We start from the raw sequence: 57,671 nt of genomic DNA on the forward strand, positions 1-57,671 counted from the left end.
CGAGCGGGCCTATGTCGACAAGGGATACCGCGGCCACGACGCACAAAATCCCCGACGGATCTTCATCTCCGGCCAGAAGCGCGGCGTCTTCGGTGTCATCAAGCGCGAGCTGCGCCGCCGCTCCGCCATCGAACCCATCATCGGACACCTGAAGGCCGATGGTCACCTCGGCCGCTGCTACCTCAAAGGCCGCGCCGGCAATGCGGCTAACGTCATCCTCTCAGCCGTGGGCCACAACTTCCGCCGCATCCTCGCCTGGCTCAGAGAACTCTTGTGCCTCATCCGCTCCAGCTATGGCGCACGTTCGGCCGTCCCGCCGCGCTCAATTCGCCTTCTTAACGGACGACCAGATAGGGATGGTTGTTTGCAATCGCATTCGAAGCCGCCCCGGTGAGGGCTGTCGCGCAATCTGGACGCAACGCATCCAGCGGAATGTCCCAACGGGCCTCGCCCAGCCAGTTCTGAGCATAGCGACCGGTGCGCGAAACGGCAAACGCGCCATTGTTACACCTGAGCAGCACAAGATGATCGGCAAGCCGCCCGAGGCTCCCCAGTAGCACATTTTCGTAGCGGGGAAGCGTTTCGCCGGGCTTGAGCGCAACCTGCCACTTGCGCCGCAGGACCGGCATGTCATTGATCAGCCTCGTATCTGATTCCGCGGATTGCTCGTTGGCAGCACGCATCACACGCCCCACTCACCTAAGCTTCCTGCCCGGGCGGCATCAAATCCAGCTTGGCTAATTCGCTCTTAAAAAGACGAGACGGTCGCGTTCGGCCCCTGCTGATCGATGCCGTTGCCTGAAACATCTGGCGCGACCGTCTTCAAGACTCATAACGCAGAAAATCCGCGGAGGTAGTGCATAATTCAACGAAAAGCGTTTGCCAGCGCCACTGGAACGACGAGAATCTTCGAACGAATGATTTGAGCCTCACGTATTCTACGAAGTAGCGCTCGTCAGTTGCGCGCGAAATTTTTTGTCGGATGTCCGATTTGTACGACTACCATTTGCCGACGGCGCAGGCGCCAGCAAATCCTCAATGTTAATTGTGCTTGAAGGACCGTCCCAGAGAGATGCGTGATAACTAAGCGCATGTTAAAGAAATGTGACGACTGCCGGCGCGAGGAGGCCACGCATGAAAAAGAGTGATTTGACTCTCGGAATGCGGTGCTGGTTTTCGCCGTCTTGAGCTTACGTCTGAACGTGGCATCCAAGGAAACTACCACTGCCCTGCTTGCGGCACACTGATCGAGGAGCTCGGAGCGGCCCACCTCGTGCTTTATCGCTTGACCGTACAGCCTTCCATTAAAGCAATCCGCAATCAATAATCCGTCGCGGTAGCCCAGGAGCTTTAGTGGGTTCGCTCAATTTTGGTATCTGACAGCGAGATCAGCGCGCCCCTTCCTTGAAGCCACAAACAGCATCCTTGCCGACCTTCAATGGTGGCGCCGTGACCGACTTGCTTGCGGGCTCTCCTGCAAATTGCATCGCCTCCCCCGTTAACTGATTGCCGAGCAGGCGCAAGTAGTTCGTCTGCCACGTTCCATGAAAGGCAAAAAATTCGCATGATAAACAATCTGGCCGGCGTCGGTATCTTCAAAGTAGACACGGACCTGCATGTAGTGCCGTCCGTCTCGAACTTCGCCGTCAAGAGAGACTGTCAGCGCGGTTCCTCTTATTGCGCGTACAGGGACCCTTGTCTCACACAGAGGCAGTTTTCTGAGCAAGCGCCAAAAGCTTGAGCTTGGCTCCAGCTGCCGGAAGCTGATTCACCGGCCTGAATGCGGCAGGCGTTGCGCTGCCGACATCGACTTCGGGCGAATATATCGAAGATCTATCGTCAACGCGTATTGCGGGCATCCAACCACAGCGCGCACAAGAACGTAAACGGAGTTCTGCTGCTGCCGAAGCTGCATCTCTGGGATTTAGCGATGAGCGATGGCATCCCCTTTGATCGGCAATCCATAGACCAACTATCCGCTTCGGAAGGACTCTCTACCACTGCGTATTGCACGGTGGACAACGAGGGCATCCGTCGCATCGGGCGACGTTGTTGCGTCGGATTCGGCCGAAGGCAGCGCGCGCACGCCGCCGCCTTCGCGCGTTCAGGCCGGCGCACGTTAGCCTCCTCCCGCAGCGTCGCTGCCGTAGCGGCTGGTCGAGGTCCGGTAGTACTGAGCGCGGATGGCGGCCATGGCTTCGATCAACGGTCCCCAGGGCGCGGGAAAGCGTTCTTTCGCTATCACCCGATCCAGCATGCGCGTATGGCCGGCCAGCTCGTCGTTGAGGAACTCCACCACAGGCATAGCCGGATAGCGCTGCAGCAGCAGGATCGCCGCGTTGTCGGCCTCGCCGGCCGACCTGTCCATGTCGCGTCCATGCAGATCGTTCTGCAGGCGCCCTATCGCGGAGATGAGCCGCAGGACCTGGCGAAACGCCGGACGCGCGCGCAAGGTCGCCATGTCCAGTCCCCACAGCAACGACAGGCAACAGAACACGTTCGCGTAGGCGATCGAATCGATGCCGTTGTGCAGGTACTCGGCGTAGGACCAGCGTTCCGCCCCCACCGCCTGCGCGTGTCCGGCGCGCAGCGCCGCGCAGTAGCACCGGGTATCGTCGAGAAGCTGAGCATAGTCGCGACGATCGTAGGCGAGCGCGGCCAGCGAAGCGCGCAGCACAGCGCAGCCCTCGAATCCGGGGAGCGCGCACGGCACGCCCTGCCCCAGTGCCTGCTCCACCGCGGCGAGCTGCTCCGGCGCGATCAGGCCAAGGTCGTTGCAATCGTCGAGCCAGAACAGCATCGCCAGTTCGCGATAGAACGCCACGGTCAGCGTTTCATCCTGCGGATCGCGGCCGGTGCGGGCGCTGATATCGTGCAGGCTCGGAAGGATGCGCTGCAGGATGTACTGGCCGCCCCTGACCGCTTCCACGCCGTGCTCGTCGGCGAACCCGGTCAGGGAACGCCCCCACTCCAGCACCTCCTGCAGCGCGCGTTCGGTCTGAATCATGGCGCCGCTCCTGTTCCCTCGGCCAGGACGCGCCGCTCCCAACCAAGTGCCAGCCACAACCCGGCGAGTTCGGCCACGCGCACGACCCGGGTGGGGCAATACAGTTCCTTGCCGATCCACAGCGGAGTCTGCGGCAATGCATGCGCCGCATGGCGGGCGAGCATCCACTCCAGCGCACGCGCCACCGCCTGCGCAATGCGCCGCCGCCCTGTCGGCTCTTCGCTCCCGTCCATCACGTGCAACGCGAACAGCGCATAGGCAGTTTCCTCGAATGTGGACGCGCGACCGGCGCCCCAGCCGCCGTCGTCGCGCTGCGCCTGCAGCAGCGCCGCCAGCGCGCGCTCGTCGCGCCACTGGGGCTTGCCTTGCGCCAGCGCTGCGACCGCATGCGCGGTGGGATACAGCCACGAAACGTGCCATTTTTCGTTGTCCCAGAGACCGTGCGGGTTGCGATTGGCCTCGACGTAGGCGCTGGTGCCGGCGGCGGGCTTTCCCAACAGTCGCAACGCATGCAGGGCATGGATGTTGGTCGACACCGAGGCATTGCGCTCGCCGGGGAAGGTGACGAACAGCTCGCCGATTTCGAAATGGCGCAACGCATCGGCCGCCCGGTCGCGGCCTGCAAGGCGCAGGACGCACAACGCAACGGCGGTGTCGTCCGCATCTGCCGCGAAGTGCACGGCCGGGCCCAGACCGCGCACGCCCAGGCGGGCGTCGAGCTGCGCGATGATCACGCGCACCGCCCCGGCGAGCGCGGGATGCGCGAACAGACCGGCCAGATGCAAGGTGTATAGCGACCAGCATGGCTCGAACACATTGATCGGCCAGACGTTGGGAACGACACCTTCGATGCCGCTGCGCGTTGCTCGCGATGCCGCCTGCAGATACGCGTCGGCGCGCCCGACCTGCGGCGTGCTCCCCTGTGTCACGGCGTGCGCACGCCACGCGGCAGTGGCCGCGGGACTGATGCCGATGCTGCCGTCATCATCCGGCCATGCGGTGGTCGGCGACGTCCCCCAGGCTTCCCAGGAGTGCAGCAACGGATGGCCGCTCGGCAACGTCGCCACGGCCCCCCGCTTGACCCGCGCTTGCCGCAACGGCAACAGCGCCGGGTGGCGCGGAAACGCCACGCCGCCCGGCAAGGATGCGGCCTCGTCGCAAAACCGCGGTAGGATCAGCTCCGCGCCGATCGGCGCGTCGTCCGGCACCGCACGCGCATAGGGATCGGGCTGGCGCTGGAGGAACCGCGTTGCAGCCTGGACAGCGTCGGCAGCGCCGGGAAGAGAATCGACACGCTGCAATGCCAGCAACGCCGCCCATGTCGGCGCATGACGGAACAGCGGGAAGTCTGCGCTTCCCCATCCGCCATCGGCCTGTTGCTGTGCGATGAGCCACGCGTATGCGTCCTGCCGACCGATGACGTTGCCATGGAACTGCAGAGTTCGCGCCGTGTCGTAGACGGATGGACCGACGCTGCCGCCATCGCGCATCTCGCTCAGCAGGTGGCGCAATTCGGAAAGGATCTGTTCAGCCAGCGCGTTCACGCGGGATGTTCCTTCTGCAGACGGTTGACGGGAACCAGGATCGGGCAGACGCCGCGCACGTCGCCGCAGGCCCGTCGCCGCCATGCTGGGCAACCGCTGCGCTCAGCGCCACGGATTCGGACAACATGCACCGCTGCCGCAGGCCGATCGCAGCGGCCCAGGGGCGACTCCATGTGGACCGGCGCGCTCATGCGCATGGCGCGTGCTTGAACAGATAGGCGTCGGCCCGCTGCAGGATCTGCGCCAACCGTTCCGCAGGCGGCCCCAACGGGGCGACGGCCTCCCCGGCGTCGCGCAACAGATCCATCACGAACTGCCGCGCTGCCTGCAGCCCCATGATCGACGCGCAGGTCGGCTTCCGCGCCGCCGCGTCCTTGCCGGGGGTCTTGCCCAGCGTCGCGGTATCTACTGTCGCGTCGAGAATGTCGTCGATCACCTGCAACGCCAGGCCGAAATGGGCGCTGTAGCGATCGAGCGCACAGTACATCGCAGCGTGCGCGGCATCCTCCGCAATGGCGCATAGCGCGCCCATGCGAACGGATGCGCGCACTAGCGCTCCGCACTTCATCCGGTGCATCACCAGGATCCTGTCCAGCTCGACGTGCTTTCCAACCAGCGACAGATCCATGGCCTGCCCGCCCGCGGCCCCCTCGGCGGACACCGCCTGCGCCAGTTCGCGCACGAGCGCAATACGGTTGTCGCCCGGCGCATCCAGGCTCGCCAGGGTCAGGAAGGCGTGCGCCTGCAGCGCATCGCCCACCAAGATCGCGGTGGCTTCGCCGAACTTGACGTGCACGGTCGGAAGGCCGCGGCGAAGCACGTCGTCGTCCATCGCAGGCAGATCGTCGTGGACCAACGTACAGGCGTGCATCATCTCGATGGCGGCGCCGACTTCGTCGAGCATGTGCGCCGGCGTGTCGGCCAGTGCGCCGGCAGCCAAACAGAGCAAGGCGCGGGTGCGCTTGCCGCCATGCAAGGTGGCGTAGCGCATCGCCGCCATCAGCTCGGTCTCACCGTCGTCTTCGGCGCAGAGAAGACGCGCCAGCGCCTGTTCGACCCGCTTTGCGCCGTCCTGCATCCAAATCTCGGGCAGCAGCCTGCCGGATGCGCCGCGCGCCTGCGCGCCCGATCCGCCGTTCGCGGAAACGCCAGCTCGGTCGTCGTGTGGCGTGGAACCGGTCTGCATGTTGTTCATGTCCTTGTACCTGCCAGGAGACGGCCACGGCGAGCCGCGAGCCGCCGCGGTGTTGCCGGCCTCGCACCGAGCGCGCGCGCCGAGTGCAGCAATGCCGCGTGTCGCCGGCGCCGCTGCCTCACCACACGGGGCATGCGATGCCAGCTCATGAGAATCCGATGCGGATAGTCATGGACGGATGCGCGGTCGGGTAATAGCGCCGGCCTTTTTCGACGCCGCTCAGCAACCGCGGCCGCACCCCGGCCTCGTGCATGGTCAGCGCCAAGGCGATACAGAACTGCACCAGTTCCAGCCATGCCAGGTGGTAGCCCATGCAGACGTGTGGGCCGGTACCGAACTGCAGCATGTCCACCGGCCGGATCGGCTCGGTGCGTTGCAGCCACCGCGCCAGCCGAAACTGATCAGGCGCCTCGTGCAGCAGCGCCGAGGTCGAGAAATGCAGCAGCGGGATGCACAGATCGGTGCCCGCGGGAATGCGCCGTTGGCCGAGTCGCAATTCACGCAATGCGCGACGCACCAGGAGCGGCGTCGCCGGATGCACGCGCAGCGTCTCGCGGAACAGCGCCTCGGCGACCGGACACTGCGCCAGGTCCGCGTGCCGGGTCGGCACCGCGCCTACGCGTTGCGCCTCCTCGACCAGCGCGTCCCACAGCCCAGGCTGCCGCGCCAGCTCGATCACCATCCAGGCCATCGTCGAGGCGGTGGTGTCGTGACCACCAAGCAGCAGCAAGCGGATATTGGCGATCAGGACGTCATCGGAAAGCGCATCGTCGCTGCGATCGAAGGCGCTCACCATGTCGTTGATCAACCCGGTGCGCGCGGCATGTTCGCGCGCGGCGCGGACGAACTCGTGCAACCGCGCATCGATCCAGTCGCGGGCGGCGCGGCCGCGCCGCAAGGGCAGTCCGGGCAGGTCGACCGGGGGCGCGACGACCAACTGCAGCAGTTGCCGGTACTTGCGATGCCATCCCGGCAGGTCCTGCGCGGGGATTCCCATGAGACTGAAGATGAGCTTGAGCATCAGATCGCCGGTTTCGCGCAGGATGGTGACGTCGCCCCGGTCGCGCCATCTCTGCACGCGCGCCCGGATGACGGGCGCGAACAGCTCGCCGATGCCGGCCTGGGTCAGCCCCTTGGGCAGAAGCGCCGCCTGGATCGCATCGCGCGCCTGCCGGTGCGCGATGCCATCCTGGGCGACCAACGTTCCGCCAAACAATTCGGGCGCGATGTCTTCGATGAGCGCCGAGGACACGTCCTTGTGCCGGAGCAGTGCGAGAGCATCCGGATCCAGACTGGTCATCAGGTGTCCGGCAGGGCCGAAATCTAGCCAGAAGTGGCTGCCCAGCGTCCGTTCCGCGCGCCGCAGCAGGCGCGGCAGGTCGCAGACGACGGCGGGAAGATGCCCGACCAAGGGAAAAGCGCCGGGCACGACCGGGATGTCGTGCCGCAGCCGATGCCGACGGTTCAGCGGGTTGAGCAGCATGTCCATCAGCAGCGCGGCGCCGCGTCCGCTTCGGCGGTCTCGCCGGCAGGCCGCGCGGCGCGGCTGTTGCCACCGTCGGCGTATGTCGGCACATGCGCCAGCATGCCGCCGTCGATGCACACGACCTGGCCGGTGATGAACGCAGCATCGTCGGAGAGCAGGAACGCCACCAGCGCGGCCACGTCCTCGGGGCGGCCCACGCGCGGCAGGAGCTGGTGCCGGCGCAGATCGGTTTGCATGTACGCGTCCAGCTTGGCGAGGAGACGCTCGGTCATGATGAGACCGGGCGCAACCGCATTGCAGCGGATCTGCGCATGACCGTACTGGGTGGCGAGCGAGGCCGACAGCATGTTCATCGCCGCCTTCGACGCGGCGTAGGATGTCAGCGCGGTGTCACCGCTGAGCCCCTGGCACGACGACATGTTGACGATCGCGCCACCTCCGCGGGCGATCATCCGTGGGATGGCCTGCCGGCAGCAGAGCAGCGTGCCACGCAGATTGGTCGCCATGGTCTGATCCCAGACCGCTAGGTCCAGCTCAAGGATCGCGCGGTCGCGCGGGGTCAGATGCATCGCGCTCGCGTTGTTCACCAGCAGGTCGACCCCACCGAAGTGCCGCTCCGCCGTCTCGAACAGCGCTGCCACCGCCTGCGCATCGGCGATGTCGATCGCCAGGGCGAGCGCGTGGCCCGCTTCGGCCGCGATCTGCGCGGTGCAGGCGATAGCCGCCGATCCATCAATGTCGGCCACCACCACTCTGCCGCCCTCGCGCGCGATGGCGAGGGCGCATGCCTTGCCGATGCCGGCTCCGGCGCCGGTCACCACGGCCACTTTGCTTTCAAACCGTCCCATGTATCGCCCTAGATTGTGTTGGTCTTTCGCGGCATGCCGCTCGGCCTCCGCTGGAGAAGGCGCAGGGTGCGCGCTGGCGCGCTCGCCATCGCCAGCGTCGCTTTCGATGACCCGAATGGCGGCGACCGGGCACTGGCTCGCCGCGAGCCTCACGGCGGCGTGCAGCGCCTGCGGGACCTTCGCCACGCACACTTCGGCCACGCCGTCCGGTTCGCGCTGGCGAAAGGTGCCCGGCAGCGTCAGCACGCACTGCCCGCTGGTTCCGCACAGATCCTGGTCGACCATGACGCGCATCTCAGCTCCCCTGCGCATGCAGCCGCACCGGCAGTGCGCGGAACGTCCGAAGGAACGCCGAGGGCTCCCGGGTCGGCTGCTCGGCCAATGCCAGCGTGGGGAAGCGGGCCTGGATCCGGGGCAGGCTCTCGGCCAACTGCACCCGGGTCAGTTGCGCACCGAGGCAGAAGTGAATGCCGTGGCCGAAGCTCAGCATGATCTTCCCGTCGGTCGACATGCCTGGACTGGTGCCGTAGAACCGCGCGGGATCGAAGCGATCGGGATCGGCGAAGGCGTCCGGGTCGCGATTGCCGGACGCGATCAGCACGCGCACGTCCGCGTTCTTCGGGATCACCACGCCGTCCAGTTCGATGTCGCGCTGGGCGATACGCGGAATGGAGCTGAACATCGCGGGCGCGTCGCAGCGCAGGACTTCTTCGACGAATGCCCTCACCCCCGCGGCGTCCTTCTGCAGCCAGTGCCGCTGTTCGGGATACGCCAGCATCGCCAGGACGGCATGGTCGATGCTCGCAGCAGTGGTGGTGAAGCCGCCCAGCAGCATGCCCCACAGCATGCTGATCAACTCCGCATCCGACAGCGTGTCGGCATCGTGGTCATGTGCGCCGACCAGCATCGACACGATGTCGTGGCGGGGATTGGTGCGCTTGGACTGTATGAGGTCGCCGAAGTAGGCCTGCACTCTGGCGCTGGCCGCGTCCGCCGCGGCGAGCTGGGGATCGCTGGCGTGCGGGCTCAGGCCTTCCAGGATGCCGCCGATGCCGGCGGCGAGCCCGAAAATGTCGTCCTGGGGCATGCCAAACAGTTCGGCGAAGACCAGCATGGGCAAGGTCAGCGCGAATTCCCGATGAAGGTCCACCGCCTCCCCGCGCTCCAGCGCGGGCGCCATGCCGTCCAGCCGCGCTGCGACGATGCGCGCGATGCTCGGCCGCAGGTTGTCGATCTGGCGCATGGTGAAATCGCGCGAGATCAGCCGGCGCAGACGCGTATGCGTCGGTGGGTCCTTCATCGCAAGCGTGGACGCCAGCAGATTGAGCGACAGGCTTCTCGCCGCACGCGGGAAATAGCGCGCCAGTTCGCCGGGCGCCGGTCCTCGAAAAGCATCGCCCGTGGCCTTGAGAGCCCAGCAGATGTCGGCGTGGCGGCTCAACAGAAAGAGGCCCGACGCCGCGCGATGCACCGGATCGTGCTCGCGCAACCACCGCATGAATGGATACGGGTCGTGAATCCACGCCGGCGACGCCAGTTCGGCGAAGGCGTCCCGGCATGTTGTTTCTTGCACGTCCATCCTGGTTACCTATTGGCTGGCTGATCTGACCGGTACGTGGCAGGCACGCCGGCAAATCGCGGAGACGATCGCGATCCCCCAGCGGCGTCCGCACATCACCAGAGCACCGGGAACTCCTCGAACCCGCCGGTGATGATCTCCTTGCGCAACTTCAGTTCTTCGGGGGCTAAGGCCAAGCGCAGCTCGGGAAAGCGCTGGAAGATCGAACCGAACACCGCCTTGAGTTCTAGCCTGGCCAGCGCGCCGCCGATGCAGGAGTGCGGCCCGGAAGAGAACGCCAGGTGCGGCTCTCCGTCGCGCCCGATGTCGAAGATTTCCGGGTCGACGAAATGGCGCGTATCGAAAGACGTCGCCGGCAGGCCGACCAGCACCTTGCTTTCCGGGGGAATATGAACGCCCGCGATGGTCACGTCGGTCCTCGGATAGCGCATGATGCCGTCCCAGCCCGCGCCCGGCGGGTACATACGCAGGATTTCCTCCACCGCCTTGTCCACCAGGGATGGATCGCCGACCAGGCGTTCGCGCTGTTGCGGATGGCGGAACATGGCCAGCAGGCCGAATTCGATCTGCGCGACGGTGCTCTCGTGGCCCGCCACCAGCATACCCGCCGCCAAGCCGATCGCCTCTTCCTCCGTCGCCTTGCCCTGGTCAACCGCCGCGAGCAGATCCGTTAGCAGGTTGTCGCCCGGATCCTGGCGCTTGTCCCGCATCTTGCCGCGAATGTAGGCGCGCAGTTCTTCCCAAGCCAGGCGCGACGCGCTGCGCGGGCCGCTTTCATGCTGGTGCGTCATCACCTCGTCGGACAGCCCGGCGAAAAAGGCGTGATCCTCGTAGAGCACGCCCATCAGCGCACTGATGACCATGGCCGGAAGGGGAAACGAGAGGTGGCGCCGCAGGTCGGCGGGCTGGGGCTGGGCCGCCAACGTCTCGAACAACTGCGCGGCGATCGCCTCGACCTGCTGGGCCAGCAGCTTCACCCTGTGGTTGCAGAAGGCCGGCGCCACGATCTTGCGTAACCGGGCATGTTCGGCTCCCTCGTGCGAGACCAGCCAGCCCCGCGAACCGAGAATCACCGAATCCGGAGTGAATGCCGCCGGCGGCATTCCCGCGGGCCGGAACGCCGCGTCAGACAGCACCGCCTTGGCCTCGTCGTAGCCTGTCACCCACCAGCCTTCGTGCCCGGACGGGAAGCGCACGCGGTGGATCGGACCGTTGGCGCGTAGCATCAACATCTCGGGCGAGGGCTCGATGTGATCGACGCGCCACATCGGCAGCCTCGGCAAGGGTTGTTCGGACATGGTGGCACTTCACTCTCTAAGCGATGGAAGGGCGGAAGGTGACCGGCGAGCGCTGCGGGCAGCGAATGACGTAAGACGGCATGTAGACGACGGTCCTCCGCGGCGATGATCAGCGCGACATCCTCTAGTCGCACGAACAGCGCGGGGAAGGCGCATCGCTGTAGGCGCGCCAGCCCAGCGCCCAAGCAGAAATGCGGCCCTTGGCCAATCGACAGGTGCGCGTTATGCCGCCGTGCGGCTCGAACCCGTCGGCTGCCATAGATCGACTGACCGCAGGGATTGGTGAAGGAGGCTCGACCCACCCGCCACCGACCTGTCCGCCACTATAGCCTCCGGACCACGCCCACAGCGCCATGCGCAGTTCGCTCCTGGCTCAAGGTCTGCCGCTTTGGTTGCACCGCGACGAGCGCAACTGTTGTGGCTCCCAAAAGGAGAACTCTAGATCGCATCCAACACTTCCTGCATTTTCTTGGTCACAAGCGAGCGACAAGTCATTGCCACGCAAACCGTCGGAACGGACCAGACGCGAACAGCGAAGGCGCCGTTTCCGTCTCGAAGACCAATCGCGTTGCGATAGTGATGATGCCGTGAACAGAGCAAATCGCGTGCCGGAGTGAATCGGAGGCTCAGCAGGCACTTCCTAGTGTCAGGCTTCTTGCATTGTCTCAATGCCGACAACCGGCGCAGCAAGTGCCCGACAAAAGGCCCGCTCTCGCGCCGCATGTGCGGCGCAGCCTTTACGGGATATTTCAAGCATCCGAATTGACTGCAGCGGGTGAGCGGCTTCCTGCGTTGTCGCCGATATCCTCAAGGCTCTTCTTGGTTACCTCAGCGTTACGCGACAGGTGGCGGACGACGATACTCTTATTGGCTATCTCGAACGCCTCGACCGCCTGTTTGAGAATGCGGCATTTGCCGAACCCGCCGATACCAATCAACAGAACTGCCGAAACGCTCGGATTAGGTGCACGATGCAGGTCTGCACCACGGGCTGCGGATTGGTTGCGACGTGCGTGTAGCGCTCCGTCGATAACAGTCGCGCATGCCCAAGAAGGACTTGGATGAGCCGGGTATCAGTACCGCGCTCGTAAAGGTGAGTAGCGAAGCTATGGCGCAGAACATGTGTCGTCACCTGCTTATCGAGACCGGCATGTTGCCGAGCTTTGCGGCAGGCCTCTTGCAACGTGCCGACACTCACCGGATCGTCCGGATTGCGCCCTGGAAACAGCCAATGGCGCGGTTTGGCCAGACACCAGTAGGATCGCAGGATGCTGAGCAGCCGCGGCGACAGCATCACGTAACGGTCCTTGCCGCCTTTGCCGGCGGTGATCAGGATCAGCATGCGCTTGCTGTCGATCGCGCTGGGCCTCAAGGCGGCTGACCTTGCCGGCTCGTAGCCCGGCAGCATAGGCCGTCACCAGCGCAACGCGGTCGCGCAGGGCCGGTACAACCTCCAGGAAACGGGCGACTTCCTCCGCACTCAGCACCAGCGGTTGCTTGACCGGCTCACAGGCCGAAATAATGTTCTCAATCGCCTCCGTGCGCCCGCGCATAGAAAAAGCGTAACGCGCACGTCACTTGGTTGATGTGGGTCCACGACCGCTTCAACCCGATCAGGTGCAGTTGGTACGCGCGCACCTGCTCAAGGCTGAGCTTGTCGGGCGATCGGCCGAAATGTCGGCTAAAGTTTGCAACCGCGTAGACATAGGATTGCTGCGTCGACGGTGACAAGTTGCGCAGCGTCATATCGTCGATCATGCGGCGGCGCAGCGGGCTCGAACTCATCGTGGCCATGAGGCACTCCTGTATTGAGAGGAACGGACTTGCGGTCCCATCCTTCAAACAGATGCCTCTTAGATAAATGGTCTCGCCACGGCCTCCCGCGGAGCGGGTTCGTTCAATGGTGGGCGACATCGAGCGGAATCAGCAGCCGAACAACTCACGCCGTCGCGCGAAGGCCGACCGGCGGATTCTCGTGGTGGTTTGTATGTGCTCGCGGCACGCACAGCATGGCCAGCGGAGGCTGGTATAAGTCTGTCAACCATTCAAGCTTCGGAAAGGAGGCGCCTGGCTGCAGGTTTTGCAGAACTTGGGCGCCGATCACCCCAGGCGCGGGAGCATCGCTGCATAGACGCAGCATGATTGGACAGGCGATTCAATCGAAATATGGATCCAAAATGCCGAGAGCCAAGCCGCCGGGTCAATTCGTGGAGCAATGTTGGCGCGACGTCTCCACGTGTTTAGCTCGCAGCTGGGCCTTTAGTCCCAGCTGCGGCTGTTTGGGAAAGATGATACCGGAGAGGTTGATGATGGCTGTGCGGCCGTCGGAAGCTGGCCGCGCAATCGCCGTCGGGCTCCTTCGCCGTCTGCGAAAATAGCCTTAGCTCCAGTCTCCGCTCCTGACTTGTGAGACACCATGATGCTCTGCGAACGCGCGATTGTGGACCTTCAATCGGCGAGAAGTTGCATTTCAACCAGCTGCGCGCGCTCTATTCAGTTGAAGCTGACCCCAGCCCTTAGCCGGTCCTGCAGTGCCCGCCGATTGATGCGGAGGTTGCTGAGGTTCAGCGGGTCTGGATGCCGTCCTTCCGCCAGCTCCCGGGTGCCGTCCACGACAAAGACGCCGCAATCATAGGTGTTGCTCTGCTCGCGCATGGAGCCCTGTTGCAGGTTGGCCTGCAGCCGTTCTGCGAGCTGCTCTGCGGGCAGGTTATTGGGTCCTGGCGCAGAGTCCTAGTGATAGGCAGCCGGTCTTGCCCGATCGCGGCGATCAACCAGCAGCAGCGACCAGTGACTGCCGCGCCACCCTCTATCCGCAGCGCTGGCATCGCTTAACCGGCAGGAACAGGAAGTCGGCTCTATCACCGCGACTCCACCCGAATGCGCGTTCCGCGTCCTCGTTGGAGCCTGACCGCAACATTTGGGCTATCAAAGGATCCACGAACCGCATCCGGGCGGCGAGATCGGGATTGCTCTCCTGCAACTCCCGCCTCAGGACCCCATAGTCCCGCTCAATATGCTCGTCACCCAGCCACTGCGTGGGGCCCAGGACGCGTCCGCTGCGGTCAACAGAGACTCCGGTCAAAGGGCCGATCTGAGCAGGCGGGACCGGGGACGGGCGAGGATGATGGATGAATTGTGCACCGCGTCCTCGCGGCCCTAATGCGATCGAGTAGGTCTCACCGTTGATCAAAACCTGCCTTGGGCCGCTGAACTGGGTCGGCAGCAACCCGTGGTTATTCAGGATACGGATCTGGACATCCGCCACCGGCTGGGAGCCATGCTGCCAATCCTCGGGAACGAGATATCCGATATCCTCAAGCTCCTGAAGCACGCCTGATGGCCCGACGAAGAACGCGGCACTACCGGCCGGGCTGAGCACCGGCACTGAGTGAGCATCGTCACGCATCTGGTGCGGTGTGGCCGGCAGATCAATGAAAGAGTCGAGACCGCGGTAGATCTCTGACGACCGAGCTGGCGCGTCTGATTCTCCGGTGAACAGGTCTTTATTGATTTCCGGCCAAGGGGGCAGCCTGGGTGTCCGCTGCAACAAGTCGGCGGCTCCGCGTCAGGTTCTCGACAGCTATCGCTCATAGAGTCTCCAGAGGCGATCATAGCTGGCGATCGCTGCAAGAATACTGGAGCGCGCGGTCGGAGTGCTTGGACGCGGCGTTCTGGGGCGTTCACGATAGTTTTCTGCTGGGTTCGATGCTGCCGAGTCGGTTCCGTGGCAAATCACAAGCGACCTCAGGCTTCAAATTGGCCTATTATTCCGAAACTGAGAACGAATGAAGTTCGAATCCACCAACTGGGTGCGTCAACAATCGGGCACCGCAGGCCCGCAAGAGAGCTCATCGGCTCCGTCCACAGATGCGGCCGCCTTTGAGCAGCAGCTGGGCGAGATCGCTGTGCCGTCTGCTCCCGTGCTCATGCAGGTCCGCGCCCATCAAGCGGATGCATCGCGATCTGAGGCGCATGCCGGAGAGGATGAGGCGGTGCTGGGCGCCTCAGCGCTGCAGACCGCTCAATCAAATTGGGTCTTGGTAGGTCGCAGCAAGGATCCGCTTTATGCTAAGGATGCGCCCCTTATTTCCGGCCTTAAGCAGGCGCTCCTCTTGGGTGGAGCCGTTGAGAGCACCGCCACGAGCTACGTCGGTTATCTGCTCAGCTTGAGCCGTTGGCTCTTTGCAAACGACAAGCCGGCCATTGCTGATCGGCTTCATGACGAGACGATGGACAAGGATGTCGAGGAGTTCATAATAAAAGGTGGGACGGCGAACGTCCCTTGGGCACTAGCTCATCTGCGGACCTCTCAATTGACGGGAGGAGCCGTACCGATCGCAGGCCGCCCTGACCTGACTCCTTATCCCAAGGACGGGACTCTCATCAAGGAATACAAAAAGCAAGCAGTGGCGGCCCGAACTTCAAGTACCGCCAAAACCTATGCATCTATTCTCACGGATTTCAGCCACTACCTTCGTGCAAACAACAAGCGTGGCATTGCTGCTCGGTTTCAGGACGAGACATGGAACGACGACGAACCGCTGAATGAAGAGATCAAGCGCTACAAGGACGCCGGGGGTAGCAAAAGTATCGGCGCGGCACTTGATCATCTCCGTAACGGAGCGAGAAAACTCAACGGTCCCCCTTTTCATCCCGAAGACGCACGCTTGATTTCCGGACTTCAAGAAGCACTCGTTGAGGCTGGGTACGAGGAGATCACCGCTAAGACGAATTATGTTGGTCCTCTTCGCAGATTTAGCCGGTGGCTCTTCGCAAAAAAAAAGCCGGGAGTGGCTGCTCGGCTTAACGACGAATCGCTGAGCAACGACGCTGCGATCTTCGATAAAAATCGCAGGCACCTCGTTCTTACCGCACTAGATCGTCTCCGCGCCTCTCAGTCGCCGGGCGGAGTCGCGTCAATCACTGGCCGGGCCGGGGGCATTGAGGCCGCGGCTAAGCAGGGCGGGTCGCAGCCCGCCTTCAGTTGGCCAGCGGCACTCGCTGAGGGGGATGATCAAGATTTATTCTTGGGGACGGTCGACGAAGCCGGTGCATCGTCGTGTCTTCAGCCACCGCGGCATGGCCTAGCATTGGATCCTACAGAGTCCCCTAATCCCGTGAACCGGCGCCACCAGGACGACGAGCTGACGGATGAACGTTACAGCAACATTCTCGTGCCAGGCGAGCAGATTCCCATCATGCGGGCGAGCGGCCACCCATCTACGCCGCCTCCGCACGGTCAAGGCGGTAGAACGATGCTGAATGCCTCGGCGCTACCGCCCGGCCATGCAAATTTTGTTTTCGCAGGTAGCAGCCTGGATCCTGTTTATTGCGAAGATGCGTCTCTTATTGAGGGGCTCAGGCCGGCACTCATCAAGGCTGGGGCCTCCGAGAGCACGGTCGGTCGCAATCTACGTGGTCTTCTCAGCTTGGGGCATTGGCTCGTAAAGAACGACAAGCCGGGCATTGCTTCCCGGCTTTACGACAAGTCGCTGGACAAGGATGCCCAGGAGTTCGCCGAGAAGGAGAAGCAGGCCATCGCTACCCCACTGGATCTTCTTAGAGCCTCCCAATCGCCGGGCGGCATCACGCCGTTTGCAAGCCGGGTTGAGCGGAATCCCTATCCCCAGGATGCGGATCTCATCAAAAGGTACAAGGAAGAAGCAGCCCCAAGCACCGCCAACACCGCCAGGACCTATGCAACTCTTCTTATCGATTTGAGTGATTACCTCCGTGAAAAGCATAAGCCCGGCATTGCTGCTCGACTTGGCCACGACTCGCTGGATGAAGATGTCAGCCAGTATAAGGAGGAGGACCCCCATGGCCGCAGAAAAGCCGGGGCCGCACTGGCTCATCTCCTGAGGTCGCCGGCGGGTGCTAGAGCGATCGAACTACGGCGTCATATTCGCCCGCTTCCTGATCTCGAAGACGCGGTTCGCGCCGAGACGAGGCGGACGACTGCGCAGCACAGCGGGTCGAACGGAGCTGGCAGCTGGCCGGAGACTCTGCCTGCGAACCAGCAGGATCTGCTTTTAGAGACGATGGACGGACGCAGCTCCTCGCCGCCTCCGCAGGTCGTCGCTGTTGAGCAGCAGCTGATGCAGACCCTATCCCATCAAGTGGTGGCGTCACCATCGCAGATGCAAGCCCCGATGCCGTCGCCGGACGAACCGATCGGCGAGCAGCTTCCGGTCGAAGACGCGGAGCTCTTGGCGAAGTTTCGTGGAGACGCGGAGCTGCACAAGCTCACCAAAGGGGCCATCAACAACGGTGTTTACGGGCTTGGGGCATTTATTCGCTGGGTCAACGCGAGTCATAGGGGCCCGGTAGCTTCTCGGCTGCGCGACGGTTCATCGCTGGACGCGGAGATTGCGAAGTACAGGAGCTCGGGCGGTGACCCCAACAACCGCATTAGATCGGCTCTGAATCATCTCCGGCGGCTGCTGCGTGGGGGTGAAGAAGTGGAAGCACCTGAACCCCGCGTCCTCGGTGCCCCCCGTCGCCTAGTTCCTCATCCAGAAGATGCGCCCCTCATCGAGGGCGCGCTGAACCAAGCTCTGAAAGATCTTAAAACTCCGACTGCGAAGCTGAGGCAGTCTGCGCAACAGCGGGCGAGGCGTCTTCGTGCGCTTAGTGCGTGGCTTAGAGAGAAGCGCAAAGGGAGCATCATCGGGCGGCTAAACGGCTCGAGCAGGGAGCAGGTATCCCTCGACAATGACGTGGTAGCATTCCAACGGACTGGAGGCAGAGTACACGGTCCCGATTTGTCGCATCTTCGCAGCTACTTGAAACTCATTGAGCCGAACCGAGAACTGGGGCTGCCAGGCCCTGAGCAGCCGAACTCGCCGGCCGCGCAGGGCGATTGGCACTCGGGCTCGGCGCAGGATCTTCCCTCAACGCCGGCCAGCCCGAGCGCCGGAGCTTGGGTTTGGTTGGGTGAACAGGTGCAAGAACGAGCATCACCATCCTGGCCCGCGTCACATGCTAAGGGCAGGCTTGAGCCATCTTATGGTCTGATTGCGCCGACGCCGTCCGAGTTGCGCAATGATGCTCACTTTGCGCCGGCGCATCCTACCAGGCTTCGCTCGGACACCTACGGCGGCCTAGAGTCTCTTGTTGATCTGAATGCGCCGACGCCGTCCGAATTGCGCGACGATGCTGACTTTGCGCCAGTGCATCCTGCCCAGGCTCATTCAGACACCTACAGCGGCCTAGAGTCTTTTGTTGATCTGAATGCGCGGACGCCGTCCGAATTGCGCGACGATGCTCACTTTGCGCCAGCCGATCCGACCAGGGCTCGCTCAGGCGCCTACGCTGGCCTTGAGCCATTTGTTGATCTCAATGCGCTGACGCCGTCCGAATTGCGCGACGATGCTGATTTTGCGCCAGTGCATCCTGCCCGAGCTCGTTCAGACACCTACAGCGGCCGAGAGCCTTTTGTTGATCTGAATGCACGGACGCCATCCGAGTTGCGCGACGATGCTCATGTTGCGCCCGCGCATCTTGCCAGGGCTCGCTCAGACACCTACGGGGGTCGTGAGCCATTGATTGATCTGAATGCGCCGACGCCGCAGGAGCCGCGTGATGATGCTAGTTATGCGCCTGTCCCGCGCACATCCGCCGATGCTCAGATCGGGGCTTTGGATCCGACAGCCTCATCCCACGGCCGCAGCGGACTAGCGCTCGGCGCCAAGGAATGGCTGGGCGACGAGCACATCCACAGGGATTACGAGCTCCTGGCGCAGGAGTTGCAGCGGGACCGTCCGGAATTCGCCGCCCTGGCGCAGTTCGTGGATCCCCTGATAGCCCACTATCAATTGCGCTTCGGCGCCGAGCCCGACATGCTCCGTGCATTCCGGCGCATCGTCTACGATCCGAATGGTAATGATACCGCCGACTTCCTATTCCTGCCGGTGAACGATGCAATGGATCCTAATCGCCTCGGCACGCATTGGTCGCTGCTGCTCCTTGATCGCCGCACGCGAGGAGAGCCGATTGCCTATCACTACGACTCTGTCCGGGGACACAACCACGAGCCGGCAGCGCAGCTCGCACGACGGCTGCGCGCCCGCCTGGAGTCACCTAGCATGGCCCAGCAGCGGAACAGCTATGATTGCGGCGTCTTCGTGGTGGACGGCACGCGGGCGCTGGTTCGACGATTGGCCCAAGGAGAGCGGCCAGGGCACGAGTTGCTGCACCTTGACAACCTCGTCGCCAATCGGCGGTCCCTCCAGGACCGGCTTCGAGCTCATCCCGGCTTAGGCTAAGGGAGCGCGAAGCGGCCGCGAGACCGAGGACTTTCTCCGCAATGCCCACCTCGACATTCCAGCGACCGTCGAGGCGCTGCGCCAATACTGGATGCCGATCCGCTCCCGGCTACAACTGGCAAACGGATAGGTGGATTTCCGGCACCGAAGTCGATGCGAGCATGCTGTCTCCGATGGCACCAACAGCTGTATTGCCTTCTCGGGCGCTGTTGTTATCGCCACTTGCGAGGCAAGTCCAAACGCCTTTGTCACAGGGACTGCTCGAGTGGGTTACGCCGCTTCGGCCTAACAGGCCAAACGCTGGGCTACATCAGGGCGGGCATGGCCTGGCAACATAACCGAGGCAACATCGCCAACAACCGCGAATTCGAGGGGCGCTTTGTGGCTTGCTGCAGCATACAACCCAGTTCGATTATAGTCGCTTCGGCTGGACCGTCGTCGGAGTCGCCTTGAGCAAGCGCTTACACCTGCTTGGTGTGTCAAATTCGAGTACGACTACATGGGCTTCGATGGGGACGCGTCTGGCGACCCCGCCGACGGTGCAGTTCCCCGCCCCGCCGACATTGCCGCCGGGACAACCAGCTTGTCCAGCAACTGTCACATCGGAAAGATCGGATTGAATCACCATTTCGGCGGCGACGCGAGCGGGGCGGAATGGTTCGACGCATCGGTCTATCCGGGACGAGCGGCCGCCAAAACAATAAAGCCTGTTTTCGATACGGGCGACTGGTCGTTCGAAGGGGGGCTCGCGGGTCTGGCTCAGCAGAGGCACATTCCAGTGGGACTACACGAATCGGCCCCCGATATCCGGAGATAGCGGCATCCCCAATTCCACGCTCACCTATCATGGCTTGGACGGCATTTCCGGCGAGCTGTTCGCACGGCTTGATAGTCCTGGGGGATATTCCTGAAGGGCAACGTTGGCTCGGACGCTTCAACAAGGGAAGAATGAACGAGGATTCGAGCATCGGCAGTACGGCCTATGCAACACTCTGTGAGATCAGGCCAACGGAAGGTTCACGTACTACACCGCCGATGTCGGTTACGACTTTATGTGCGGTAGCACCTACAAGCTGGGCGCATTTATCAGTGGCACTTACTTCGGCCAAAAGTCGGATTCGATCGCATGCGTGCAGACAGCCTCGCCATACGGGGCATGCGCGGTTCCGGCCCAGCAAATCATCGGTACTCAAGGTGCCAATTGGGATGCGCTGCGCGTCGGGCTTAACGCCGAGACTATGCTGTTTGAGGACTGGCGCGTGAGCGCAGATGTTGCTTACCTACCATGGACGACTTCACCGGTCGTGATAACCATCTCCTCCGTCCTGAAACAACTTTCTACGATCAGTGCAGGCAAGGTGGGGGGCGTACAGATCGAAGGAACGCTGTCGTACCTCCTCGGCAGAAATTTCAGTATCGGCGTCGGCGCTCGGTACTGGGCAATGTGGACCAAGAACGACAGCGATGTCATATTCAACTGCAGCGGCTGCAGGGACCGAGGCACGTTCATCCAGATCCCTGCACTCGCAAAGTACAGCATGGAGCGATGGGGTACCTTCTTAGAGGCGTCCTACAAGTTTGAGTGAATTGGTCTGCAAGCGCATAAGTCTTATAGCTAACCTAATCGATGCACGATGAAAGCCTGCAACGCGTAGGCTGCGCGGCGCCGCTGCCTCCGGGCGAACCGCCCACGGAGGGCAGTTGCCGAGTTGCGAGCAGCCTTCATGCCTTCTCTTTGCGGAAAGATGAGTCCGGATGAATCGTCGGCAGCCAATTCGAAAGCAGAGATGGTTCTCGTACCTTTGTAGCTCCGCAATCATCTTTTTTTCGTGTTCGCCCGCATTGGCAGCCGATGTACGGCGGGCCAGTATGCCAATAACGGACTGCGCGACAGTAAAGAACAAAAAGCAACGCTTGCTGTGCGTCGATAAAGCCGGCCGCAGCCCTAAAGACAACTCGCTTTCTTAGGAGATTGGGGACAGCTCATCTTAGCCAACCCCGGCCAGACCGCTCTCAAAATCCATGATCCAGATCACCTTGATGTCGCCCCTGGAACGTTCATTGATAGGCTTGTCGAGATCCAAAACGTGAGATGCCTCTACTCGACGGATGGCTACCGTTGCTGCAGTGCACATCGGCGCGGAATGGCTCCTGTTGTTTTCGCCCAGGCTGTCGAACCAGCGGCAGAACAGGAAAGGCTGAAAACCGGCTGCGCCCTGCTCGATAGTCTCCTGTCTGCCGCCTGCAAAAGGATATGGGGAGATCTCTCGCGCGATTTTGCAAAGAGCCTTGTCCCGAAGGTGCCGAAAATTGAAATATTAGCGGCGTCGCCACCGAAGCGATAGCTGAAAGTAGGAGAGGTTCCGCTTGGGGGAGCGGGTCAGTGCCAGCGCGGAATGAGCCGGAGACGATGATCCTGGGGCGCTATCCCCCCGCGCCGGGTTTGCAAGAAGCTCGACGCGCCGAGACTTACTAATCAACGGCGGTGTCTTAATCGAGGACGCCGGGCTCAAGCGTACCGGCACTAGATGGCCGCGACGGCGTCCCGTCGATCATGAGCTTCAGATAAAATCCTATAGTTCGGCAGTTGCAGGAGATCGGCTTCCTCGAACGTTCCCAGAAACTCGCGAGCAAGGTGTTGCGCATCTTCAGCACCAACTCTGAAGGAGATAATCGATCCGGCATTTCCGAGCACCGCATCGCGCACATCCGGTTCTAACCGATGACGATAGTGATGTGCGACAGTGCAGCCGACGCGATATTTACGCAACTCCGAGAACATATTTGCCATCGCGAGAGTGGTGAAGTTTTGAAACTCATCAATGTAGACGTAGAAGTCTGGTCGCTCACGCGCCGGCAATTCAGCCCGACTGAAAGCGGCAAGTCCGAGCGTCGTCACAAGCAAGCCGCCAAGAAGGGACGAGCTGTCCTCGCCGATCCGCCCCTTTGACAGGTTTACGAGCAACACCCTGCCCTCATCCATGATCTGCCTGACGTGGAGATCGTGCGCGGGGGCGGCCAGGAGGCGATTAAACACCGGCGCCAACCTTGTTTTGGATCGGCGCAGTGCCGTCGGCTCGGTAGCCGAACGAAAAGCGCTCAAATTCGTTCAGGCAGAAATTGCGGACAGTCTCATTCTTCAACTGTCGCGCCGCGGCCATCCCGTCCGCGCCTATCTCGATCGCGACCTCGCCGGTCAGTGCGGTCTTTGATATCGCAGCCAGTGTGGGGATCTCAAGCGTATGGTTGTCGCCGAGCTTGCTCGCCCAGTCTACGCGCAGCTTCTTCAGTCCGTTCAGCAACTGATCGCAGCAGGCCAGCTCGATCGCATGGCGTTGTCCATAGGCAAAGCCGACGGTCTCAACCCGGGCAAAGCGCGACAGCGCCCAAGCGAGGCAGGTGGCGGAATCCTGACCGCTCAGAAAATAGAACCAGCGCGGCTTCGGATGTGAAATCGGTCATTGAGAGGATTCGCTTAGAATGTGAAGAGTTGAAATCAGGCCCGCTTGGCAATGGCGAACAACGGCAAAGAAGCCCGCGATGAATGCCGCTTTCCCTTCATTGAGTTCAGACTTAGAGGACGCAATTCATGATCGTCTCTAAGGTGAAGCCGCAGAACGCTTTGACGCGCAGGGTTGCTTACCCCACGCCGAGCAACTTGTGCGTCTGAATGCTGACACGCCAGTCGCACGCAGTCGCCTCCTGAATGCAAAGCTTCGTCGCCTTCCGGCTTTGGCTCAAGGGCTGCAGCCAGTATTATCGGCATGAACTCACGAGGGATGTTGAGGGCCAGGAGCTTCTCGATATCGGCAGGCTTGCCCACGCAATGTTTGATCTCGTTGCCACGCCGCAGCGGTTCATCCAAAACAACGAGCCCGCCGGGCGTGCCAACTTTCGGGCTGATGGTTACCCACGTGCAGGGGTGCACCTGAATGGCATGGGTCCCGATGTCTTCACCTGCACCGAGAAGCCAGACTTGATAAGTAGCGTCGTCAATGGCTGAAAGTCGTACGCTGCGGGCTCGCCACCCGTGATCACGACATGCCGAGCCCTAAACCCCTGCACGGCGAGCAATATTTCCTCCGGCGACATCCTAGCCCCGGGTGGCGTCCTCGATCCCGTGATCTCGGCTATCGGCACTTGACATGCTGGATCTGCCTTCCATCTGCGCTTGCTGTCGCACCAGAGGCAACCAACTGGGCAGGCCTGTAGCCGCAGGAACACTGACGGCGTGCCGCTCTTGCAGGCTTCGCTCTGGATACTTTCAAAGATCTCGTTGACCGGCAGCACGGCTCGTTCCCCGATAGATCGCGCTGTTCGCACCGTGCTCTTTGACTTCGACAGATGCAAGCCGGCAACGCGGAGCAAGTCGCTCTGTCAGCAGCCACTTGCTCGCGATGCCGTAGACGTGCTCGGCAAACTTTTCGCAGCCGACAGCAGGTAGCACAACGATATCCGCCACGCCGCGCCGCTTCCTGGAACCATTCAAGCTCCGGATTGTCCGCAGCTACGACGGTCTTATGGTCAAATGTGTGTTCGAGGATCGCTTTCAGCTCTTTGAGGCCGCCAAAATCAACGACCCAATTCTTGTCGTCTAGGGTGTCGGCCTCGAACTCGAAGCGAAATGACAACGAGTAACCGTGCAGCAGACGACAGTGTGACAGCGCGCGCCACTGGCGAAATGTAGCGGATAGTCCGGTTTCATGACCGTATGTCTTCGTCGATAGATAGGTCACGGTTGATCCTTGATCAGTGCCATAAATTCGCTGCGCGATATTTTGTCGTCGCGGAAAGCACGCGCATGATGCTGGTTATCATGATGGTGTCAGTCTAGCGAACACCACGCTAGATCATGCATTGGTGCTGCGCCCTAACGATGACGGCCAATCCCTTCGGCAGGATACGGCGTTCCAGTTCGTCCGCCAGCATAACAGCGGCCTCCTCCTGGATGTGCGGGCGCGACATGATCCAGTTGGCAAGGCGCACAAATTTGCGCGCTTCGCGGTCGCTTTGGTGTTGTGGTCGCGGCTGGTGTCGATAACCATGGCCTCAAGCACAGCGTGCACGTGCTGCTCGACCTCGGCTTGGATCACATCAATGTCACCAGGCAGCAGATATTCTGCGATATTGTCGTTTGCCGCAAACGACGCGCCGGCGTCGCGCAGGCGTTCACGAATTGCTTGCGTAGAGCTCATCAGAACTCCTGTGCAGCTTCGCTAGTTTGCGTGAACGACATGATCTGCGGCCGACACGCGCTGAACAAAGCGCTTCAATTAGGGAGGTGCCTTACCCGGGGCAGTTTTTAGTATCAATTTGCATACGATCGAGAACTTTCATCTCTCCTGCGTCGTTGACCGAGAGACCACTATTGCCGAAACGGTCCTTTATCGTCTCCCTGCAATCAGCATGCCGCAAAAGTATCTGTGCGAGACTTGCTTGAGGAAGAGAAAATCAATACATCGTGCCGCGACGGCCGATCATTTGCGACTTCGTGTCGGGATTCAGACATACACACCGACAAGCGGACACGATTGAAGCGCCAGCAAAAGCAACCAAATCTTACCCGCCCCGAAGTCATCAGACAGTTAATCGGCCCCGTGATTGGCGCGAAGAACCGATGAACGGGACATCCGAACGCGTCAAGGTCGAAGATGTCGCCCAAATAACAGGCGAGAACAAGAGAGCTATACAGGCAGCGGCAGCTCGGGGCGAAATTCCTGGCCCGGCAAAGCTATTCAAGGCTTGGACATTTGACGAGGTCAAATTGCGCACGTGAATCGCCACCAAGAGCGCGAAGCGTTGACGCGGCTCGCGAAACTCATGGCAGCATGAAGCCGCGGCAAGCAACGCGCTCATCGCCTGACCAAGCCAAGCGACGTGGTCTCCCGGGTTCGGGCACCAGTGAAGCTAGATACGAACGGGCAATGGCGAGGCTCCGCAGCCGAAGAAGATGTACCGACTAGCAGCGCCTGGACCTGGTCCGCGAGCCCTCCTTCCGCGAGCGACAGGAAGAGATTGCAACACTCCAGCAGCTCGTGGCCTGACCGCTTCTTTGTGGACGCGGTACATCCCGCCGAGGATGTCGGTGTCAAGGCGGCCCGACCGGCAAGCCGAGTTCATCGTCGAAAATCTCAACACGATCGAGCAACTCTTGATCGGCGCGGCGTACTGGCCTGACGGCAACTCCCCGACGCGTGCTGCGAACCTGCGCGCGGGCCTTGTTTTGTAGCAAGAGCGCACCAAGCGAGGCGGTTCCGGTGCAAATCGACTTTGCCGCGGAGCTAAGGAGTGGAGTTATCGTCTCGACCCGATCGCTCTCGACGATCGAGAGGATCCTGTCATTGGCTGTCGAATCCTAACCCAGCGATCCTTCTGGCGGGAGGGATCCATGGCTACCATTCCAGAGAGCTGGTCTCCAAACATCGTGACTGGTAAAGGATTCAGCATCGAGGAAGGAGATGGCCAATATCCATAGACTGCCGTCACAGAGCGATTGAGCTCGGTTCCCGAGAGTCAAAATGCGGTGGGGTGCATACACCTCTGAACGGTTTCCTTCTAGGTGACGACATCCATCGGCCTTTTGACCTGGAATGCGTGATCGTCTCATTGGATTGTCGGCACAAGGTCAGCAGCCGCTTGAAGGACCGTTTCGACAATGAAGTTCGCGATGATCATGATCCTATCTTGGAGAGGCGCGCTTTAGCTTCGTGATGAAACCCTGCGACGTGAAAGCCATCGGTTGGATCGAAATTCAGTTGTGGACGCTGATTGACAGCCGAAATCGCGGGTCATCAGGCGTTTTCATACAACCAAGACCCACAGCAGAGATCAGCTGATTGGAAAGTGCTCCAATCGGCTCTGGTTCGAGGTGTTCGGGAATCTCAGCTAGCCTTGTCTGTCTAGCGGATCACAAATGTCACGCTGACGCTCGTGGCGCAGAGTGATTCAATTCCGATGCGGAGCAGAAAGAAAGATGCCGGTCATATCCACACGCCGCGCTGAAGTCACAGATGCCGGAACCGTCGCCGGCTTCGTTTATGCTCTCCAAGTCGAGCTCTTGGGCCGGATGGCCCCGGGGATCGAAATCGTCACGCAAAGCGCGGCGGCAGTTCTTGCGGATGTCAGCGTCGTCGCGGTGATCGCTTGCGGAGACAACGAGCCGGTTGGCGTCATGGTTCTAAACGAATGCACTGCGATCTACGCGGGCGGCAAGTTCGGAGAAATCTCGGAGCTCTATGTTCGCCCCGACATGAGATCGCAGGGCATTGCGCCTCATCTGATCGCGGTCGCTCTGTCCGAAGGACGCGCGCGAGGATGGAAGCGGCTGGAGGTCGGAGCACCGTGGCAGCCGAAATGGAAGCGCACCCTCGACTTCTATCTGCGCAACGGCTTCGAGGAAGTCGGCCCCCGGCTTTGCCGCATGATATGAGCCGGTGGGGTCAACTTAGAGTCGTCCCTGGATGACCAAGAAGCTGAGCGGATCAATCTAGCTTGGAACCCAATGTTCTTCGTTAGGGCCGGTTGATTGACCGGAACGCGTAATTGTCTGTGCGTTCTGGACTTATGTTTTTTATTTTTGTAGTGGGCTAATGGCACTGCTGTATTTGCCCCCTGAGAACGACGACTCGGTCTTGCTGTGTTCCGTCGGGTGCCCTAACTAGCATTACAGTTGCAATTTTTGCCTGAGATGGGCTTTGCGCGCGTTGGCCTGATGAGCCCTGCGCCAGGACGACCATGCGAGGACGTAGGCGTGCGAGATGAGTCGCTGGGGAAGCTTCATGGCGATGGGGCGGATTTCCCGGATCGACAAGCGGATCAAGAGCGATGCTTCGGTCGAGGCCGCGGTCGCATTTTTTGAGCGATGGTCCAGTGTTGGCTCGATGACGGATGACGGCCATCATGGCGAAGGCCAGCATGACGAGTGAGACATGGCGATGCCAGCCATGCCAGGAGCGGCTTTCGTTGTGGTCAAGGCCGAGCTCGTTCTTGGCGGTTTCGAAGCTGTCCTCTATAGCCCAGCGATGGCCTTCCACCGACGCCAGCTTCTGCATGGACCTGCCCTTGGGGCACCATGTGGAGAAGGCCAAGCTGGCGTCAGTAACGTTGCGACGGATCAGAAGACCCCCCGTCCATTCTCCGGCAAGGTCGTCGTTGTATTCACCAGCGTCGAGATCGGCCAAGTGCCAGCGCGGACCTTTGGTCCCTTCGCCGGAGGCGGAGCGGTGCCAGGCCACTTCTTGGGAAGGCTCTGCGCGATCGCGGAGGCGGTGCCGGCGACCGGCTGCTGCTTGCCCCATGAACGGAACACGTGATTGGAAGCAACGCCCAGAACATAGCCTTTTCCCGCCTTGCGCAGCAGGGTTTCGATCTCACCTGTGCCATACACGCTGTCCGCCGTTACGAACGAGAACGGCACCTTTGCGGCGATCGCGGAGCGACCATTCGACGCGCGATCTTGGGCTTCGTAGCAAAGCCCATCGCTCGGGACATGCGCGGCTTTCAGGCGAGCGGGGTCGTCCGTCCATTCCTTTGGCAGATAGAGCGCCCGGACTCGTTGTTGCCGGTCGTCTTGAAGGTGCCGATGGTCGCCATGGTAGTTCTCCTTGATCTCTGTTTTCCGAGCCCGCACCTTGCGGCCTCGATGGTGATCGACAGGCCGGAGGTGATCGACGGCGCACCCCGCAGGGGCTCGACAGCAGAGGAGGAACTTTCTTGTTTGGCGAGGAATGACGGCGCAGCCGGCAGGGGATGAGCGTTGTGACGCCGCTGTTGCGCCATAGGCGATCGAGGCTGCTTAGCCGGCCTTCGGCCAGATCCACCCATCGAAGAGGCCGCTTCGTGCGCTCGATCCGAAACAGAGCTGACATCAACGAGAACGTGGCGATCCTCGCGTCCTGCAAAGACCGGCGAGCGAGTTTGACCGAGATTGGCTCTCGGCCGCGTGGCGACAGACGGATCAAAACCTCCGCGAGCGCACTTGAGCAATACGCCCGCCAAGTCGAGTCGGCCGTACTTGTGATCCGCCGCTATTCGGTCGATCGCTCACGACATTCGCCACGTATCTGTCTCACTGCGGTCGAGCCGCGGCGCTTGCACTGCCCTGAATGTCACCTCAAAAGACTATGACAGCGTGCGCTCCGGCTGCGTGATCACGTCATCCTCACGCGACGTGACGTTATCAGCCCATCGGCCAAGCCTTGCCCGGCTGGTCCGGGCGCGGTCAGTCGCCGGTCTCTGCATGGACAAATCCGTCCACAGCATGGCGTCTCAGCCGCCTGGCGAGCGATCACCGTGCGAAGCAGGCAATTTCCTGTGGCCTGCGCCACGTACGCATCCTGTCAGAATACAAGCGCGCGCTTCATGTCTGAAAGCCGCCTCCAACTGTCTTCGAAAGCCACATTGCGCCAAAGGACACAAGCGTGCCCCTTCTGCAGTGCTGGCCCAAATCCTGCACCGCCTCTCCGCGTCAGGGCGGCGGCAGCAAGATGGGAGTCGTGTTTGGGCCTCGATCTGTCAATCGACAGTGTGGTTGCCGCACCGGAGGTTGCCTGTCTGCACCCCGCCGGGGGAACGGAAGACGCTCCTGCTTGCCACGGCCTCGCGCGGCTGACGGTTGCTTGCTCACCCTGAAGAGAGATGTCAATACATGGTCGATGAATTGGATCTGCGAACCTTCACGCCACATCCGCAACGCGACGCCGTGCTCGGCGAAGTGCACGCACGCCCTTTCACGCGCCTTGTTTCGCCATTCAGCGTGATCCACTTGGCTTTTCTTGCGCAGGGTGAGGCGGCCACAAGCGATCGCTGCCGCTTTATCGATTTTTGCCTCGAGCGCAATCTTCCGCCACCTGAGCAATCGGCGAAACTTCATCAGATTGTCATCGGGACCGCTACGCTACGTTGGGAGCAGCATTCGGAATTCACAACATTTACCTGGATCTGGAGTAACACAAATGTTTCCGCCGCAGACCGATTTGACAAAGTTGATGGTACCGTCCGATCGCTGATCCGCGCGTTGCGTCAGACCGGACAGTTGCTGGTCGCGATCAGGCTAGAAGTGGAGCAGGACGCCTCGCCGACCAGGCGCGCCGAACAGGTTTTTGACAAAAACAGCCTGGCCATGGTTGCCACAAAGAACGGCGCAGGCGTTGCCGCCTCAGACTTCCGCGGAGACGAAAAAGGCTTTACGAAAATCCTCGTCTGCGACCTCGGATTGACGTCGCAGGATCTCGGAGCGCTGGTGCAACGGCTCCTGGAGATCGAGACCTACCGTCCACTGGCGCTGCTTGGCCTGTCGGCCGCCCTTGAGCTTGCACCTTCCGTTGATCGCATCGACCGCCGTCTTGTTGAGGCGCTCGAAAAAATGCAAAGCGGTGAGGGGCTGCAGTTCAACAACCATCTGCTTGCCGAGTTGACGGCGCTGGCCGCCTGCTTCGAAAAAGGCGCGACCGGCAGCCTGTTTCGCTTCGGCGCCAGCAGAGCCTACAACGAGCTGGTCCAATCGCGACTGTCCATCATTGAAGGCAACGATGTCTCGGGTTATCCAACCTGGTCGTCGTTTCTGGCGCGCCGCATGGCGCCCGCAATGCGAACCTGCGCGACCGTAGAGGATCGTCAGGCGGCTCTGTCGGTCAAGCTCGCGCGTGCCGCCGATCTGTTGCGAACCCGTGTCGACGTCGAAATCGAACGACAACATCGTGACCTGTTGCAGGCTATCAACGAGCGCGCCAGACAGCAACTTCGGCTGCAGTGCACGGTCGAAGGATTGTCGGTCGGAGCGATAGGATATTATGTGGTCAGCTTGTTTAGCTATCTTGCCAAGGGCGCGCATGACGTCGGACTGCGAGTAGAGCCCTCGTTCCTGACCGCAGCCTTCGTGCCGATCGCAGTCGGCGTGATCTGGCTGGTGAGTTACAATGTCCGAAAGCGACACCTCAAGCACGACAACGCGCCCTCGGTTGCTTGCGACTGACGCTCCTTAACAGAATCAGTGCGTCCATCCTGCGAAGCTCGCATGATCGTGGTGCGACGCTGCCGCAAGATCGCGGCCGGCTCCTGCGCAAGGTAATGCCCCGCCCGGACTAACCGGGCGAGGCATTTTTGGATCGGCTCAGTCGCCCTTGCACTAGAAACGAAGCGTCGCTTTGGAGGGACAATGATCTGAAATGGCCAGCAAAGGATCCGGATGGCCTTGGCCTGCCGGGCGCGTCCCGCCGAAGCGCCCAATCGCAACCTTGATGGCAGGATCTGGAATCGAAAGGCTCGCGCTCACGAGCATCTGATCAAGGCCCAGGGGATTGCGGCAGCCAAGGCTATCGGCCTTTGTCAGCGGCTTGACGGCCTCTTGATCGAAGAGCTCACGCTTCGAGCGTTCGCAGAGTTGCTTGGCGACAGGGTTGACCGGGCATTCCGGCTCCAGATGGGAAAGGGCGCTGGAAGTGGGGGCCCCATCATTGACCTCGCCATAGAGGCTGCGAACGAGGACGCCACTCGGAAGGGAGGAAGCGGGATCGCTTCCGTCCGAGCGAATATCTGATTTTCCGATCGAATTTTTCTCGTGCGACAGATTGCGGTTGAAGTCTCCCATCAGAACGACCGGCATGCTGGCAGAGCTCGCTTCCAGCCAATCCTCCAACGGGCGCACCTGTTTCTGCAGAATGGCACACGCATCGCCCCCGCCGTCAAGCTTGCCGCGGTCTTCGAGCGGGCTGACGCAGGAGGATTTGAGATGCACGGTCATAACACGCAACGGCTTGCCGTCGATCTGCAGCGTCAGTGATAAGCCCGGGCGCACCTGATCTACGGCGGCTAGATCCGGGAGTGATAGGGGCGCAACGACCCCACAATCGGAGCCCGTCCCGAGGTTCTTTTTCCAAGCAATCGCGAGCCGCTGGACCTTGAACGTGTCGAACGAACAAATCTCGTAATCAGCACCGTTGTTGGGCAGAACCTCGCGAACGGCGGTGGCGCCGCTAACCTCCTGAAAAGTGATGATGTCAGGATCGAGGTTCGTTCGGATGAAATCCTGGAGTTGCTGCGAGCGCTTTTGGTAGGCGGCTTCGGTCACCGGCACGATCTTGAAATTGGCCTGGTAAACGTCGCATGGCGGCTTTGCCGCGATGTCCCATTTGATCTTTGCGTTTCGTCCCCATTTGAGCTCCCAGCCCGGCTTGGTGGCCCCTGCCGTCGAGGGTTCAAACAATCCACTCGCTGGATTGAGGGCGAAAGGTTGACCGCAATCACGAATCCACTCCTTCGCCTCGACCTGGCTGAGATGCCAGCCCAGATTCCATGTCGCAATTCGGATGTCACGCGCGTGGGCCGTCGGCGCTGTGCCGAGCAACAAGACGAGGGCGAACAGGACAGATCGGCGAAGAATCATGTAGTGCTCCAGACGTTTGCAACAGACCGGCCCTATTCAGTTTGGGGCGACCGTACTTGGTGAAGGTTTCCCTTTGCCTTGAGGGGTTGCATGCCGGCCGGGCGGATGGGATCGCGGTTGCCAGCGACACAGCCATTGGGAAGCTTACCGGTGGCTCCCTCCCCGCGCAGCACGCTCTCGCGCGTGGCATTTCGATCGATTCCCCACGCGTGCTCGATGGCAAAGCGAAGCTCGTCCGCCAAGCACTCAACCGCCCAACGGAGATCGTGCCTGTCGCGGCTTGGAAATTCCTCCGTCTCTGTGATCTGCTGGCCGACAAGCCGCGCGGCGTTCCGGACGCCGGCATCGCCTACCATCTCCAATTCGCCCCAACGCAATTCCCAAAAGCGCTTGGTCGCCTGCTTCCAGGTTTCATCTTTAGGGTCGAGCTCCCACTCTGTCAGGCGCTGAGCCTGCTGAATGGTCTCGAAGAAGAGATCGAGCTTCTTCTGCAAGAAGGGCTTCTGCGCCTCGATCCTTCGGGTCAGCGCGGCCTGGCTGCGTGCCTCGTCGCGCTCGGCAATGACTTCGGCCTGCTTCGCAAGCGATTCACTAAGGAGCCGGGCCTGCTCGGTCTGAAACTCGTAGACCTTCCAGACCCCGGCGATCACAGCGCCGGCGATGGTCCAGGCCGCGACAGCGATGATGGTATAGCGTTTGGAAAGACGGAGAAGGGCTGAGGATCGTGGGGTTTGGGCCATGATTGCAATTGAATAGGTTCGATCGGAAATGGTTTGTTCGAGTACAAAAAACAAAATTCAAGCAACGTCTGAGAAACGAAAACATCAGAGCGCCCCTATAAGCCGCGCTCCCTGGCGAGAGCGGCCTTTGTGCCTTTCTTATAGGCGTCTTTCACCCACTCATCCCGCGTTTGCTTGAGGACAAGAGGATCGGCCTCCGAGCCCGGCTTCGGTTTCGTGCCTGTCTTTTCGTGGGTCTTGTTCCAGATCGCGCGGGCACGGTAGTGATTGTAGAGGCGCATCAACTCGGCAACATAGGCTTGGGCCAGATGCGTGTTGCCCTTGATCTCAAGGACATTCTCGTCGTTTGAGTTTTCCGACGCCTTGCTGAAGTTCGGCGAGCCCGTGTAAATGGTGGGCGTCTCCGTATCCCCATCGATCACGATGAATTTGTGATGCACGTGGATAGGCGGCGGGCCACTCGATTTCTTCTTTGTGGCTTTCTTTGCCGGTTTTGCTTTGCCTTTTGCGGCGGAGGCATCAAACGGTGAGGTATCGATGGTCTTGAGCTCGGGCAGGAAGCCGCGTGGCGCATTGGCGCTAAAAGCGGCGTAGGGAAGTGTGTCCGGGTTATTCTGCGAGCGATGGAAAATGGTCGCGGCGATCTCCGGAAGCTTGCGCTTCTCGCCCTTTTTGGTCGGCTTGTCGGGATCATCGATGCTGTTGAGAAGCCCGTAGATCAAGTGCTTCGACGAGTCTCCCTTGGCAAAGATTGCCTCCATGAGATCCTTGTCGGAGGCCGTGTACATGCAGAACAGCACGGAGGACTTCGCGTTCTTGACCGCCTCGGTCACCGTGTCGAGAAACTTTCGGCTTTCGCCGGGCTCGGGCAAAAAGAAGACGCGCATTTCGGTGCCGTCGACGTCCGTGACGTCGTTCCAGTCCGGCGGGTCCATATCTTTCTTGCCGAGATTTTTGGCCAGCACGTTCGCGCGCTCGGCGTAAAGCGCGGCAAGTTCGCGGGAATGGATGATATGAAGGAGGTTGGCCTGGATCGTTTGGGCTTCAGGCGTAAAGTTGGTCGAGCCCATCAAGACGGCCTGCTCATGCTTTTTCCGGTAGGAGATGATGAACTTATCGTGCATTAGCTTGGATATGGCATCCCGCTTATGGATCGAGATGTTGGGTCGTGCCTCCGCGATCCGATGCGCGGCGGCGCGGGACTTGGTGTCGTCAGCTTTCTCGAAATAGATGATCGAGCCGCGCCCTTTGAAGGCCTCGAAAGCCGGGATGATCCACCGGTCGTCCGACAGATGATAGATGGCGCATTCAAATGCGTCGCTCTCGCTGAGGATTTGAGGAATGGCGTTTTGCAGGCCGTTGACCAGCCAGTCCATCCGCTTCTCAAGCGGCTTGTCCTTTTGCTTGGCAAAGCTCTGCGCGCTGACGACGGCGCGATTGAAGTAGGTGGCGATCTGTCCTTCGAGGGGCCTTGGCACCGTCACGGTTCTTTTTCCGGCCGCCGCGTCCTGGAGCTGCAGATCGCCTGGGCTGGTGCCAAGCACAGGAATAACTGTATACTCGAACGTCTGGCCTTGATCGTCTAGGTTGATCCCGCCGTCCCACCAGTTGAACTTTTGGATCGGCGCCTTATCGCTTCCCTTTGGGCGGGCGTCCTCCGCGAGGGGCACAAAGTCGAGCTTGTTGAATAAGAATTGCGGCTTTCTGTCGCGCCCATAACCCGGATTGCGCTGGATGGCGAACCCAAGGAAATCTTCGTGTTCGGCGCCGTCTTTCCAATCGAACGTCAAGAGCACGCAGCTCGGGCTAGCATAGGCTTTGACTGTCACCGCCGCGACCATGATCGCTCCCCCGGTTCGAGGCGCATCATGCACGAATACGACGCTCGCGCAATACGTGCGGCGGGTGTATAACGCCCGTCGAAACGTCTCACGCTGAATTACTTTTGTCATTTTCGCCGGAGGCTTTGCGATGGGCGTCATTGTGCCTAGCCAACTGTACACCGCTCAGGAGTTGCTCGGAGGCTTCAACCCATGGGACCCCATGGGCTTCACGCTCTCCCGGGACTTTGCGATCTACCGTGAGTTCGCAACCGACGGCGGGCCGGTGCCAACGTCACTCGCCGTCCGCGCCGCGCAAGCCGCGCACGACGCAGCCATCGCCGATGCCCTACGCATCTTTCTGAAAACGGTTCAACGGCCGCTGGTCGGCGTGATGGGAGGTCACAGTCTTCCGCGAGACCATGCGGCCTATAAAGCCATTGCTTATTTGGCGCGCGAACTTGCCCGCGCGCACTTTCTCTTGGTCACGGGCGGAGGGCCGGGGGTGATGGAGGCCGCTCATCTGGGCGTGGCTTTTTCATCGTTCGAGAGCGTAGGTCCGCTCGACGAAGCGATCGGCCTTTTAAGCGCTGTACCGAAGGGGCCCATTCTGGATGACCTTTTTACTGACACCTGGACCATCAAGGACGAAAAGCTCGGCGCCATTGACGACGCACGCAGATGGCTGAAAGTAGCGCTCGAGGCGCGAGCCAAGGCGCCCGAAATTCTCCCCGTCAGCCTCGCTATCCCGACCTGGCTCTACGGTGCCGAGCCGACTATGCCCTTCGCAACACACTATGCAAAGTATTTTCAGAACAGCCTAAGGGAAGAGGCCCTCGTCAACAATTCGCGTGCCGGCATCGTCTATGGGCGAGGCGGCGGCGGAACCATGCGGGAGGTCTACCAGGACGTGGAGCGGAACTACTACGCGAAGACCCTCGACGAAGTGACCCCCATGATTTTCTTCGATCCCGATAAGTATTGGGAAACGGATCCCGTCATGGGTGACGCGCGAGCTACCTCGCCCGGCATTAATGTTAAGCCGACGATCCGCCCAATCCTGATGCTCGGCCTCGTATCCGACAAGCGGCCTAAGAAGGAAGTTGAGGCGTGCCTCGATGAGAAGCTTCTCTTCACGACGGATCACCCATCCATCATTAAAGCGCTTCGCGGCCACGAGAAAAAGTCCCAGCAAAATCTCACCTTCGCACTTGCGGCGGAGCCTCTCAAGATCGGCACCCTGCGGATGAATCGGCGGTAGCAGAGCGACATACTGGAGGTCAGCCCCCGTATGAGAGACGTCTGGCTCGTGGGGTTGTCCCAAGGGTTGGTTCGATGTCAGTAGCTGGTTACGATCGGATGCTTTTCCTTGGCAATCGCCAGCCCCCTGGACTGACCGCAGCGAGAGCAAAAGTGTCGCGCGGTTCGACATGAGCCCAGACGGCGCGAGGCACTTGTCCGCCCACTCCTCTCTTCTCCATCCGGATCGTGATCTAGCGCTGCTCCAGCTGAGCACACCCGTTTCCGACGCGGGCGGGAAGCGCTGCCCTATCCCCATTGTCTTAAAACCGTCCCAGGCTCCGATGGGCACTTCGGTGCTCGTACTGGGCTTTCCGCTCAATCAGGACCTGAGCTTGTCGGGCGGTCTGATCAGCAATCACGGCTCCCCACCCAAGGAACTGCGGTGGCAGACGGACACTGTGATGAACCCGGGCAACAGCGGGGGCCCGGTTTTCGAAGATCACGGCTTTCTGTTGGGTATCGCGGCAGGCGGCATTGTCCAGTGGACCTTCGGCGGCGAGACACGCAAAGTAAACGTTGTGAATTACTTCATCCCCGCGTCGGAGCTAATCGCAAGTCCTTTGTATGACATTGCCGAGGACAAGCGGTGTTGGCGCGTGGCTCAGGACGATCTCGTGGTCGACGCGAACACCACCATTGCGGTCGACGGGACGGCGTCGAAAGCGCCCCTGGGCCCCGCCAAGCTTGAGAGAAGCTACACGGTTTCAGAGACCAAGGACGATCACCCCGTCGCCCTGGCATCGCATTCCCGCAACTACCAGTCCCGATTTGCTGCAGAGCCCGGCTACAAGGTTGTAGCCTGTGTGCCGAAGGCAGAGAGCGAAAATAATGCACACGATATCACCTGCAGTATCGATAGCGGTGGCGGTTCGGCGGTCTTTGCGTATCGGTTGGAAAGTGGGCCCGCTGTCGATCGCTGGCGCGGATGGTGGGCCGGTTACGTGACTTTGCGGCAGGAGCGCATTGCGGGGGATGGCCTGCAATAGTGCGAGCGGGTAGCTGCATAAGGCAGGATCGCGAGGGGAAGCGATTTCGCATGCAGCGGGGAACGAACGAGGCAAGGGGACGAACGTGACAGGATCGCGGCGATTAGCGCTTGTGCTGGCAGGCGGGCTCGGCGGATGCGTCATCATGCCCGACATTGCTCCGGACTGGGCTCTGCCGATGGGGGAGATCATGCTCCATTCGGCCTGCGAGCTCCAGGATGCGCTCGGCACGCTTGACCGCGAGGTGCCGCATGAACTGTTCAATGCACGAAACTGGAAGATCGCGGTCACACTCAATCCAAAATCAGAAGCGGATATCGTTCCTGGTGTCGGCTTGACGCGGAAGGTGCCCGCTACGGCGACGACACGCTTCTCGAACTGGGTCATCGGCGGTGGTAACGGCGTCACCCTTGATATGAGGGGCAGCCATACCGGAAGCGTCGATTTCAATTTCGACTCTGAGAAACTTATCCTAGATAGTGCCCTGCCCTGCGAGTGCGAAACGATTTCGTACCATTCGCTCACAAAGAATCTGGCGATCAAGGATTGGCTCTATCGTTCCGTGCAGGCCACGGCTCTCGCAGGCTCGGCCATCGACAACCCCAAATTCACGGCTCAGTTCGCCGTGAAATTCAATGGGACCGCGAGCTACACCTACACATTCCCGCCAGGCACCGATTTTCTCACACTGGGAGGGTATTATCAGCTCGACGAGACCTTGAGCATCATCTTCACGAAGAAGCCGGCGGTCGTCGCGAAATATGACCTCTTGACGCTGCCCGAAGGTGGCGCTGGTTTCAAACGAAATCGCGCGCGCCAGGTCACGTCAACCATTTCGGTCCTCGAAGATCAACAAGTCTCACTTCAGCAGATTCGGCAACAATTGCAAACTCTGCGGGCAGTCGGCCAATAGAGGTTCACCATGGCAGATTCACTACAGACAACCCTCTTGATTTTGTACTTTATTGGGCAACCTCCGGCTGATCCCAGGGCATCGACAAGGGCGACCTAGAAACGAAAATCAACTGGACTCTCCAAAGCACAAGCCGAGTCGAAACCCGTAGTCCCGCGGCGTGCCGCGCCATCGGTAACCAGCTCATCGCACGGATGGATAAGGTCAATACCATGACAGTGCGCGCGTATTGCTTGTGTGCAGATGAGGCAGGCACCGTTTGCCCAGGAACGGACGACATGTCTCAGGACCGAGATGCGGAAAACAAGAGCGTCCGGAAAGCAGAGAAGTCAACCGTGGAGGCACTTGGCCGTCCCTTGACGCAACAGCGAGTCCGGCCAAGAAACTGATCTGCCACGCGGATCATTCCGTGGCGCAGCCTTGGCTCCATCGTCGTCCCCAACCTCAATTTCAAACAGGTCTGATTTCCGGGCGTGCATGCCGATTTCGGCGGCGGCTAGCCTTGCGCAGCGTGCCGCTGATGATGTGTTTCTTGCAACGTTCATCAAGTTGACTGCGCAAGGTCACCGGCTCAGTCCAAAGCCGGGTGCGGCGTATGCGCCTAAGCGGATAGTCGAACACTCGGACGCGAAGCGCTATTCAAAGCACCAGATGGCCGAAGCTATGCGGCGGCTGTTGGATACGGGCGTATTGCGCATTGAAACGCAAGGGCCGCCTTCGCGACGGTATGATGTGTTGGTCACCAACACCAATTAGCCAATGAGGCATGTCCCACTTCCGCTTAGGCCGGGACATGCCTTTATTTGGCTTGGGCGACGCCGCGGGTCCCTACTCCAAGATCGCCGGGTTCCAAAAAAACGTGATCACAAAGACAGCGAACGCCCCTGTCGCGCCGACCACCAACTGCTTTCCAAACGAGAGCCGCACGTTGATCAAACCGCTCATCACGGTCGATACTGCCCCCGCAGATAAAGCCAAGATGGACGCCCAGAACTTTAGCTGCGCTTTCGTGGGGTTGGGAAACGCCGCTGTAAGCGCGAGCAGCACTCCAAGAAAAATAACGCCAAAGCAAAACGCGAGGATTGTATAAAGGCGCGTGTTCACGATGTGAGATCGATTCGACATTTGCTCAATCCATGTTTCAGTTTCCAACAAATCACTGTCTGAATGCTGAGAATAATTACTCTCTCGCTTCGCGAATTCTTCCAACGATAGGAGTTGCGCATCCGCAGACGCGCTGAAATCTCTCAGTTTATCGACGATCTGCCTGCTCGTTGCTGCGTATTGAGTTATGATCTTTCGGACTGCATCGGTTCGAGCGATCTGGTAAGCTAAATAGTCAGTACCGTCTGATATTGCCTCTCCTTGAAGGTCACGAGGCAAGTCGCTTGGATATCTTATTTCCGCAATCACCTTTCGAGCTAGTTCAATTACACCGACTTCATTTTGATAGGAATCGTTCGAGATTCTTTTGAGTTGGCTGAAAGCGCCGCTATCTGCCTGCGCAAGCCATCCGAAATCCTTGTCGAGCCGCTTGTTCAACTGGATCAGCCGGCGACAGAGTCTGTCCTTGATCCCGCCTCCGCGCGTTCGCAACTGGTGTTCATACTCGTCCAACTCTCGAAAGAATTCGGCATAATCGGACGGATTCATAGACCTCCCAAATCCTGGATACCTTCCTAGAACAGCGATGAATTCAAGATTCCAGTTGTGTACAGCTTCTACTAGCTGACGGAGCCATGTCGTGGCGATCAACCGGCGCTGCCGTTGCACAGCATCGTCGCCGGTTGCTGGCATTGACCGATATACAGTGCGCGCGATTTCGATCAGTTGCCCTTCGGGCACTTCCAACGTTCTGGGCATGACAATATCCTCCCATAGCGCTTGGTTGCCGGATGGTCGATCTCTTCCGATGGTTGAGTCAAGCTGTAGTTGACTGAAAACCACCAAACTTAGCCGAATCTTCGCACCCTCGCACCAGCTCGAAAAACCTTCGCACTAGATGTTCGCACGCTCCCCCTATAACCCCCGCCGGTGCGAAGCCCGGCCCCGGTCTTCCGAGACCGGGCCGACCTCGCAACGGCACCGAGCAAGCTCTGGTCCGCTCCAAACTCTGCATTGCGTCAAAGAGCAATTGAAGCGATCTTGGTACTTGCTTCAGACCACATTATCAGGCGTCCTCCTATGAATGAGATGGTTTCCGCTGCGGTTGGCGCGTTGGTTAATCGCCACCGCTGACGACCGCCTGGTCTTGCACAGTGATCAACACGGACTCGCGGTGCGGCTGATCCTCAGGAATACACCCAGTCGTCGAAAAGCTTATGAGTCGGTGCGAGACGGCCATCGCACGGCTTTGAGCTTTGTTGCGCTCATGCACGGGGACAAATATCGCGAAGTTGAGGGTGTTAAGGTCAAGATCGTTTGCTCTGCGACCTTACAGGAGATTAGCCTTGTAAACGCGGGCGCGTCGCGCCCCGCATACTGCGCGGTGGTCAAATCGGACGGTTCTTGGTTGGCGGAAGATGCACGAAACCACAAGGTGCTTAGTGATGGGGCCGCCCAAAAGTTTGAACAAGCGCCGAAGCGCCTTCACGAAAGCCTTCAACACGATCGCCGCTGATCAGGACGCCGGTGATCTCTAGCGTTCGCAGCGTCCCGATGTGAGCGCGGCAACGCGTCCATTACCGTTGATATCGATCGATATGACGTGCTCGGCGAAGCTGCGCCGAAACGCGCCCTCTTCGGCAACGTCCTGCAGCCCGATGCCAACCTCGATTTCAAAGGGCCGGATGGGATGTCCTTCGGCGCGGACGGCCGGCTTTATTGCACCGTCTACAACCAGAAGAACGTCGCGATGCTGGACCAGCGCGGCGAAGTGGTCGATCGGCTGATCCTGGATGGGCCTCAGCCGACGAACTGTGCCTTCACGCTCGGAGGCAAGAAGCTCCGGGTGACGGAGGTTGGCAAGGGCCAGGTCGAGCAGATCGATATGCCTTGCGACGGCCTGCCCCTTTACCTGCCGAAATTCGCCCGAGCAGGAGGCACGGGTTTCCGCGAGGCTCCTGCCGAGCTCGTCAAAGGAAGCCGATCGACAACCAGGGCACGGCTGCGACGATCAGGGTGCCGATCAGCAGCGCGATCATGTAGCCCACGATCGGCTTCATGCCCTCGTCCGGGTTGATGCGGCTGATGGCGCAGGCGGCATAGTAACCGACGCCGAACGGCGGCGCGAACAGGCCGATGCCCATGGCGAGAACGACCACCATCGCGTAGTGGACGTCGTGCACCCCGACCTGCCGCGCGATCGGGAACAGCAGCGGGCCGAACAGGACGATAGCCGGGATTCCCTCCAGCACGCTGCCGAGGATCACGAAAGTCACGATCGTCACGGCCAGGAAGACGGGGACCCCGCCGGGAAGGCTGGTCATGAATTTGGCCAGAGAGGCAGAAAATCCCGATTGGGTCAGTGCCCAGGCCATGCCTGTCGCCGCGCCAATGATGAGCAGAATCGCGCCTGACAGCGAGGCTGTCTCGACCAGCATCGGATAGATGCGACGCCAGTCGAACTGGCGATAGACGAAGAGACCCGCGCAGGCCGAATAAAGAATGCCGATGGTCGAGACCTCCGTTGCCGTCGCGACGCCTTCGACCACCGCGGTCCGGATCACGAAAGGCAGCGCGATGGCCGGTATCGCGATGACGAAGGCGCGGCCAATCTCCCGGGCCCTCGCCCTTTTGACGTGAGACAGGTCCTCGCGGCGATATCGCCACCAGACCACCGCCGCGAGCATGACCGCGAGCACCACGCCCGGGAGCAACCCGCCAGTGAAGAGCGCCGAGATCGACACGCCGGTCACCGAGCCGATTGTGATCAGGACTAGCGAGGGCGGGATCGTTTCGGTCTGCGCTCCGGTTGCCGCCAGAAGCGCAACGAGGTCACCCGGTTTGGCCCCGCGCTGCCGCATTTCGGGAAACAGCACAGGAGCCACCGCAGCCATGTCCGCTGCCTTGGAGCCGGAAATGCCCGAGACCAGATACATCGCTCCGACCAGCACGTAGTGCAACCCGCCCCGCACGTGGCCCAGCAGGCTCGCCAGGAAGCTGATCATGGCGCGCGCCATGCCCGTCATCTCGATCAGGAGGCCGAGAAAGACGAAGAGCGGCACGGCGAGCAGGATGAGGTGGCTCATGCCCTCGTCCATTCGCCCGATCATCACCACGTCGGGCGTGCTGGTCGTCAAGGCGAGATAGCCGACCGTCGCAAGACCAAATGCGAACGCGATCGGCACGGCCGCAAAAACCATCGCCCCCACGACGACAACGAAGAAGATCAGGAGGTTCAAATTGCCGAGCGGCTTCAAGGCGGGAGCGAGCAGAACGAAGGTCGCAATGATGGCTGCAACGAGCGCTAAGGAAGCCAGCAAGCTGCGCGGGCTCGCGATCCGGATGAGGCGGACGACCGCTGCGACCAGCATCAATCCAATCCCGATCGGCAACGCCGCCGCGCGCCAGCTGTTGACGATCTCGAGCGCCGGCGTCGTCACGAAGGCCTCGTCGGCCGCGAACTCATAGGCCGGCCAGACGACCAGCACGAGGAAGGCCAGCGATGCTGCGGCCGCGACGGTGTCCAGGAACGCGCGAACTTCTGTACTCAGTACGCCGACAATAGCGGTCATGCGCATGTGCTCGCCGCGTTGGAACGCAATCACGGAACCGAACATGGCCAGCCAGAGGAAGAGAATGCCGGCAAGCTCGTCAGACCAGATGATCGGCGAGCGGAACACGTATCGACCCACGATGCCGGCAGACAGCACCGCTATCTCCGCCAGCACGAGCAGTGCTGCCGGGACCGCCACAACGTGACCAAGCACCGTGTTCGTCGTTATCACCCAACTGCGCCGGCTAGCCTGCGACGGGCCGGCCGCCACACCGGCATCGGCGTGGGGCGGATGGCTCACGCTCGTCATGATAGCTGGCCCGCGGCTTTTTCGAGCTGCGACCATGCCTCCTCGCCAAACTTGGCTTTCCAGTCGGCGTAGAAGCTGGTTTTGGACAAGGCCTGGCGGAAAGCGGCGCGATCGACGTCGATGAATTTGAGACCCTTGGCCGAGAGATCGTTGCGTAGTGACTGGCTGAGCTTTGCGATGTCGGCACGCTGATCGACCGCGGAGCGATCGAGCTCGCGCGTCACGATCTCCTGCACGTCGTTAGGCAGGCGCTCGAAGGCGCGCTTGTTGCCGAGGATCCAGTAGCCGTCCCAGACGTGCCCCGTCAGGCTGCACGTGCTCTGCACCTCATAGAGGCGCGCGGTCGCTATGATGGGCAACGGATTCTCCTGGCCGTCGACGACCTTGGTCTGCAGCGCGGAATAGACCTCGTTGAAGTTGATCGGGGTGGGCCCGGCGCCGAGCGCCTTGAAGAGTGAGGTGAGCAGCGGCGCGGGCGGGACGCGGATCTGGAAATTCTTCAGATCATCCGGGGTGCGGATCTCGCGGCCGGACGAGGTCACCTGGCGGAAGCCGTTATCCCAGGCCTTCGACACCGCCATGATCGGTGTCTTGGCGATCTGCGTCCGGATATAGGTGCCGAGATCGCCATCCATGGCTTTCCATACGCTGTCGTAGTCGGCAAACGCGAAGCCGGTATTCACGATGCCCGCGCTAGGTACCAGGGTGGCGAGGATCGAGGACGATTGGTTGAAGAACTCGACGCCACCGCTGCGAACCTGGGTCAGTAGTTCGGTGTCGGAGCCGAGCTGATTGGCCGGGAACAGCTTGATCTCCAGCCGTCCGCTGGTCGCTTCGCGGATGCGGTCGATCGCCTCTTGCGCGCGGATGTTCACCGGATGGGTCGGGTCCTGTCCGGTTGCGAACTTGTAGACGAACTCGGCGGCAGATGCTGGACGGGTCCGAATCCCGCAGAGAGGTACGGCGCTCGCCGCCATCAATAGCGAACGGCGGCTGATCCGTCCGGGCTTCGACACAGTCATGTTTTCCTCCTGATCCTGTATTGACGTTGTGCCGGCTGCATGGGCCTGCGCTGGTTTCCAGCTGTCCGGGCTCTTCGACCGCCCACATTCGGGCAACAGCCATCGCTCGCCCGCCGCAATCTGCAGCGGGTGGAACTCTTCACTCGGAGCCTGACTGGCGTTTAGTGCCGGTCCGCTAAAGCCACTGCTTGATCTGCCTTGCGACCTCGGCGGTCGAAATGCCGTAGCGGTCGTGCAGCGTCGGAAGTGCGCCGGCGTCAAGGAATTCGTCCGGCAATGCAATCTGGCGGAAAAGCGGATGGACGCCTGAACGCATCAGGAGTGCGGCGATCGCCTCGCCGAGACCGCCAATCGTCGTGTGGTTTTCGGCAACGACGACCAGCCGGCCTGACTTACCGGCTTCACGCAGTATCGCCTCGGCGTCGAGTGGCTTGATGGTCGGAACGTGGAGCACCGCGGCATCGACGCGGTCGTTCTTCAGACTTTGCAACGCCTCGAGCGCACGCATTGTCATGATGCCGGACGAGATGATTAGAACATCCTTCCCGTCACGGATCAGCTTGGCCTTGCCGAGCTCGAACTTGTAGTCGTATTCGTCCAGCACGACCGGCACCTGGCCTCGCAGCAGGCGCATGTAGACCGGGCCCTGATGCGCCGCGATCGCGGGCACCAGTTGCTCGATTTCATGGGCATCGCAGGGGTCGATGACCGTCATGTTCGGCATGGCGCGAAACAGCGCGAGATCCTCCGCGGCCTGATGGCTCGGGCCATAGCCTGAGGTCAGCCCGGGCAATGCGCAGACGATCTTCACGTTGCGGTCTTCCTCCGCAATCGTCTGGTGGATGAAGTCGTAAGCGCGTCGCGATGCAAACACCGCATAGGTGGTTGCGAATGGCATGAAGCCTTCGGCGGCAAGACCGGAGGCCGCGCCGAACAAAAGCTGCTCGGCCATGCCCATCTGGTAATAACGATCCGGAAACTCCTTCGCGAAGATGTGCAGGTCGGTGTACTTGCCGAGATCGGCCGTCATGCCGACCACATCGGGACGGCTGCGCGCGAGCTCGACGAGTGCGTGTCCAAACGGCGCCGGCTTCGTTTTCTGTCCCTCTCCCGCGATCGAGGCGATCATGGCCGAGGTAGTCAGGCGCGGTTTGCCCGGCTGGGGTGCTGATCTGACGGTCTTCATGCCTGCCTCCCGGCTTCCAACGCAGCCAGCGCGAGCTGCCATTCGTGCTGCTCGACGCGGATGAAATGGTTCTTCTCGCGCTGCTCCAGGAAGGGAACGCCCTTGCCCATCAGCGTGTCGGCGACGATCATCCGCGGTTTTGGCGCGGGATGAGACTTCGCGACATCGAACGCGGCAATGACGGCATCGAGATCATTGCCGTCGATCCGCTGCACGAACCAGCCGAAAGCCTGAAGCTTCTCGACCAGCGGCTCGAACGCCATCACCTGCGTGGAAGGACCGTCCGCCTGCTGATTGTTGACGTCGACGATGCCGATCAGATTGTCGAGCCTGTAATGGCCCGCCGACTGAATAGCTTCCCAGACCGCCCCCTCGTCGAGCTCGCCATCGGAGAACAACGTGTACACCCGCGCCTCGGATTTCTTGCGCTTGAGCCCGAGGCCCATGCCGACGGCGATGCTGAGCCCAAGCCCGAGCGAGCCGCCCGACATCTCCATTCCGGGCGTGTAGGAGGCCATGCCCGACATCGGCAGGCGGCTCTCGTCGCTGCCGTAGGTTTCGAGCTCTTCCTCGGGGACAATCCCCGCCTCGATCAAAGCCGCATAGAGCGCGATGGCATAGTGCCCGTTCGAGAGCAGGAAACGGTCGCGGTCTTCCCAGGAGGGATCTTCCGGCCGGTAGCGCATCGCGTGGAAATAGGCCACGGCGAGGACGTCCGAGATGTCCAGCGCCTGTGCGATATAGCCCTGGCCTTGAACCTCGCCCATGCGCAGCGCATTGCGGCGAATGTTGTAGGCGCGGTCCGCCAGCTTGGGCGTGTTGGTCAGTGTTTCCATCGATCTGGACCTTGTCTTGCTGGCTCAGTGGATGAGCATGCCGCCATTGACGTCGATCACGGCACCAGTCACGTAGGCGGAGAGATCCGAAGCCAGGAAGGTGTAGATGCCGGCGACGTCGTCTGCCGTGCCAAGGCGATTGAGCGGAATGCCTTCCAGGATCTTCGCCCTCATCTCGTCCGTCAGCTTGCCCGCGGTAATATCGGTGCCGATCAGGCCGGGCGTCACGCAATTTACGCGGATGCCGTCCGGGCCGAATTCACGGGCCATCGCCTTGGCGAGACCAAGCACACCCGCCTTGGCCGCCGAATAATGCGGGCCGCCAAATATTCCGCCACCACGCTGGGCTGAGACTGACGACATGCACGCAATCGATCCAGACTTGCGGGCGCGCATATGCGGGATCACCGCCTGGGAAAGGAACAGAACACCCTTCAAATTGACGTCCTGGATACGATCCCAGTCGCCGGTCGAAATTTCCAAGAGCTTCACCGGCTGGGTGATGCCGGCATTGTTGATCAGGATATCGACGCCGCCGAATGCTTCCATTACGCGAGTGACCGCACGCTCGCATGACGACTTGTCGGCGACGTCGCACGGCAGCCCAATATGCTCTGTACCAAGAGTGCTCGCTGCACCCGCTGCGGCTGCGGCATCGATATCGAGAATGGTAACCCGCGCGCCCTCGGTAGCGAACCGCCGTGCGGTGGCAAGCCCGATGCCGCGCGGCGAGGCCGCGCCCGAAATGATGGCCGTCTTACCCCTGAGCAGCATCAGTTCCTCCCACTAATGTTTTTTCCTTGGCAAGACCAATGAACCGCGGACGCGCACAGACAAACGCACAGTTGTCACGGATCGATGAATCTGGTTCACTTATGGGATGCTGTCGAATGTCCCGATATCGGCAATTCGCGCCTTTGAAGCCGCCGCCCGCACCGGATCCTTTCGCGATGCGGCGAATGAGCTTCACCTGACACCGAGTGCGGTCAGTCATGCCATCCGCAAACTGGAGGACACGCTTCGGACCGTTCTGTTCGAGCGCAGCGCGCGGTCAGTGCGGCTCACGCCAGCCGGCGAAAACCTGATGCGCCACACGGGAGCGGCATTTGATCAGCTCCGCCGTGGCCTCGAGGAAGTCGCCGCGCGCGGACCGCAATTGGTGCGCGTCCATTCGGCACCTAGTTTTGCTGCGCAGTGGCTGGCACCACGCCTCGCACAATTTCTCGCCGCCTATCCGAAGCTCGAAGTGCGGCTGGCTGCGAGCACGGACTACGCTCGCTTCAGCAACGATGATTTCGACATCGATATCGTCTACGGTCCGCCGCGGGCGGAGGGCGTGGAGGTTGTTCCTCTCCCCGAGGAAACGGTCACCCCGCTCTGCTCCCCTGCTCTCGCAAAATCGATAAGGAAGCCGGCCGATCTCCTCGATCAGACGCTGATCCGCTCCGACGTGAAGCAGGTGCAATGGCACCAATGGTTTACCGCCAACGGATTGGAAGCCCCCGCCCTGCACGGCATGAGGTTTGATCGCAGCTTTCTGGCAATCGCAACGGCCGCGGAGGGATTGGGAGTAGCGATGGAATCAACCCTTTTGGCCGAACGCGAACTGGCGAGCGGGCGACTGGTTGCGCCACTGGCAGGACGCGCCAACGATATCCGCTACGTCGGCCATCGCCTGATCTACCCACGGGCCAGCCGACAGAGATCTGCGGTACGAGCCTTTGCAGATTGGCTCGTGGCGCAACTCGGTGGCGGGACCGCAGGTTCCGCGCACTAAGATCCAAGTCTGGCCGAGCATCGCCGACGCGCTTGAGGACGGAGAGATCGACGCCGCACAGGCGGTCTTTCGCGCCATGAACGAGTGCAACCACCTCGTCTGCCCGACGGCTCAACGCCGCCGGGCCGCCAAGCTGGTCGAGGAGAAGGGCGCCGCGATCGAGGGTACATCCGCTAGAACCCTGGCTCACGGCCCTTGATGGGCACCCTCACGACCCGGGCTGTGCCGGCATACGACCTCTGGGTCGCGGTCAACCAGATCCCCGAAGCCTACCGCAGTTTGATGCGCACGGTTGCGATAAGGCGGGCCTTACTTGCCTGGCTGCGCGCGCTCGAAATCAGGCAACGGACAGACGGGCCTTTTCATGGTGCACCTGCACTGCATCTTTATCGTCGGCCCCAGCTACTTCGAGCCTGGCAGCAAGGAATATCTCTCTTTTGAAAAGCTGCGCGCGGCTTGGAAGGCAAGCCTCGCGCCGACTACGACCCGATGGTCCGGATCGAGAAGATGCGCGGCGGCTTCGCGCCGCTGACCGTCACGGGTCGCAAGTCGCTGCAGGAAGCCCTCAAGTACTGCTTCAAGCCGGGTGCGATCTTCTACACGAAGGTCGGCGGAAGCCCCGCCATGGTGGGGTGCTCACACCCGCGAGCTGTTCGACCCCAACGATGGCAAAGGTTTGCGGTGGCTGCCCGACAACGAATCACAAGCGATTCATCCGTTTCAAGTTTTTTCGATCGGATCGCGGTCGAGCCAAGCATTTGTGGGTAATTGAAAGTCACCGGACGCGTACGCACGCCGAGGCACTCTTTGAGGAGGTCTCGCTGGATATGGCGCCGCACTGGCAGCCGACGCGGCAAACGACCTTGGACCGGTGATACGGCGGTTATCGTCGATGCCGTCCGCGTAGGCATGTCGGTCGCGCAACTCGTCTACTTGAAGAAGCCCGCGATGGCGGAAGCCGCCGAGCGGTTGCGGGCCGACAAGCGGTGGCTTCCGAACGTGCTGCGCTTGCCACAGCTGGCGATCGAGAAGAACTCTCCGCCGACATTCGTGCCGAATGCGATCTACTTCGCCTTCACGATGAGGGCGCCGATAGCAGCCTCTTCAATATGGCGGAATCTTAGCCCGGTAGCTTTGCGCCCCCGTCAACTACCAGCACTGGTGATTGATCGAGATGAGAGATAGGAGGACAATCGGATAACGAATGCTGGCCTGATCAAGCTCAGGTACAAAGACTCTCGCAGCGACCAAAGTCGGCTCTCGCAATGGACATAATGAGCTGACGTGTCAGCGGCAAAAGTACAGCATGCTCAGGTAGGATCCAGCAGAGTAACGCCCTGCGCCTTCTCGAGCCGTAGCAGATCAGAGAAGCACGCATCTACCGCGACGCTGGGTCATGCCGCTGCCGTTCACCGCAGCGGAGTTCTCCGTTGTATGGGATTAGCCGCGCGCAGCAGGAAATGGAGATGCCAGCAAACGAGAGAGGCTTTGAGAGATCGGTGATCCTGATCGACAATTTCGACTCCTTTACATTCAACATTGCCCAGATGGTCGGCGAGGTGAATGGTAGGGAAATCATTGTCTTGGATAACACAGTGCCATGGAGCGAAATCCGCAAAATACCTCATGAGCGGATCATTCTCTCACCCGGCCCAGGAAGTCCTCAAAATTCCAAGGATGTCGGCTCAACGATGGATGTTTTGGCCGGGAGCGCCGTTCCGGTCTTGGGCGTGTGCTGGGACATCAATGCATTGCCCATTTTCATGGTGCATCCGTTGCCCGCGCACCAGAGCCGCTCCATGGCCGGATCCGCAGCATCAGAACCTCCGGAACGGGCCTATTCGAAGGGCTGCCGCGCTCTTTCAATGTGACCAGATACCATTCTCTGGCAGTGACAAGTGAGCTTCCGGAATGCCTTGAATGTAGTGCTATGTGTGAGGATGGCGTGATTATGGGGCTACGCCATCGGCAGGCGCCTCACTACGGTGTGCAGTTTCACCCGGAATCCATCTGCTCCCAATACGGACGAGAACTTTTTGCCAACTTCCTCTCTGATCTGTGCGCCTCGTCCGCGCCCCCATCCTCGCTCAGAGCACTGGCGGGGTCCTGAAATGAACGTCCCGCGCGCCAGCAACCTTCTCTTCAAGACGGCGACGTATAGGGCGAGAAGTTCAACGGCCTCATGCACCGCAAGCGCTGAGGATGTTTTCGTGCGTCTCTTTGGTGGTGCGCAGCCTGCTTTCTGGCTGGACAGCAGCATGCTGGTGCCGGGGGGTCGCGGTGGTCCTTCATGGGAGGGCTTAGCGGGCCGGGCAGCTATCTGGCATGCTACGATGCAACTCGCCAGGAAATTGGGATCACTCGCGACGGCGAGGCATCACCAATGATCATCTCCAAATCGATTTTCGAATTTCTCGCCGTTAGACGTGCCGCGCACAAGCTGAAAGATCAGGCTGATGTGCAAGACATTCCCTTCAAAGGTGGCCACGTGGGCTATTTCGGCTATGAACTGAAGTCACTCACCTGCGGCGTCAGCTCACGACCATCGAAATATCCGGATGCAGTCTTCATCTTCTGCACAAGATTCCTCGCCTTTGATCATGAGAATGGCCGCATCCACATCGTTGCGTTCTATCCCGACATCGAGACGGGATTGTCCGACGATGCTGCCCTTTGGATCAGCAAGACCGAGCGGGAGATCCAAGGCATTGAACCTGCTGCTGGCGTCTTCCCGTCCTCCCTCCACGCAAATCGGGGTCCAATTCAGTTCAAGCTTCGTCAGGACGGGTCCGATACTTGCAAAACATCAAAAATGCCTTTCCAAGATCCGAGCTGGCGAGACCTACGAGATCTGTCTGACCAACGAGATCACCGTCGAGACAGAGATCGACCCGCTCAACCTGTATCGGATCCTAAGGCGGAGAAATCCGGCCCCATACTCCGCTTTCCTCAGGCTTGGAGATATTTGCGTTGCCAGCTCTTCCCCGGAAAGATTCCTGCGGATCGATCGCAACCTCGTTGTCGAGACCAAGCCTATCAAGGGCACCGCGCCTCGACACGAAGTCCCGGACGAAGACGACCGGATCGCTGAAGAATTGCGCTTGGACGAGAAGAGCTGGGCCGAAAATCTCATGATCGTGGACCTCATGCGGAACGATCTTGGTCGCGTCTGCCGCATCGGAAGTGTTCATGTGCCAAGCCTCATGCACATCGAAAGCTACAAGACCGTGCACCAACTGGTCAGCACCATCCGTGGCGAATTGCCGTCACCCGAGGATGTCATCCGCTGTATTACTGCGAGCTTTCCGGGCGGGTCGATGACGGGCGCGCCTAAGATCCGTACCCTTAAGATTATCGATGAACTGGAGGAGGCGCCGAGAGGAATCTATTCGGGGGCGATCGGCTATTTGTCTGTGTGCGGCGAGCTGGACCTGAATATCGTCATTCGGACGATCATCTGCCGGGGAGGCCACCTGAGCATCGGCTGCGGCGGGGCCGTCGTCGCGTTGTCTGACCCCGAGGCGGAGTTCGAAGAGATACTCCTCAAGGCACGTCAGCCGATCCGTGCGATTGTCGAGGCCTTGACAGGCGACCCGGATCATAGCGCCGAGATCCATGGAGCGGATCACGATGCTGGCGAGGAGGCTGTACCCGATTCCGCTCATCGTGTCCGCCTCGCGACATTCCAGGACCGGAACACGATCGCACAATGTGTCAATACGCTTCTCACGGAGCTACGAGGACCGGGGTCGCAATTCGATCCGCAAGCGGCAGTCAGCGTCGCTGGGCAAATCGCGACGGATTCACGGCTTGGGTTCGCCTTGATCATGGAGACTGTGCTGACCGGCGAAATGATCGGCATTGCGGTCGTCTCCCAGGTCACCGCGATCAGGGCTTCAGGCCATTATGGAATCCTGCAGGAGCTCTGGGTTGATTCGCGCTATCGCTCGGCTCAAATGGGAGACGGCTTCTGGCTGCGGTGGACCGCGAGGCGCGGGCGTGGGGATGGCCCATGATCGAGGTGTCTCTTCCCTTGACCGACCGTCCCGGCGCCGAGAGGCTGGTCGCATTTTATGAAAGCATGGGCTTCACATCGGCTGGAGAGCGGCGACGAAGGAGGCTTCCGTGACCTGGCTAACGGTTCACGTGACACCAGCCTCATCCAGCCCTGAGGGCCTTATCGCTAATGCGGCGGAAACTATCAAACCCTCAAGAGAAGTCGAGGACCGTCTCAACGAGATCCGGACCGGATTGGAGAGCTCACCTGGTGTGCAGTTTATCTCGCTCTCTGAAAACGTCCCAGACAAGGTGGTGTCAGTCCTGAGAACCCTTCATGATTCGGACTACCTTGATGCACTCCGGCTAGGGCCACATCCACAAGAGCCGGAAATCACCGAGCTTGCCAGAAGATATGCCGCGCCCGGTGTGCCGCAGAACACATCCGTCGACACAGGAAGCTATCAGCGCGCGCTTTTGTCCGCCGCTACCGGCTTCGCAGCGGCGACCACAATTGCCTCAAAGCGAAGCCCAGTAAGTTACGCACTATGTCGGCCGCCCGGTCACCATGCTGGCCATAGCTTCATGGGTGGGTATTGTTTCCTGAATAACGTCGGCGTCGCGGCGCTGCGCCTGCGCGAATCGGGCCTCCGGAAGCTGGCGATCCTTGACCTCGATTTCCACCCGGGCAATGGAACTAGCGATGTGCTGAGCGCACATCCAGATATCGCCTTCGGCAGCCTGCACGCCCGGACTGACGTAAATTTTCCCTGGATCCCGCAACTTCGACCAGCACTCGACAGTCACAAGTATGTGGAATTTCTGGCCGCCCCAAGTCCGGCAGAATACATGTCGGCGCTTCTTGGGATTCTGCAATCCGATTGGGCCACCAGGCTGGATGTTCTCGTTGTCAGTATGGGCTTCGATATCGTCGTCGGAGATCCGCATGGCGGTTGGACGCTTCCGGCGGAAATCTATCGAGAAATCGGTCTGGCATTGGCTGCTACTGGCAAGCCGATCTGCATCATACAGAAGGGCGGCTACCGCCTGGACACGTTGTCGGCCTGCGCAAAGCATCTAGCCGCGGGCCTGCGACTTGGAATCAAGGAAATAGACAGGAGCCATACATGACGGTCACCTCGAGCCCCAACGCCCGTCTTCTGCCATTTCGGGACCTTATCAACAAGCTGGACAACCAACTGGTGGAGATAATTAGCCAAAGACTCTCCGTCTGCGCTGAGGTCGCACGCTACAAGAAGGAACGTGGAATCGCCATGATGCACCCCGATCGCGTTGCAGAGGTAAAGGCACGTTGCGCCGAGATTGGGGCAGAACGTGGCTTGCGCAAGGAATTCACCGAAGATCTCTATGCGCTAATCATAGGAGAAGCCTGCGAGCTCGAAGCGATGATCATAGACGAGCAGAAAGTCGTCTCCTGATGGTCCGCATCTACACGCTTGGCCCAGCGAGAAGCTGTCATCATCATGCGACCTTGAAGTATCTTGAGTTCCAAAGGATCGAGGCGCGCGACGTCATACTCGTCGACGATCTTGTGACTGCGGCGGGCGAGGCCGCAGATCGCGGAGACAGCTACGTCCTTCAGTGCAGCGCGCACCTAAATGTCCATCTCGTGACCGAGAAATTTCGAGATCGTCTTCAGGTGGTCGACACCTTCATACTGCCCACCCAGAGCATCGCGGTCGTTAGACGCAAGGATGTGAAGGAGCCTCGGACGCTAGGGCTACCTGAGCCAACGATGGGGTATATCGACCCAAAAGCATGGAATAAGCTGATATTCGAAACAACAAAGCCGATTGTCGAGAAAAAACTGCTTGAAGGCGTGTATGATGCCGGGGTTGCTTACAGCAGATCAGTGCTCGAACATCCCGACAAGCTTGAGATCGTACAGGAGATCGGTGAGGTGGTGACGACGTGGCTACTATACGGCCCGCGTCCCCGCTACTCAGGTACGATCATCGCCAGTCCCTATCCTGAGTTGCATATGCTGCTGTCTGGAAACGCATCACAACGACATGTACCAGCACCCTCATGACCTCATCCCCTCCCGGCGCGCGAACGAAACTCGTCGTTGCGGCTCTGACCATTGCTGCGTTCGCTATCGGGCTGGACACGTTTGTCATCATTGGGGCGCTCGATGCGATCTCTCGTGATCTTGCAATTTCGACTGGCATGGCGGGCTGGATCATCTCGATTTACGCGCTCTGTTACGCCATCTTCGCTCCGCTGAATGCCTGGATGTTCAAGGCCATGAGCCGCCGCAATGTTCAGATTCTGTCCGTTTCGATCTTCATCATCGGTAACCTGATCTGCGCGATCGCTCCGAACTTCCTAGCCCTTGCGGCAGGTCGCGTCATTTCGGCCCACGGCGCCGCGATGTTCACCCCGGCGGCTACCGCGCTGGCCGCGGAGCTCCTGCCGCCAGCCCGCAAAGGGTTCGCGTTGTCCCTGATCTTCGGCGGCATGACCGTTTCACAGGTTGCGGGCGTTCCCGCCACAAGCTGGATCGCTGATGCTATCGGCTGGCGCTTCTCATTCGGTTTCGTCGTCATTGCTGGACTTCTCGCATTGATAATCTTCGCTCCAATGATGTCTGGAATACCTGACAAGGCGCCGGAGCGCGAAAACGCCCCTATCTCAAGACGCTTCCCCAAGACCATCTACGGTCTCCTTTCCGTGACGCTGTTCATCGTCGTTTCCGAGTTCATCGTTTATTCCTATGTGAGCGTCTTCATCATTGGTTCTCTGTTTGTCGGAGTGCCGCTGCTCTCGGCCGCGCTCTTTGCCTATGGTTTCGGAGCCGTGACCGGAAACGCTGCGTGCGGCGTTCTGACTGACCGTTTTGGACCCTATAAAGTCCTCATCGCGGCCGTAGGTGCCCAACTCATTCTGCTCGTAGGTTTGGTTGCGTTCGGACAGCATGGGACCCTCACCGTGCTCATCGCTTTCCTTTGGGGCAACGTGAGCTACATGTATCTGGTCCCGATCCAGCACCGGCTTCTCGGTCTGGCCGGAGATAGGTCGAAACTGGTCCTGGCAATGAACAGCTCGACCACCTTCGCAGGGATCGCCATCGGTGCTTTTCTCGGCGGCATCATTGTAGAGATTAGCGGCATCACGTCCCTGGCTACGGCATCAATCCTGATTGGCCTCATCGGCATCGCGCTGGGTGTTGCCTTCATGCGTGATGCAGCACTTCTGAAGCCACGTCTGCAGGATGTCTGAGATGATATCCCTTAAAGACAGAGCTGTCGCCGTCCCGGAGTTAAATACGGTTGCATTTGCCTGCGACAAAGGTTGTGAAGGAGATTGGAAGCCTCAAACGTTATTTTCGTCGCGTGCTAAGTATCTGGAACGGAGCCGCGACGCGTTTCGCCCTCGTGCGAAACAACCAAGAGGCCGCCCTTGGCGTCTGAGGGGCGCTGGCATCAACTGAACCAGGTACACTGCTGTCGGTGACGCAGTTTTATTTTCGGCTCTCTGCCCTAAAAGATGCGTTCGAACTCGCCGTTGAGGATGCGAAGCAAGAGATTTCAGATACGCTTGGTTATCGTGACATGATCCAGCGTCGATTAGTCAGTTGCGTTGCTCCCGCGCTGCCGGGCGCTCGAAAGGCTCGATCCACCGGATTGTGGAGTTCGACCGCGAAGCCACCGCGTGCCGCCGTCTCATCAGTGGTCCTGTACAGGGTCGCAAAGCGCAATTGCGCTGCGGAAGGGCGCGCCTGAGTCGGGGCGGCATAGTGGACCATCAAGGATATTGCAGCGGCAACCCGGTCATCTCCCTCGAAAATTGGTCCAGAACCTTGATTTCTGCGGGATGGATATCGCCATCCGCCTCCATCACCTTCGCGCACGCCGATAGCGTGGCGACGACTCGGTTGGGATCATCCTGCGTCAAGCGCTCGATCTCGCGATCGATTAATTCTGCGGTAGGTCGAAGCCGGCCAACGTATAGTCGCAAGCGATTCTCCTCGTTCTCCCCAAATTCAAACTTCATGCGCGCACAACATGTCTTTACGTAATCTAATATGGCTCCAACCTCATCAGGGATCAGTTCACCGTCGGCCAATCCGACCGCGGCGAGGAGAATACCCCCGTTTTCCCTGCATATTCCTCTCAAGCGCGACCACCTCCTTTGAAACTCGTCGGCTTGAACAAGTGCTTCATCTGACGGCGGCCAGACAACTCCGAAAGTGTCGTTCAAGAACTTGGTTGTGGGCTCAATAATCACGCCATTAAAATCTGCGACAGCTTCAATTCTATCGACGCGAAAGTAGCGTGTGGCCTTCCTAAGATGGCATTTTGCGACCAAAACCGGAACACCATAGTCTGTGTGGCGAATAGCCCAAACGCTGACTGCTCGAACGCTTAAGTGTCCATCGGAATCTCTATAATGCAGGACAAATGATTGGCCCTCAGCATGCTCAATCAAACCAGGCGATTTGCGCGAGACGACTTCGTCCCCGTGGTCGGCGGCAGGTGCAGCCAAATTTACCGCCGTGGCTATTGGCGGCGGCGGCGCATTGTCGGCTTTAGACTGGAAGTACGCGCGAACGTCTGAGAACACACTGACCACGGCACCCTCCCCTGCACTTCGGACTTCCTTTCCTGCGATTGTAGTGGACGATACAACCAAAGCAAGAATTCCAACTCGAACATCCAGCAGGAGGCAATTGGCCCGCGCTACGTTTGCCCACAGCCACAATGAGCAGCGGCCCGAGGGCGCCCTGGGCTACAAGTGATTGATAGTTTGCGATCTGCTTGGGTTTACTGCGGAATAGCGGGCATGCCCGGCCCTGTCCGTCGCCACACTCCCACCCACGCCGATGGTCGCCCGCTCCTCACATTCGCCGAGGTGCGCGAGATGGGTGTCCGCGGCGTCATCGTCTTTTGCGCCGACTATCGCTGCAGCCACAGCGTTGCCTTAAGCGCCGATCGGTGGGCAGATGATGTGCGGCTACGCGACTGAGGCTCTGGCGTAGACGAAGGCGGCGATGACCAAACGTCCACAATCACCTCTATTGGCCTGGGGGATATTAGACCTGGCCTTGCGTTCGCATCGCGCGTTTCTTGGGGTGAAACGCGCAGCATTGCTTCGTTCTATCGGATATTTCGCAGGAAAGCGGCGAGATGTGGGGCGTCCACGGTCGGCACCGACAGGTTAGCGCGCAAGCTGCCATCATGGCCGGTTAGCTGAATTCGGCGATCGATTACAGGCACAGGTCAGTACGCAATGTACAGAACTGTGCCCCGCGCGCGGTGATAGAGGACACGGGAGGTCAGCCCGGCGCCCTGCCCCGCCTTCGCCACCGCTAAATAATGAGTTCGGCCACCCATGCCGCCGGGCGTGGCGAACTTCAAGAATTTATCTTTTCTCAAATGTTTGCCGCGACCTTCCAGCACTGGCCAGCAACGTTAGAACCAGTCCTGCGGGGGTCCGAGATGAGGACATATCTGAGCTCGTATGTCTCGAAGCTATTCGCGGGGGATCTGGCGGCTTTCGGCGGCCCTGCGACAGATGAAACGGTCGCAGGGCACATTCGCGCGGAGCAGATCTCCCTCGTGCTCGGCTATTCCCTGGGCATAATGCTTGCCAACGCCTGCAATGCGACGGTGCTTGCAATTTCCCTCTGGCACTCGCCCAACAGAAACTATGCCCTGATCTGGGCAGCTGCCGTGGTTTGCGGCGCGTTATCGATAGGCCTGAAGGCGAGTTTATCACGACGGATTACGAAGCCGCAGTTCGTCTCCCGACAGGCCATGCATCGGCTGGTGCGAAATGCGCTCGTTCTTGGAACCGCCTGGGCGGTCGTTCCGGTAGCTTTCTTCGCCGACGCCTCGAATGGCGGCCAACTCGTGATCACATGTCTTTGCTCCGGGATGCTCGCCGGCGGAGCATTCGCCTTCGCTACGATTCCGGTGGCGGCGGTTGCATTCACGGCTCCGATTTTTGTGGGTACGGCAATCTGCCTCGGCAGAAATGGCGATTTCGTCTATCTGCTCGTCGCTATTCTCGTTGTGGCCTATGGCTTCGTGCTTCTGCGCGGCGTTTTCGCCCATTCTTTCGAATTCACGAAACGCACCATTGCTCAATTGGAAGCCGAACGGAGGGTCCGGCGGGATCCCCTTACCCACTTGCCGAACCGTTTCGCCTTCAACGAAAGCCTCGAAGCCGCCGTCAACCGGTTGGCTCGCTCGGGAGAGGAATTCGCGGTTTTTCTGCTTGATCTCGATCGCTTTAAGGAAGTGAACGACAAATTCGGCCACCCCGCAGGAGATGAGTTCCTCGTTCAGGCCGCGGCGAGACTGCAAAGATGCGCGCGTGAGACCGATACTGTCGCGCGGATCGGCGGGGACGAATTTGCGCTGATCGTGACCAATCTGGCCAAAGTCCAAGACGCGTTGGAAATCGCCGAGCGCTTCGTCGGCGCTTTCGGTGAACCATTCCTGATCGAAAGATGCGAGATCGCGGGCGCGATGAGCGTCGGGATCGTGTT

At 60.5% G+C, this 57,671-nt stretch carries 48 protein-coding genes and 7 pseudogenes (1 of these 55 running past the window's edge); 23 read left to right on the forward strand and 32 right to left on the reverse strand.

Annotated features, from left to right (window positions below):
• A pseudogene (locus tag I6F36_RS35320) lies at positions 1-339 on the forward strand (transposase); the annotation flags it as partial.
• Here the strand turns inward: I6F36_RS35320 and I6F36_RS35325 are convergent.
• The 15 genes and pseudogenes from I6F36_RS35325 to I6F36_RS35390 all read right to left on the reverse strand — a co-directional run bounded on the left by I6F36_RS35325 (position 336) and on the right by I6F36_RS35390 (position 14,510).
• On the reverse strand, positions 336-683 hold the full coding sequence (locus I6F36_RS35325; protein ID WP_346656697.1) for a hypothetical protein: 348 nt from the start codon (positions 681-683) through the stop codon (positions 336-338). The pseudogene I6F36_RS35320 and the gene I6F36_RS35325 overlap by 4 nt on opposite strands.
• Positions 684-1,502: 819 nt before the next feature.
• Positions 1,503-1,663, reverse strand: a pseudogene (locus tag I6F36_RS35330) (4-hydroxybenzoyl-CoA thioesterase); the annotation flags it as partial.
• Between the two features lie 456 nt (positions 1,664-2,119).
• Complete coding sequence (locus I6F36_RS35335; RefSeq protein WP_225173036.1) at positions 2,120-3,007, reverse strand: hypothetical protein; 888 nt, start codon at positions 3,005-3,007, stop codon at positions 2,120-2,122.
• Positions 3,004-4,551: a hypothetical protein gene (locus I6F36_RS35340; RefSeq protein ID WP_225131018.1), complete on the reverse strand. Its 1,548-nt coding sequence runs from the start codon at positions 4,549-4,551 to the stop codon at positions 3,004-3,006. Before I6F36_RS35340 ends, I6F36_RS35335 begins: the two co-directional genes overlap by 4 nt.
• A gap of 187 nt (positions 4,552-4,738) precedes the next feature.
• Positions 4,739-5,737, reverse strand: coding sequence for a polyprenyl synthetase family protein (locus tag I6F36_RS35345; protein ID WP_225173072.1), 999 nt, complete (start codon positions 5,735-5,737; stop codon positions 4,739-4,741).
• Positions 5,738-5,891: 154 nt separating this feature from the next.
• Positions 5,892-7,235: a cytochrome P450 gene (locus I6F36_RS35350; RefSeq protein WP_225173037.1), complete on the reverse strand. Its 1,344-nt coding sequence runs from the start codon at positions 7,233-7,235 to the stop codon at positions 5,892-5,894.
• Positions 7,235-8,080 (reverse strand): SDR family oxidoreductase, encoded by an 846-nt coding sequence (locus I6F36_RS35355; protein WP_225131121.1) that lies wholly within the window; start codon positions 8,078-8,080, stop codon positions 7,235-7,237. Before I6F36_RS35355 ends, I6F36_RS35350 begins: the two co-directional genes overlap by 1 nt.
• A 6-nt stretch (positions 8,081-8,086) precedes the next feature.
• Positions 8,087-8,374: pseudogene (locus tag I6F36_RS35360) on the reverse strand (ferredoxin); the annotation flags it as partial.
• 1 nt (position 8,375) lies between these two features.
• Positions 8,376-9,659 carry a cytochrome P450 gene (locus tag I6F36_RS35365; RefSeq protein ID WP_225145647.1) on the reverse strand — a complete coding sequence of 428 codons (1,284 nt, stop codon included), beginning with the start codon at positions 9,657-9,659 and terminating at the stop codon, positions 8,376-8,378.
• A gap of 95 nt (positions 9,660-9,754) precedes the next feature.
• Positions 9,755-10,957, reverse strand: a complete 1,203-nt coding sequence (locus I6F36_RS35370) for a cytochrome P450 (protein WP_225173038.1) — start codon at positions 10,955-10,957, stop codon at positions 9,755-9,757.
• A gap of 749 nt (positions 10,958-11,706) precedes the next feature.
• Positions 11,707-11,895, reverse strand: a complete 189-nt coding sequence (locus I6F36_RS35375) for a hypothetical protein (protein WP_225131036.1) — start codon at positions 11,893-11,895, stop codon at positions 11,707-11,709.
• Positions 11,892-12,365: a tyrosine-type recombinase/integrase gene (locus tag I6F36_RS39605; protein ID WP_249782200.1), complete on the reverse strand. Its 474-nt coding sequence runs from the start codon at positions 12,363-12,365 to the stop codon at positions 11,892-11,894. The genes I6F36_RS35375 and I6F36_RS39605 overlap by 4 nt, the downstream gene beginning before the upstream one ends.
• A 119-nt stretch (positions 12,366-12,484) precedes the next feature.
• Positions 12,485-12,751: a site-specific integrase gene (locus I6F36_RS39610; RefSeq protein WP_249782201.1), complete on the reverse strand. Its 267-nt coding sequence runs from the start codon at positions 12,749-12,751 to the stop codon at positions 12,485-12,487.
• A 699-nt stretch (positions 12,752-13,450) separates the two neighbouring features.
• On the reverse strand, positions 13,451-13,612 hold the full coding sequence (locus tag I6F36_RS35385; RefSeq protein ID WP_225131038.1) for a C48 family peptidase: 162 nt from the start codon (positions 13,610-13,612) through the stop codon (positions 13,451-13,453).
• A 154-nt stretch (positions 13,613-13,766) separates the two neighbouring features.
• Entirely contained in the window at positions 13,767-14,510 is a 744-nt protein-coding gene (locus I6F36_RS35390; protein WP_225131048.1) for a hypothetical protein, read from the reverse strand.
• Positions 14,511-14,745: 235 nt separating this feature from the next.
• On the opposite strand from I6F36_RS35390, the gene I6F36_RS35395 reads away from it, so the two are divergent.
• The gene (locus tag I6F36_RS35395; protein ID WP_225173039.1) at positions 14,746-19,227 is read left to right on the forward strand and encodes a Ulp1 family isopeptidase; all 4,482 of its coding nucleotides are present in this window, start codon (positions 14,746-14,748) and stop codon (positions 19,225-19,227) included.
• A gap of 1,052 nt (positions 19,228-20,279) precedes the next feature.
• Positions 20,280-20,813 (forward strand): hypothetical protein, encoded by a 534-nt coding sequence (locus I6F36_RS35400; RefSeq protein WP_225173040.1) that lies wholly within the window; start codon positions 20,280-20,282, stop codon positions 20,811-20,813.
• A gap of 938 nt (positions 20,814-21,751) precedes the next feature.
• Here I6F36_RS35400 and I6F36_RS35405 read toward each other — a convergent pair.
• From I6F36_RS35405 to I6F36_RS35430, 6 genes and pseudogenes are all read right to left on the reverse strand, one after another.
• Positions 21,752-22,264, reverse strand: a complete 513-nt coding sequence (locus I6F36_RS35405) for a type IV secretory system conjugative DNA transfer family protein (protein ID WP_225173041.1) — start codon at positions 22,262-22,264, stop codon at positions 21,752-21,754.
• 124 nt (positions 22,265-22,388) lie between these two features.
• Positions 22,389-22,689 (reverse strand): annotated as a pseudogene (locus tag I6F36_RS35410) (7-cyano-7-deazaguanine synthase); the annotation flags it as partial.
• A gap of 34 nt (positions 22,690-22,723) precedes the next feature.
• Complete coding sequence (locus I6F36_RS40060; protein ID WP_225173042.1) at positions 22,724-23,092, reverse strand: hypothetical protein; 369 nt, start codon at positions 23,090-23,092, stop codon at positions 22,724-22,726.
• A gap of 41 nt (positions 23,093-23,133) precedes the next feature.
• Positions 23,134-23,451, reverse strand: a complete 318-nt coding sequence (locus I6F36_RS40065) for a radical SAM protein (protein WP_225131066.1) — start codon at positions 23,449-23,451, stop codon at positions 23,134-23,136.
• Positions 23,358-23,963 carry a 6-carboxytetrahydropterin synthase gene (locus I6F36_RS39925; protein ID WP_225145649.1) on the reverse strand — a complete coding sequence of 202 codons (606 nt, stop codon included), beginning with the start codon at positions 23,961-23,963 and terminating at the stop codon, positions 23,358-23,360. The genes I6F36_RS40065 and I6F36_RS39925 overlap by 94 nt, the downstream gene beginning before the upstream one ends.
• Before the next feature lie 109 nt (positions 23,964-24,072).
• Positions 24,073-24,192 carry a GTP cyclohydrolase I gene (locus I6F36_RS35430; RefSeq protein ID WP_249782202.1) on the reverse strand — a complete coding sequence of 40 codons (120 nt, stop codon included), beginning with the start codon at positions 24,190-24,192 and terminating at the stop codon, positions 24,073-24,075.
• 1,120 nt (positions 24,193-25,312) lie between these two features.
• On the opposite strand from I6F36_RS35430, the gene I6F36_RS35435 reads away from it, so the two are divergent.
• Both I6F36_RS35435 and I6F36_RS35440 read left to right on the forward strand, forming a co-directional pair.
• Positions 25,313-25,456 carry a hypothetical protein gene (locus I6F36_RS35435; RefSeq protein WP_225131078.1) on the forward strand — a complete coding sequence of 48 codons (144 nt, stop codon included), beginning with the start codon at positions 25,313-25,315 and terminating at the stop codon, positions 25,454-25,456.
• Positions 25,457-26,200: 744 nt separating this feature from the next.
• On the forward strand, positions 26,201-26,656 hold the full coding sequence (locus I6F36_RS35440; protein ID WP_225173043.1) for a GNAT family N-acetyltransferase: 456 nt from the start codon (positions 26,201-26,203) through the stop codon (positions 26,654-26,656).
• A gap of 386 nt (positions 26,657-27,042) precedes the next feature.
• On the opposite strand, the pseudogene I6F36_RS35445 reads toward I6F36_RS35440, so the two are convergent.
• A pseudogene (locus I6F36_RS35445) lies at positions 27,043-27,775 on the reverse strand (IS701 family transposase); the annotation flags it as partial.
• Positions 27,776-28,873: 1,098 nt separating this feature from the next.
• Here I6F36_RS35445 and I6F36_RS35450 point away from each other — a divergent pair.
• The gene (locus I6F36_RS35450) at positions 28,874-30,199 is read left to right on the forward strand and encodes a DUF3422 family protein (RefSeq protein ID WP_225173044.1); all 1,326 of its coding nucleotides are present in this window, start codon (positions 28,874-28,876) and stop codon (positions 30,197-30,199) included.
• A gap of 153 nt (positions 30,200-30,352) precedes the next feature.
• Here the strand turns inward: I6F36_RS35450 and I6F36_RS35455 are convergent, their stop codons facing one another.
• The 3 genes from I6F36_RS35455 to I6F36_RS35465 are packed head-to-tail and all read right to left on the reverse strand — an operon-like array spanning position 30,353 to position 34,190.
• Entirely contained in the window at positions 30,353-31,609 is a 1,257-nt protein-coding gene (locus I6F36_RS35455; RefSeq protein ID WP_225131093.1) for an endonuclease/exonuclease/phosphatase family protein, read from the reverse strand.
• A gap of 32 nt (positions 31,610-31,641) precedes the next feature.
• Complete coding sequence (locus tag I6F36_RS35460; RefSeq protein ID WP_225143501.1) at positions 31,642-32,403, reverse strand: hypothetical protein; 762 nt, start codon at positions 32,401-32,403, stop codon at positions 31,642-31,644.
• A gap of 41 nt (positions 32,404-32,444) precedes the next feature.
• Positions 32,445-34,190, reverse strand: coding sequence for a phospholipase D-like domain-containing protein (locus I6F36_RS35465; protein ID WP_225173045.1), 1,746 nt, complete (start codon positions 34,188-34,190; stop codon positions 32,445-32,447).
• A 130-nt stretch (positions 34,191-34,320) separates the two neighbouring features.
• Here I6F36_RS35465 and I6F36_RS35470 point away from each other — a divergent pair, with 130 nt between their 5' ends.
• The 4 genes from I6F36_RS35470 (at position 34,321) to I6F36_RS35485 (ending at position 38,126) form a co-directional block, all read left to right on the forward strand.
• Entirely contained in the window at positions 34,321-35,430 is a 1,110-nt protein-coding gene (locus tag I6F36_RS35470) for a hypothetical protein (protein WP_225173046.1), read from the forward strand.
• A gap of 169 nt (positions 35,431-35,599) precedes the next feature.
• Positions 35,600-36,457 (forward strand): serine protease, encoded by an 858-nt coding sequence (locus I6F36_RS35475; protein WP_225173047.1) that lies wholly within the window; start codon positions 35,600-35,602, stop codon positions 36,455-36,457.
• A 145-nt stretch (positions 36,458-36,602) separates the two neighbouring features.
• A complete protein-coding gene (locus I6F36_RS35480) occupies positions 36,603-37,370 on the forward strand; it encodes a hypothetical protein (RefSeq protein ID WP_225173048.1) in 768 nt (255 codons plus the stop codon).
• Between the two features lie 477 nt (positions 37,371-37,847).
• Entirely contained in the window at positions 37,848-38,126 is a 279-nt protein-coding gene (locus I6F36_RS35485) for a hypothetical protein (RefSeq protein WP_225173049.1), read from the forward strand.
• A gap of 72 nt (positions 38,127-38,198) precedes the next feature.
• On the opposite strand, the gene I6F36_RS35490 is transcribed toward I6F36_RS35485, so the two are convergent.
• Positions 38,199-39,233, reverse strand: coding sequence for a hypothetical protein (locus I6F36_RS35490; protein WP_225173050.1), 1,035 nt, complete (start codon positions 39,231-39,233; stop codon positions 38,199-38,201).
• Between the two features lie 325 nt (positions 39,234-39,558).
• Between I6F36_RS35490 and I6F36_RS35495 the strand changes: the two genes are divergently transcribed.
• Both I6F36_RS35495 and I6F36_RS35500 read left to right on the forward strand, forming a co-directional pair.
• Complete coding sequence (locus tag I6F36_RS35495; protein ID WP_225173051.1) at positions 39,559-39,990, forward strand: HK97 family phage prohead protease; 432 nt, start codon at positions 39,559-39,561, stop codon at positions 39,988-39,990.
• Between the two features lie 87 nt (positions 39,991-40,077).
• Positions 40,078-40,551, forward strand: coding sequence for an SMP-30/gluconolactonase/LRE family protein (locus I6F36_RS35500; RefSeq protein WP_225173052.1), 474 nt, complete (start codon positions 40,078-40,080; stop codon positions 40,549-40,551).
• Here the strand turns inward: I6F36_RS35500 and I6F36_RS35505 are convergent.
• The 5 genes from I6F36_RS35505 to I6F36_RS35525 all read right to left on the reverse strand — a co-directional run bounded on the left by I6F36_RS35505 (position 40,445) and on the right by I6F36_RS35525 (position 46,155).
• Positions 40,445-42,337 carry a TRAP transporter large permease subunit gene (locus I6F36_RS35505; protein WP_225173053.1) on the reverse strand — a complete coding sequence of 631 codons (1,893 nt, stop codon included), beginning with the start codon at positions 42,335-42,337 and terminating at the stop codon, positions 40,445-40,447. The two genes, I6F36_RS35500 and I6F36_RS35505, sit on opposite strands and share 107 nt — an antisense overlap.
• On the reverse strand, positions 42,334-43,359 hold the full coding sequence (locus tag I6F36_RS35510; RefSeq protein WP_225173054.1) for a TRAP transporter substrate-binding protein: 1,026 nt from the start codon (positions 43,357-43,359) through the stop codon (positions 42,334-42,336). Before I6F36_RS35510 ends, I6F36_RS35505 begins: the two co-directional genes overlap by 4 nt.
• Positions 43,360-43,534: 175 nt before the next feature.
• Positions 43,535-44,545, reverse strand: coding sequence for a transketolase family protein (locus I6F36_RS35515; RefSeq protein WP_225173055.1), 1,011 nt, complete (start codon positions 44,543-44,545; stop codon positions 43,535-43,537).
• On the reverse strand, positions 44,542-45,381 hold the full coding sequence (locus tag I6F36_RS35520) for a transketolase (protein ID WP_225173056.1): 840 nt from the start codon (positions 45,379-45,381) through the stop codon (positions 44,542-44,544). Before I6F36_RS35520 ends, I6F36_RS35515 begins: the two co-directional genes overlap by 4 nt.
• Before the next feature lie 24 nt (positions 45,382-45,405).
• Positions 45,406-46,155, reverse strand: a complete 750-nt coding sequence (locus I6F36_RS35525) for an SDR family NAD(P)-dependent oxidoreductase (protein WP_225173057.1) — start codon at positions 46,153-46,155, stop codon at positions 45,406-45,408.
• Positions 46,156-46,261: 106 nt separating this feature from the next.
• Here I6F36_RS35525 and I6F36_RS35530 point away from each other — a divergent pair, with 106 nt between their 5' ends.
• The 10 genes and pseudogenes from I6F36_RS35530 to I6F36_RS35575 all read left to right on the forward strand — a co-directional run bounded on the left by I6F36_RS35530 (position 46,262) and on the right by I6F36_RS35575 (position 54,397).
• Positions 46,262-47,158, forward strand: a complete 897-nt coding sequence (locus tag I6F36_RS35530) for a LysR substrate-binding domain-containing protein (protein ID WP_225173058.1) — start codon at positions 46,262-46,264, stop codon at positions 47,156-47,158.
• Positions 47,159-47,614: 456 nt separating this feature from the next.
• Positions 47,615-47,926 carry a protein rep gene (locus I6F36_RS35535; protein ID WP_225173059.1) on the forward strand — a complete coding sequence of 104 codons (312 nt, stop codon included), beginning with the start codon at positions 47,615-47,617 and terminating at the stop codon, positions 47,924-47,926.
• Positions 47,927-48,067: 141 nt separating this feature from the next.
• Positions 48,068-48,343 (forward strand): hypothetical protein, encoded by a 276-nt coding sequence (locus I6F36_RS35540; protein ID WP_225173060.1) that lies wholly within the window; start codon positions 48,068-48,070, stop codon positions 48,341-48,343.
• Positions 48,344-48,705: 362 nt separating this feature from the next.
• Positions 48,706-49,268, forward strand: a pseudogene (locus I6F36_RS40070) (aminodeoxychorismate/anthranilate synthase component II).
• A gap of 132 nt (positions 49,269-49,400) precedes the next feature.
• A pseudogene (locus I6F36_RS40075) lies at positions 49,401-49,769 on the forward strand (hypothetical protein); the annotation flags it as partial.
• Positions 49,770-49,866: 97 nt separating this feature from the next.
• Positions 49,867-51,174 carry an aminodeoxychorismate synthase component I gene (gene pabB, locus I6F36_RS35555; protein ID WP_225173061.1) on the forward strand — a complete coding sequence of 436 codons (1,308 nt, stop codon included), beginning with the start codon at positions 49,867-49,869 and terminating at the stop codon, positions 51,172-51,174.
• A 109-nt stretch (positions 51,175-51,283) separates the two neighbouring features.
• A complete protein-coding gene (locus I6F36_RS35560; protein WP_346656699.1) occupies positions 51,284-52,285 on the forward strand; it encodes a hypothetical protein in 1,002 nt (333 codons plus the stop codon).
• Positions 52,282-52,593: a chorismate mutase gene (locus I6F36_RS35565; RefSeq protein WP_225173062.1), complete on the forward strand. Its 312-nt coding sequence runs from the start codon at positions 52,282-52,284 to the stop codon at positions 52,591-52,593. The genes I6F36_RS35560 and I6F36_RS35565 overlap by 4 nt, the downstream gene beginning before the upstream one ends.
• Positions 52,593-53,207 (forward strand): hypothetical protein, encoded by a 615-nt coding sequence (locus I6F36_RS35570; RefSeq protein ID WP_225173063.1) that lies wholly within the window; start codon positions 52,593-52,595, stop codon positions 53,205-53,207. Before I6F36_RS35565 ends, I6F36_RS35570 begins: the two co-directional genes overlap by 1 nt.
• Positions 53,204-54,397: an MFS transporter gene (locus I6F36_RS35575; RefSeq protein WP_225173064.1), complete on the forward strand. Its 1,194-nt coding sequence runs from the start codon at positions 53,204-53,206 to the stop codon at positions 54,395-54,397. Before I6F36_RS35570 ends, I6F36_RS35575 begins: the two co-directional genes overlap by 4 nt.
• Positions 54,398-54,922: 525 nt before the next feature.
• Here I6F36_RS35575 and I6F36_RS35580 read toward each other — a convergent pair.
• Positions 54,923-55,750 (reverse strand): WYL domain-containing protein, encoded by an 828-nt coding sequence (locus I6F36_RS35580; RefSeq protein ID WP_225173065.1) that lies wholly within the window; start codon positions 55,748-55,750, stop codon positions 54,923-54,925.
• 866 nt (positions 55,751-56,616) lie between these two features.
• Between I6F36_RS35580 and I6F36_RS35585 the strand changes: the two genes are divergently transcribed.
• Positions 56,617-57,671: the 5' portion of a bifunctional diguanylate cyclase/phosphodiesterase gene (locus I6F36_RS35585; RefSeq protein WP_225173074.1), read on the forward strand. 907 nt of this gene lie beyond the right edge of the window; 1,055 of the gene's 1,962 nt are visible here — the first part of the coding sequence; the start codon lies at positions 56,617-56,619; its stop codon lies beyond the right edge, outside the window.

It is taken from the genome of Bradyrhizobium sp. BRP19, from assembly GCF_020194195.1.
Lineage (GTDB): Bacteria > Pseudomonadota > Alphaproteobacteria > Rhizobiales > Xanthobacteraceae > Bradyrhizobium > Bradyrhizobium yuanmingense.

Excerpts from the sequence above, each read along its gene's own strand:
- I6F36_RS35430 (WP_249782202.1), bottom strand. The coding sequence starts at position 24,192 with ATGTCGCGCCCGCACATCCAGGAGGAGGCCGCTGTTATGCTGGCGGAC.
- I6F36_RS35490 (WP_225173050.1), bottom strand. The coding sequence starts at position 39,233 with ATGCCCAGAACGTTGGAAGTGCCCGAAGGGCAACTGATCGAAATCGCG.
- I6F36_RS35350 (WP_225173037.1), bottom strand. The coding sequence starts at position 7,235 with ATGGACATGCTGCTCAACCCGCTGAACCGTCGGCATCGGCTGCGGCAC.
- I6F36_RS35365 (WP_225145647.1), bottom strand. The coding sequence starts at position 9,659 with ATGGACGTGCAAGAAACAACATGCCGGGACGCCTTCGCCGAACTGGCG.
- I6F36_RS35355 (WP_225131121.1), bottom strand. The coding sequence starts at position 8,080 with ATGGGACGGTTTGAAAGCAAAGTGGCCGTGGTGACCGGCGCCGGAGCC.
- I6F36_RS35505 (WP_225173053.1), bottom strand. The coding sequence starts at position 42,337 with ATGACGAGCGTGAGCCATCCGCCCCACGCCGATGCCGGTGTGGCGGCC.
- I6F36_RS35455 (WP_225131093.1), bottom strand. The coding sequence starts at position 31,609 with ATGATTCTTCGCCGATCTGTCCTGTTCGCCCTCGTCTTGTTGCTCGGC.
- I6F36_RS35370 (WP_225173038.1), bottom strand. The coding sequence starts at position 10,957 with ATGTCCGAACAACCCTTGCCGAGGCTGCCGATGTGGCGCGTCGATCAC.
- I6F36_RS35345 (WP_225173072.1), bottom strand. The coding sequence starts at position 5,737 with ATGCAGACCGGTTCCACGCCACACGACGACCGAGCTGGCGTTTCCGCG.
- I6F36_RS35540 (WP_225173060.1), top strand. The coding sequence starts at position 48,068 with ATGTCGGTCGCGCAACTCGTCTACTTGAAGAAGCCCGCGATGGCGGAA.
- I6F36_RS35465 (WP_225173045.1), bottom strand. The coding sequence starts at position 34,190 with ATGGTCGCGGCGGTGACAGTCAAAGCCTATGCTAGCCCGAGCTGCGTG.
- I6F36_RS39610 (WP_249782201.1), bottom strand. The coding sequence starts at position 12,751 with ATGGCCACGATGAGTTCGAGCCCGCTGCGCCGCCGCATGATCGACGAT.
- I6F36_RS35570 (WP_225173063.1), top strand. The coding sequence starts at position 52,593 with ATGGTCCGCATCTACACGCTTGGCCCAGCGAGAAGCTGTCATCATCAT.
- I6F36_RS35475 (WP_225173047.1), top strand. The coding sequence starts at position 35,600 with ATGAGCCCAGACGGCGCGAGGCACTTGTCCGCCCACTCCTCTCTTCTC.
- I6F36_RS35325 (WP_346656697.1), bottom strand. The coding sequence starts at position 683 with ATGCGTGCTGCCAACGAGCAATCCGCGGAATCAGATACGAGGCTGATC.
- I6F36_RS35485 (WP_225173049.1), top strand. The coding sequence starts at position 37,848 with ATGCCGATTTCGGCGGCGGCTAGCCTTGCGCAGCGTGCCGCTGATGAT.
- I6F36_RS35335 (WP_225173036.1), bottom strand. The coding sequence starts at position 3,007 with ATGATTCAGACCGAACGCGCGCTGCAGGAGGTGCTGGAGTGGGGGCGT.
- I6F36_RS35575 (WP_225173064.1), top strand. The coding sequence starts at position 53,204 with ATGACCTCATCCCCTCCCGGCGCGCGAACGAAACTCGTCGTTGCGGCT.
- I6F36_RS35495 (WP_225173051.1), top strand. The coding sequence starts at position 39,559 with ATGAGATGGTTTCCGCTGCGGTTGGCGCGTTGGTTAATCGCCACCGCT.
- I6F36_RS35520 (WP_225173056.1), bottom strand. The coding sequence starts at position 45,381 with ATGGAAACACTGACCAACACGCCCAAGCTGGCGGACCGCGCCTACAAC.
- I6F36_RS35510 (WP_225173054.1), bottom strand. The coding sequence starts at position 43,359 with ATGACTGTGTCGAAGCCCGGACGGATCAGCCGCCGTTCGCTATTGATG.
- I6F36_RS35395 (WP_225173039.1), top strand. The coding sequence starts at position 14,746 with ATGAAGTTCGAATCCACCAACTGGGTGCGTCAACAATCGGGCACCGCA.
- I6F36_RS35480 (WP_225173048.1), top strand. The coding sequence starts at position 36,603 with ATGCCCGACATTGCTCCGGACTGGGCTCTGCCGATGGGGGAGATCATG.
- I6F36_RS35515 (WP_225173055.1), bottom strand. The coding sequence starts at position 44,545 with ATGAAGACCGTCAGATCAGCACCCCAGCCGGGCAAACCGCGCCTGACT.
- I6F36_RS35525 (WP_225173057.1), bottom strand. The coding sequence starts at position 46,155 with ATGCTGCTCAGGGGTAAGACGGCCATCATTTCGGGCGCGGCCTCGCCG.
- I6F36_RS35530 (WP_225173058.1), top strand. The coding sequence starts at position 46,262 with ATGCTGTCGAATGTCCCGATATCGGCAATTCGCGCCTTTGAAGCCGCC.
- I6F36_RS39605 (WP_249782200.1), bottom strand. The coding sequence starts at position 12,365 with ATGCTGCCGGGCTACGAGCCGGCAAGGTCAGCCGCCTTGAGGCCCAGC.
- I6F36_RS35385 (WP_225131038.1), bottom strand. The coding sequence starts at position 13,612 with ATGCGCGAGCAGAGCAACACCTATGATTGCGGCGTCTTTGTCGTGGAC.
- I6F36_RS35470 (WP_225173046.1), top strand. The coding sequence starts at position 34,321 with ATGGGCGTCATTGTGCCTAGCCAACTGTACACCGCTCAGGAGTTGCTC.
- I6F36_RS35450 (WP_225173044.1), top strand. The coding sequence starts at position 28,874 with ATGGTCGATGAATTGGATCTGCGAACCTTCACGCCACATCCGCAACGC.
- I6F36_RS35440 (WP_225173043.1), top strand. The coding sequence starts at position 26,201 with ATGCCGGTCATATCCACACGCCGCGCTGAAGTCACAGATGCCGGAACC.
- I6F36_RS35565 (WP_225173062.1), top strand. The coding sequence starts at position 52,282 with ATGACGGTCACCTCGAGCCCCAACGCCCGTCTTCTGCCATTTCGGGAC.
- I6F36_RS35400 (WP_225173040.1), top strand. The coding sequence starts at position 20,280 with ATGTGCGGTAGCACCTACAAGCTGGGCGCATTTATCAGTGGCACTTAC.